We start from the raw sequence: 57,671 nt of genomic DNA on the forward strand, positions 1-57,671 counted from the left end.
GCGCGTCTCTACATCTAAATTATGCATAAATGTGATTCGGCTGGGTCGATAATGTTCGACAATTTACCACAATCCCGTGCTACGAAACGTGACAAGAAGTTGGTTTCTGCCATGCACTATGGGAATTGACATCAGGTGCTCGAGCCACTAGAGTCACTTCACCCTTAGCATTCACAACCCAGCCTTGAGCTTCAACTATTGGGCTGGGGGGGTTATGAGAAACATCTTTTTGAGGGTTTTTTCTCATGTGTCTTGGTTGCTGGGGGGAAACTGCATTTAATTTCTGGTTTGGAATTGGCACCCAACTGACTTGTACATCTTCAGATATTAATGTCTGATAAGGACTCGGCGCTATTCCACCACGCCCGGTCACAATAAATTCGCTCTGCTGTTCATTATCATCTTGCTGACAAGCTTGTGCGACTTGAGTATTTGTTGATGGGGCTTGCGGTAACTTTATTAACCCACGATTGGGGTCGGTCTCTGGAGTGTTAATTTCGACGACACCATCTATACCAAATACAGAATTAGCGGTAATGTCACTATCAGGAGATAAAAATACTCCTTGAGTGTTGATGCTGATGTTACCGCCTCGCCCTTTGGCAGCATTGGCAGAGATATTGCTATTTTCTGTAGAGATTAATATTTCTGTATGGATATTTATATTACCGCCATTTCCATCAGCCAAGGCAGTGCCCGCAGTAGCAGTTATATTGCTATTATTACGTAATAAGATATCTCTAGCTTTCAGGGTAATATTTCCACCTTCGCCTGATGTTGTTTCAGTTGTGATGGTTCCTCCATTGCTAAGACGGACAGAACGAGCATTCACTGTAATTTTCCCAGCATTGGCTGTTGCATTCCCCCGAACACGGGCTAATAGACCACTGTTGGAACCATCATTATCAACTATCTCGTCACCAAATTGTTTGAGTCTAGCCTCAAAGGTGCGATCGCTACCAGATATATTGACGCTATCGGTAGCGTTGATAGTTATATTACCTGCACTGCCACTACCAAAACTACTCGTTAAAATTTGTCCACCTTCAGTTATCTCAAGGCTACCCGTGTTCACTGCGATATTACCACCACTTTTCCCACTCCTTGTTCTGGCGCTGAGAACTGCCCCATTTGACAAGCGCAAGGAATTGGTAGTAACAGTAATATCACCCCCCTGTCCGGTAGCTCCTTGTTCGGTGGAACTTATCAGCCCACTAGAGAAACCTTTTGCAGAAAAACCAGAAAGATTAACCGAGTCTGAAGCATTGACCCGAATATTTCCTGCTTTTCCATTGCCACGAGTCAGAGATTGAATTTCTGCCCCATCAGATAAAGAAAGAGTACGCGAATAAATTTCAATATCACCTGCATTACCAATCGCACTCCCTTCTACCGTATTAAAGATACCAGTAATCTCACCGAGTTTCCCAATCGCGGCAACCTCTGTGGGTGGCGGAGAATTATATGGGTTAGTGGGAGTATTGGGCAATTCTGACCTATAACTGTTAACCATTGATATAGAGTCATCAACCCAGATAGATACGTCTCCCGCATCTCCTTGCCCAAAAGTACTGGCAACGATTTCAGTACCATTTGTTAGGTTAAGAGACCCTGCTTTGATAAAAATATTACCACTCTTACCTACCGCTCCAGATTCTACTGCATTGGAAATAGAACTCTTAGAGATATTGATTTCTCCTAAAGCATTCAGCACAATATCTCCTGCCCGACTGTTGTTTGCTCCCAACCCTTGCCCTATACCAGCATTAAGACGGCTGTGAGAAATATTCAAATTTTGAGCGTGGATAGCAATACTCCCATCAGTGGAAGCACGTACATCTATACTGGAAAAGTTACCAACAGACACATTGCCTCGCGCCATACCATTCGGAAAACTCAAGCTCAGCAGGTTGTCGTTCATATTCAACCCTACTGTTCCTGCTCCTGCCAATCCTCCTAACTCGACTCTTCCACCAGGAGCACTTAAAGAACTACCATCCATACTAATACTTCCGCCAACGAATAATAAACTCCTACCATCTCTGACATACAGACCAGTTGGATTAGGTTGAGGTAAGACTGATAGTGGTGTTACTGGTGCTGACGGTGGTGTAGCTGGTGGTGCATTTGCTGGTGGTGGAATTACTGGTGATGACGGTGGTGTAGCTGGTGGTGCATTTGCTGGTGGTGGTGGGGTTGGTAAAGAAGTTCCTGGGTTTGGGAATCCTATGAGTGTTGTTGCTACTGACCTATCGATAACTATTGCTGCAGCGTTTATTTGATTAAATAGAAAAGCTGAAGGATTGACTGTCAGTAATTGTGGGTTGTTTGGACTTGAAGCACTAAAAAAACCGCGATCGCCAAATTTAATAGCATTGGCAGTTGTTGCAACAAATGAACCTCCAACATCCAAACTGGCATTTTTACCAAAAATAATTCCGTTGGGATTCATAAGAAACAAGTTGGCATTACCCCGGACACCAAGTTTCCCGAAAATTTTGGAAGGGTCAACCCCTGTGACTCGACTTAAGATATTCTCAATGCCAGATGGGTTGGCAAAATACACTTGTTGTCCTTCACCAATATTAAATTGTGAAAAGCTGTGAAATAAATTAGCTCCGCGAATTGCTCCCCCGTCAATTGTGTAGGTTTGGGAGTCGATTTGTGTGACTGTAGAGCTTTCCGCGCCTAAAGTGCGATCGGGTACTGGCTTGAGTTCTTGGGCAATAGCAGAATTTGTACTTAGACAGTACGCCCACAAGCTTGTTATCCCTGCCCTTATAACAAAGCTCAAACCCCTATGATTGTTACTTTTTTTGGACATTGTATTTGCCAAAGAAACAGCAGTGACTGAACAACGGTTTTACTACATCTCTACTTAGTAGTCTACTTTTACTGGTAGTCAAAGTCACTTTTACAGAAATCCCCATAACAGGTTGCATGGGTTTACAGGAAAATCCGCTATTTCTTTACAAAACTTAATATTTAACACAATTGGCGTAGGTCCCCAACTATACCGATGTTCTTAGTTGGGGTACTTCACCGATCTAAGGAATTGGGAACTGAGCAATTACACTTTGGTGGCGTCACTGCCCTGTGCCGCTACCAAAGAGTTAGGTTTGGAAGAGCGGCGCACTCTACCCACTGCGCTCATAACGTCCACGAGCATATTTAGTGCGATATCCTTGCCGGGGCAAATGCGCCCTGCACTGCGATCGCCAACAGAGTGAAAGCCCATGTGGAAAGGGCAAAGGTTCTCTCGCTTTGCATTGAACTCGTAGACCGTGGGTCCCCAAAAACTCTCATCCAGCATTCCCAGGCTCATCGGTATGAGCACCTTGGTGCCTGCGGGGAAGGTTCGCTCCTTGCCGACTACGGTCACAGTGAAAGGTTCAGTTGCTATCCGATGCGAGGCACTGACTGGTGCCCAGAGGCGGGCGCACTCTAGGAGGTAAAGCCGCACGGACTCCCGGTCATCTAAATCGAGTTTGTCCCAATACTGGGTTAGGTCTATGTCGGATGTTTGTCGTCCCTTGTAAGAGGGGAGAGGGCGGTATCCCATTGCAGTGTAAGCAAGGTGTAGTGGACCCTGCAGTGCCGCGATGGCCATGATGGCTGTCATCAGCTTTGCCAGTTCCCACCGAGTCATGCCGTTGTATTCGGGGTTATTCTCCTGAAATCCGGCAAGGGCAGGCGAATTCTGGTAAATAGTTGCTGCTTGTTCGATCAGGTTGGGCAGGTCTTTGTGTCCCTGAAGGTTTAGACTTTGCAGGAGAGTGCCGATACCAGCAAAGTAGTGCTTCGGGCTCTCGCGTGTGTAGTGCAACTCCGTCAGGAGATTCATCGACTCCTCGTCGTTGGGGTTTAGCCCAAAGAGAACGTAGTGCAAGTACCGAATCATAAAGCCCATCAAACCTCGCCTGTCGTTGGTGAAGAATTCGTCACCAGCACCATGAGGCATATTTGCATAATCTGCTGCCAATCGCTCGAGCAACTGCCTAGAAGTTGCATCGCGCTGACGTTCCGTCGCAGCATCGTTCAAGATGTACTTCTGCATGCATTTTCTGAATGCCTCGTGGTCGCTGCTGCCTCCTGCCTCCCGATCCGACAGAGAAAGCAGGAAAACGTTCCTGCTACCAACATCCTGGTTAGGTGCATGATTCGCGTCCAGTACAGAAGTGCCGAGTCGCCACGTGCGTGCTTGTGGTGAGGTGAGGGCTGTTTCCAGCGTATTAAACTCGGACAGCACCACCTGCCCAGCACAGCAGAAGTTGGAACCGAGGGCAAGCCGCTTGGAGTCGAGGTAGGTGGGAGTGTTTGCAATCAAGCCCTCGACCAAGCTGATGATTGGGAGGAGTGCCTTGCTCAGGTTCTCGTCTGGGTTTTGCAAAGCCCATACCTGAAACTCATTGAGCGCAGGAGTTATGAATGATGAGAAGACAGTATTTAAATTTAGGCTCATTGTAATTATCTGCTTTTTAAGAGAAAAATTGTATTTTTCGGGTTACCCAGCCTTAATGGCTGACACCAATCTTGAAGGATTATCAAATCAAGACGATTAAATATTGATGCTTTGCGGAATTTGTGAAGGTTTGAGGTAATTGTAAGGAGAGCGCTCTAAATTGCGGCGATCGATAATTTCTTCAATGTCCTGCAAACGCTTTTGGAACGCCTTGAGGGATTCAACTACTTTTGAGTCGGTAAAATAACCGTCTTCGTAGTCACCCAGCTTGGTATAGTACGTTGACCCCAAGAGGTATAATAAATTGAGCTGTTCTTGGGCTTGGTCGAGGGGCGGTAGTAAATCTAACCAATTCTGTTTAGTCGTTCTTGCTCCGACTGCTTTAGCCGTTGCATATCCGGCTGCTGGCATCGCTGGAGCAAAGCTCATAATATCGTTTTGTGGGAAGTTGACCGCCGCGTGTTGGGCACTAGCAGTAAAGATAACCATCGTAACGGCATCGATGAGGTATTTGAGGGTTTCGATCTTGCCATCTCCTCTATCGCCAAAATCTTGCAAGCGTGCCCCATCAAAAGCCACCAACTCTTCCGCCCAATTCTGCAATTGGCGATCGCCTTCCACATCCTCATCCGAGTTGTAATACAAACCTAAATAAGCTTCAACCCAATCGTGAATAGCTTCCCAGATAAGTAACCCATCATCCCGGTAGGGATAAATTGGCAACACAGATGGCTCGTCTACTCCCCGATCTTTCAAACGCTGGGGTAGCATATCTGCATTAAACCCGCGAGCCTGGAATCCTTTCACAACCAGAACCCGTGAATTCTCAATCGTCGATGACAAAAGCGCATTCACACCGCCTTTAGGAGCCACAAGAAATTCATAAGCCGCATAATTAATTGCCAGAGTGCCCTGAAAGTGAGGCACCAGCAATTTAAATAAGGGGTGAGTCGAAGGCATTTGCCGATGAGTGGCAATAACGAACGCCTCGATTAATAAATGGGTACGGGCGAGGTGAGACACCGCCTCATGGAAATTGGTATCGGCTATTTGTACAATGGTTTTTGCCATCAGCCAAGCATCAGCCCCCGTAGATGGCAAGATGGCAGGATAGTCAGCTGGCGACTGACCACATTGAATTGCAACAGGACGCAACAGGCGATTGGAAACATCGTTCGCTGGAACGGCAAACATCGCCAAAGGAGCGTAAGAATATTTTTGTACCTGCGGCTCGCAACCATAAGTACCATTCAAGGCTCCATCTAAAACGGCATAGTCTGCCAAGTAAACCCGCCCCTCCTTCATTGCATTTTGGAGAGAGTCGGAATCTCCCATCACAGATTTGTACTGCTCTTCCGTCACGGGAAAGCGTACATCGGGCTCTGTTATCCGTACAATCATTACCGGATTTGGACCAGCCAGCCGCATATAAGCAAAAAATTCATCGTCTTGAAACGTGTTTGCAACCTCAGGCAGAGCGATGTAGGCAAACAGCTTACGATAGTCTTCCAGACTAGTGACACGGCCTTTTGGTCCTAACTCCTTCAGTTCTTTATACAGGTTTTTAATCAAGGTCTTGAGGAAGTCTTCCCCCAAAATTTTCATGAGATTGGATGTCACAAACTTTCCAACTTCCGCTTCCTTGGATGGTATGCCCTGTAATGGTTGTTGAAAAGCTGTATCAATTCCTTTTAAAACTTCAACTTTCGTATTAGGGGAAGATTCATCCTGTAACGGTTGTTGAAAAGCTGGATCGATTCTTTTTAAAACTTCAACTTTCGTATCAGGGGAAGATTCATCCTGTAACAACTGTTGTAGGATAGCCTCAATTCTTTTTGAGACTTCAACTTCTGCTTCATTGGATACTATGCCCTGTAACGGTTGTTGTAAAGACGTTTCAACTTTTTGAGTCTTTCTTGAGACTTCAACTTCCGCTTCATTGGATAGTTTGCCCTGTAACGGTTGTTGTAAAGACGTTTCAACTTTTTGAGTCTTTCTTGAGACTTCAACTTCCGCTTTGGTAATGGACTGCGTACCCTGTAAGTGCATCTGAGGCACCAAGCCAAATAGAGCATTACCAAGCCTGACTTTGAACGACTTACCCTCCTCTTGTAGGGTTTGGAATAGGATCTGGCGGAGAAATTCTCGCACATCGTCTTCGATCTCCTTCTTACCGCGATCTTCTTGATGATGTACGTAGGCTATGAGAGTATTAATTGCCAACTTGAATGCTTGTTTTGCCACTAACTGCTTCCACGGGTCAGAAAAGTTTTCGCCCTGAGGGAGCCGATCTACCATAGCAATGGGTTCAATGTGGGTGTAGTTGTATTGATACGCACCTGCTAAAGTTTGACCCTGTTGCGGAGAGTTCATGTTGTCCATAACTATCCCTTGTAAGTTTTTACTGAAATGGAGTTTCTTTGCCCTTTCTACATTCAAAGGAGGTTGACTCGTTGTTGCCAGCTACAGAATGTATGCCAGTAACAACCGACTAAAAACTTACTTACATTCTTGTTCCGTTGCCACTGGAATCACTGCAATTGTAATTAGAAGTTACAAAACCGAACTTATGCAGTTAATAAGAAAAAGGAACAGCTGGTTGACGCGAATATCACCCGATTGGGTGACCCTACTGGATGAAGACTAGTAAGTACTCTGCACCGTATCCTTAATTACAACTGAATACGAAAGAATGATAAGCAATCCAAACTGCAAATCCTAAGTGTCATCTCTTTCCCTGGACTGGTGTCTGGGGTTTCTATACTTTTTACGAGGTTTTGATGAGCGAGCAAGAAAAAGCTGATATCAAATTGGCATATCAAACAGCGGCAGAAATAACTTATATCATAGCTGTTGGTTTAAGCAAGGCGATGGAAAAATCAGAAGCTAGAAAAAGGCATCGCAACCACCGAAAGGATAAAGCAGTTTTCTCTACCAGAGGCTGTAGAAAAATTGCAGGTTGAAACTATCGACCGCCCCTGCAAAATTTGGTTGATGTATGATTGCTATCGTTGTGCTAAAGTGTGACGGGCAATCTCATCTTCCCAAAAAACGACTGGCACTACCTAGCGTAATTTTCTCTCGCTGAAACAGCAACAGCACTAATTCCTGTAAAAGTTCTGATTCGGAAAGTCCAGAAGCCCGAACCAGTTCATCAGAAATAATAAGACTCTTTGCCATAGGTTCATTGCTCTGTAAACTCCGTCTGCTAGTCTCTAAAATTAAACCCAACTTTCAACAGGAAATTCCACCACCTGTCGCATTCGCTCAAAATCACTATCTGCTGAAACGACATTATAAGAGAGAGGCTTTAAAACCTTGCTGGCTGAACTATTCCTACCGAATAGAGGGCTCATGTTGCCCATTCCACAAGAAAATCAAAATTATACAAGTTTTCAATCAACGCTTGTTCTGCGACACCGAGGGCGATTTCCTTTCGACTTCTTGCTTAATTGCACCCATCATCTTACTCAAAGAATCTTTGAAAATACCGTAGAAGACATTTGCTGGAGTTCCCGATTTGGATTGAACCTCAACCACTTGTGTAATCAAAACTTGATTCGGTTTTGCACTCAAGCTTCCGGTAACAAAACAAATCTGCAAAGACCGCAAAATCAACTGAATTTCTTTGTTTTCCATCTTCACCTACACCGGTTTCTAGAGAAATAACACCGCATCTGAGGTCTAGCTATTTAAGCATTGCTGAATTGAGTCATGAATTATATTTGTAGTATGTTTGTTAATTTCCAGCAAATCCCTGTAGAGACGGGCTGTTTGAAGCGTCTCTACATCAATGGTGTAACACCCTCTACTTAAGGACAGTTAAGAACTGTTCATTTTATCAGTTCGCAACTCACCGTAAAGCTAGTTACAAAGCATGACAGCTTGTAGTAATATTAGTTGCCGCTAAGAGCAAAAAGGAAAACAGGGGGAGATAAGTCTGATGTTTGTGTGATTTCTGTATAAATTAGCTTTATTTGGACTAATAATAAGTAGTAGGAAAATAAACTTTCAATTCATTACACATATTTATAAATTTGTCAATATATTAAGCCCTAAAACTTGCTCCAACCTCGCTAATGAGAGACAACCCGCGTGTCAAAACAATATTGATTCTGGCAGCAAACCCCACAAACACCTCTCGACTGCGCTTGGATAAAGAGGTACAGGAGATTGATGAGGGATTGCGACGGGCAAACAAGCGCGAACAATTTAAATTAGAGCAGAAATGGGCAGTCAGATCCCGCGACTTTTACCGTGCAATTCTTGACACTCAACCCCAGATAGTTCACTTTTGCGGGCATGGTGCAGGAGAAGATGGTATTGTTTTAGAAGACGAGACAGGGGAAGCAGCACTGGTACAGGCAGATGAACTGGCAAGTATGTTCAGGCTGTTTGCTGCTGAGAGTGTCGAATGCGTGGTATTGAATGCCTGCTATTCTGAGGGACAAGCACAAGCGATCGCCCAACACGTCAATTATGTGATAGGAACAAATCAGACAATTGGGGATAGTGCAGCCATTGCTTTTTCTATGGCATTTTACGATGCTTTAGCCGCCGGAAAAACCATTGAGTTTGCTTTTGAACTGGGGAGTTCTCGTTTGGTTGGTCTACCGGAATCCCAAACTCCCGTACTCAAGAAGAAGCCCCAAGATGGATTGTCTTCTCCCCTTGCAGAAAAGGGAATTGAAAAAAAATTATCAAACACTCAACCAACAGACCGCAAGCACATTTTTATCAGCTACAAACGGAATGCAGAACCAGATGAACCGATAGCGTTGCAAGTGTATCGGGCACTATCACAACAGCACGAAGTTTTTATCGACCAAAGAATGTTAGTAGGTACGCGCTGGGCTGAATACATCGAAACCCAGTTGCGTCAATCTGATTTTCTCATTGTTTTTCTTTCAGATAGCTCAGTCCACAGCGAGATGGTAGGGTGGGAAATTCAGAAGGCACACGAGTTGGCACAGCTACAGGGAGGACGCCCTGCTATTCTCCCCGTGCGTGTGGCATATCGAGAACAGTTTCAGTATCCCTTGAGTGCTTACTTAGACCCTATCAATTGGGCATTTTGGCAAGATGTTAGCGATACGCCACGTCTGATAGCAGAATTAACTCAAGCAATTTCAGGCGGTGAATTGAGTATTGGTGAAGCACAAAAGCCCAGCTTACTGAGGGCAAGTGAGGTATCGTCCTTTCCCCGCCCCTTCCCTTCCGCACAACTGGAAATGCCAGAAGGGACAATGGACAGTGAATCTCAATTTTACGTCGAACGCCCGTGCGATGCGATCGCATTACGAACTATCGAACAAAAAGGTGTGACCATCGCAATCAAAGGATCGAGGCAAGTTGGAAAAAGTTCGCTGTTGATTCGCATCAAAGAAACAGCCGAGAAAGCAGGTAAGCGAGTGGCGTTTCTAGATTTCCAACTATTTGACAAAGCAGCCCTGCAAGATGCCGAACTTTTCTTCCGCCAGTTTTGCACCTGGGTCACTGATGAACTGGAGATGGAAGACCGAGTCGATGAATATTGGAGTACCCCATTGGGAAATACCCAACGCTGTACCCGTTATATCAGTCGCCATATCTTAAAAGGATTGGGCAAACAACCATTGGTTTTGGCAATGGATGAAGTGGATAAAGTTTTTGACGCTGAGTTTCGCAATGATTTCTTTGGAATGTTGCGGAGTTGGCACAACTGTCGCGCCACAACACCCATTTGGAAAAACTTCGATCTCACCCTAGTCACCTCCACAGAACCCTATCAACTGATAGACGACCTGAACCAATCTCCCTTTAATGTCGGACAGGTCATAGAAATGGGGGATTTCAGCCCCGAACAGGTAGCAGACCTCAACCAGCGTCATGGTTTGCCTCTCAACTCCAGTGGAGAAAGACGATTGATTGGGCTACTCGGAGGGCATCCTTATTTAATCAGGCGGGCACTATACTTAATAGCCAGCCAGCAAATGTCCGCAAGTGAGTTATTTGCCAATGCCATCAATGATAGCGGTCCCTTTGGGGATCACCTGCGCCATCACCTTTCACTGCTACATAACAAAACAGAATTAATCCAAGGTTTGTTAGAAGTCATTCGTCAAAACAACTGTGCAGATAAACGTATCTTTTGGCGATTGCGGGGTGCAGGCTTGGTGCGAGAAGAAGGAAAAGCGATCGTTCCGCGCTGTCAGCTTTATGCCGAATATTTCCGGGAGAATTTGCGTGGATAAAGCAAGTATTTACACGGTTGGCGGAACCGTACAGGCTAACCAAAACGGTGTTTACATTTCCCGTCAAGCAGATGAGGAACTACTTGCACTGTGTCGGGAAAGTAAATTTGCTTACATTCTCACCTCTCGGCAAATGGGTAAATCCAGTTTGATGGTGCGGGCTGTGGAACGACTCGCCGAAGAAGGAATTCAGTCAGTTGTCATTGATTTGACACAGGTAGGAACTCAGGTAACAGCCGAACAGTGGTATTTAGGGCTACTCACCATCGTTGAAGGAACTCTGTTGTTAGAGACAGATGTGGTGCAGTGGTGGCAAGAACGTTCCCATTTGGGCTTTACCCAAAGGTTAACTCTATTTTTTCGAGAGGTGCTTTTACCAGAGGTAGAGACACCTGTAGTTATTTTTGTAGATGAAATTGATACGACATTAAGCCTTAATTTTACGGATGACTTTTTTGCAGCCGTTCGTTCCCTATATGTTGCCCGTGCTTCAGAACCAGAATTTCAGCGTCTTTCCTTTGTGTTGATTGGTGTAGCAACTCCCGGCGATTTGATACGAGATCCCAAGCGGACACCCTTTAATATCGGTCAGCTTGTTGACCTCACGGATTTTACTTTTGAACAAAGATGTTGAGCGCAGTCCCTACCTATAAGGAAGTTTAGGTAGGGTTAGCGAAACCAGTATAGAAATGCCGGAAATACATTTTCATAAATTTGACAGTATTCGTCTATAAATTTGACCGTGGGTATTGCTTGACGAGGCTCTACCATAGTACCAACAACGCTTCTAGGGTTTGCTACTTATTATACTACGCCGAGAGTGACAAAAGAGGGTTAAGCTGGAGCAAAAGTGGGCGTGCAATTCGTTGGTAGCCGAATCACGGTATTCAGTCCGTACATGGCATTGAGCCGAGATCCTTGTAAAATCATGCAAGATGGTCTGAAAAGTCTTTACTTGTCTAGCTTTCAAGCATTCTCTCAAATTTAATGTTATATAAAATTATGTAACAATACGGTTGACATATAAATGAATCTGTAAAAATCATTTGTCATCAATGATAGCCAAAGTTAAAAAGCTTACCGGAAGAAAGGCAGAGGGCAGAGGGCAGCTATGCTGAAGGAAAGACTGTAGTTTTTAATACAAAAATCAGTCCTCTGTGCTCTGCCAGACGGTTTAAAGCTCCTGAATTTATTTATGGAGACAAATAAATGCGTAGCAACTTTATTAAATCCCCCGCAATAAGCGCGTGGGGAACCTTCTGCCATCAGACGAGCGTACTTCTGCCTTCTTTAATATGTCTTGTGTTTCAGCTATTTTTATAGGCAAAACCACAAAAAGGACAGAAGGGGTATTTGAGTGAAACAACTAATTCACCACAATTGGCACAATGGGAACTCAGAGGAGTGCCACACATAAAGCAATATTTGGCTCGCACGTCTGTCCACATAGGATCAGCCCCAGTACCAGGAGTCCAACATTGAGGACAACAGGCTCCCCGTGTTATCGCGTCTGAGCTTCGGTCCTAATTATAGGCGTTCATCCGAGCATGATGTCATACCTGAGTGCGAGCAGCTTCCTCCATTTTTTTTCGCAGACTGAGCGGTCTCATATCAGTCCAAACTTCTTTAATGTAATCCAGACATTCCTGTTTAAGACCACTTTTTCCAGTATCTTTCCAACCAAAAGGATTTTCACGGTCAACAGACCAAATGGAATACTGTTCTTCGTGATTGACTACAACCTTGTAAATTATCGTGTCTTCTTTGTCATCTTGGTACATATTTATCCTCCAAGCGGATACAACAGAAACTATTTACGTTGATTTGCGCGACAGTTGCTGCAACTTTGGTCATATGTGCAATGCACTGCCTGGTTCACCTGTAGTTCAAATTCAAAACAGCATCATCCTTTTACAGGTTCAAGGTGTCCCTGACCTTCCAGTGTTGCCAGGTCAATATCTGCAATGCATCTAACTTTTACGTAGTTCAGTGTCAAATCACCAACTATGTGAACCTGACCCTTTTGGTTCTCAAAGTCAGCTTCATTAAAATTAGAGGCTTCTGGATGGAGCCTAACACCTAAATCAGTTCCTCCTTTAGTATTAGTGAATTTGATATGAACATATCCACGGTCAATACACTCTTTTAAAGCAGTAGCTGTTTTTTTAGGTCGTAAGCTTGCTTCGACAGGATGCTCCCCTTGTGACAATCGTTGTACTAACTCGTTCATAAAAGTGTCTTCTCCTTAAGAATTACTTTTTTTGTCTTAATTTGCTGATGCTCTGACCTCTACAGCCTCATAAAAAGGAATCTCGAATTCAAGAGTCTTTTGGCAAAACTCTTTCCATTCGGGAGTGACATTGTCAAAAATGATATTTTCGTCTTTGAAAATTCCATCTGTGACTATGTAGTTTTCTTGGAGATAGAGAAAGTCGTCATCAGTTAGCTTCTTTTTGACTTCAACTTGCTGACCATCAATTTCTTTCTTATCTTTCCTTGTATTTTCAGCATTCTCAGTCCACTGACTGAACTGTCGTAATTTTTTGAGAGAGTAGACTTTGCAATATTTTCCCATTGTTGTCATAGTGATACCTCATTTCACAATTTTCAAGAAACAGTAAACAGTCATGACTAAAATAGTTAACTGTTAACTGTTTTAACTCCCTCAATAATGCAGAATTCCGTTTTTGTTGGGATAATTTTGGTGAGATGGAAGCCGGCAGATTCAAACAAGTCTCTGAATTCGGCTTCAGTACGCTCCCGTCCACCAGGGCACATTACCAACATATGAACATCTCCAAACTTGCTCCCAGAAAGCTCGTTTCCAGGAACTATTACGGCTTCTATCACTAACAATCGCCCTTGTTCTTTCATGGCTTGATGACAGTGCTTAAGAATGGCGATCGCCCGCTCGTCATCCCACAGATGAAGAACTTCTTTGAGTAAATAAGCATCTCCACCTTCCGGGACAGCCTCAAAAAAGTTACCCTCTATGAATTGACAGCGATCGTAAACAGATGCTATGTCTGGTGAACTCTTAGCTTCATCAATCACTTTTGGGAGCTCGAACAATACTCCTGTCATGCTGGGGTTAGCTTCGAGGATAGCAGCAAGAAGCTTACCTGCTCCACCACCAACGTTAACTAGCTTGCCAATTGATGAAAAATCGTAAGGCTCCAATAATGGGGCATAGACTTCTTTTGAAGAGATGTTATGAAACAATTTTCTGGCGACAGAATTTTGCTCGTAATACTCAAATAAACCCATGCCATACAAATGCTCAAAGGCACATTCCCCTGTCTGCACGCTATACATTAAATTTTCCCAGGCTTTATAGTAATACTCCTCGCCCCGGATAATTGCGTTATTCCGTATCGAGCCAGGAACGTTACTCTGCAAACAATCTGCTAATGGAGTAAGCTCAAAGCATCGGGGTTGTGTCTCAGTAAAAATTCCGAGCCCAGCAAGAAATCGTAACACTCGATAAAGAGAATCGCTGTGAGTATTTGTTGCAGCAGCTAAAGCATCGCAGTGCTGAGAACCATCTTGGAGCAAATCAGCAATACCAAGTTTTGCGACAACATAAATCATCCGTGAAATACAGTATGCATGTACCCAATGTCCCATGCTTAACGGAGACTGAAAGGTGCTAGGCTTAAACTTTGATAAAACCATGATTTTTCACGCTTTCCCTTAAGTGTTTGTCTTTTGAAAGCTTTCAAGAGCAACTTTACCTTTGCTTTGAGTATTTATCTGGATATAATCCAAGACAATAGCCTCAATTCTGATTTTTTAACTTCCAAGTTTTTAGTATGCTTGCATTAAAACTTCGGTCAGGCATGATTTTTTTCAGCATCAAATCAAGCATTAGAAACATTTGTTCCTTGGACAAAAACAACGCGTTTTGGGTTGACTAATATTAAGTCCGGTTAATTAGTTATTATTAAACAATCTGTGCAAAAACCGGAAAACCCTCTCCCCATCTCCCCATCTCCCCATCTGCCTTAATGATAAGTCTTTACCCGGACATGATATAACTTCCAAAGCCTCTAGAATTGCACCTACAACTTGTTCAGGAGACATTCCTATGCGATTTAATCTAATCAACCCCTTTACAAAAAATAACTGTCTACTGTTAATTAATTATTTTAACTCCCTCAATAAAGCTCATTTCTGATTTCGTTGGGATAATTTTCGTGAGTTTGAACCCAGCAGATTTAAACAAGTCGCGAAACTCAGCTTCAGTGCGCTTTCGTCCACCAGGACACATAACTAACATATTTACGTCCGAGAACTTACTCCCGGTAAAGTCGTTCCCAGGAGGAATTACGGCTTCTATAACTAACAATCGCCCTTGTTCTTTCATGGCTTGATGACAACGCTTGAGAATGGCGATCGCCTGCTCATTACCCCAATTATGAATAACATGCTTAAGTAAATAAGCATCTCCATCTGACGGGACAGCCTCAAAAAAGTTACCCCCTATCAGTTGACAGCGATCGTTAACAGATGCTGTTTCGCATGAATTTTTGGCCTCATCAATCGCTTCTGGGAGATCGAACAACACCCCTGTCATGGTGGGGTTAGCTTCGAGAATAGCAGCAAGAAACTTACCTGTGCCACCACCAACGTCAACCAGTTTGTCAATTGACGAAAAATCATAAGCCGACAATTGTGGAATATGTCCCTCTTTAGCCATCGAAGCGACAGCCTGATGGAAGATTTCTCCTGCAACAGGATTTTGCTCGTTGTACTGAAACAAATCCATGCCATACAAATGTTCAAAAGCACTTTTTCCTGTCTGCAAGCTATACATTAAATTTCCCCAGGAGTTGTAGTAATGCTCTTCGCCCCGCATGATTGCCTGATTCCGTATAGAGCCAGTAACGTTGCTTTGCAAACAATCTGCTAGTGGGGTTAATTCAAAGCATCGGGGTTGTGTCTCTGCAAAAATTCCGATCCCAGCAAGAGCTCGTAACACGCGATAAAGTGAATCACTGTGGGTATTTGTTGCAGCAGCTAAAGTATCGCAGTGCTGAGAGCCGTCTTTAAGCAAATCAGCAATACCAAGTTTAGCGACGACATAGATACACCGTGAAACCCAGTAAGCGTGTACCCATTGTGTAGGGGTTAATGGAGACTGTATCTTGCTAAGCTTAGAGTCTGATAAAACCATGATTTTTCTCTAAATTCCTTGAGTGTTGTTATTTTGAAAGCATTCGAGCGTGGATCTACCTCGGCTTGGAGAATTTAGTTGGATATACAAAACAAAGAGATAGCTTCAATTCTGATTTTTTAACTTCAAACTTTTTAGTATTCTTGCATCAAAACTCCGAGCAGGTATGATTTTTTTAAGCATCAAATTAAGCATTAGAAACATCTGTTCCTTAGCCAAAAAATAACGCGTTTTCGGTTTACTAGCTTCTAGAGCCTCTAAAATTGCATTTGCAACTTGTTCAGGTGGCATTCCCGTGCGATTTGATTTAATCAAACCCTCGACAAAGAATTTGTAGGCATCACCATACATAGCTCTAGCTTCAGGTGACATATTGGCAAAATTTTTCTGAAAGCTTTCTTCCACCTTATCCGGCGCGGCTGAAGCAATCGAGCCTGGTTCAACCAAAATCACTTCAATACCCCAAGGATCTAATTCCATCCTCAACGCATCTGTAAATGCTTCCAATGCAAACTTGGAAGCACACAAGGCAGAGACGAATGGGAAAGCTATTTGGCCGCCTGTTGAACCAATGTTGACTATCCGACCTTTTGCTTTTCGGATTAATGGTAAAAATGCCTGTGTAACAGCTATTTGTCCGAAGACATTGACTTCAAATTGCCACCTGAGGTCGTCAATTGCAATATACTCCACGGGCCCATCTACCAACAGACCTGCATTATTCACCAATCCAACCAGCCCTTCATCACCGACAGCTTGTGAGACAGTATCTGCTGCAAATTTAATCTCTTCTGCTTTTGTAACATCCATCAAGATTGGTGTCAAATTAAAAGATGCATCATGCTTGAGTGATTCAGCATCTTTTTCTTTACGCACCGCAGCAAAGACACGATATCCTTTTTTGTCAAGTAAGAGCGCGGTTGCTCGACCTACTCCTGTGGATGTTCCTGTAATCAAAACAGCACCTTTTTGTGTCTGAACCATTTTTGTGACCCTCATAATATTAAGTCCGGTTAATTAGTTATTATTAAACAATCTGTGCAAAAACCGGAAAACTCTCTCCCCATCTCCCCCTCTCCCCATCTGCCTTAATGATAAGTCTTTACCCGGACATGATATAAGTGGTAGGACATATATCTGCAAGATAAAAAATCAAAAAAATCTATTTTTTCAGGTTGTTGATGCAGTTTTTCTTTGCATATGGCTAAAATTGTGAAACTCTTTTACTGTTAATTTAAGTGCAATTAATATAATAATTGTGTCTGTTAATACCATACCATAATATATACCATTTAAACCCATGAACATTGATAATGTTATTATGCTAGGAATAAATAAAATGAGACTTCTTAAAATAACTATAATAGCAACTATTTTTCCTTTACCTATAGATTGAAAGAGCACTACACCATAGGAAATAAAGGGCATTATTGGTATCAATAAATTAAGAATACGAAAGTTAATTAAATGAGAGTTAGTAAAAGTAACGTTTGGTAACAACCAGCCTAAAAATGTTTTTGGAAATAATTGTAAAGGTAGCCAAAATAATGTTAACAAAGTAATGACACCAATAACAAAAGTTAAATAAGCCTTTTTAAGCCTGTCGTAATTTCTGGCTCCATAATTTATGCCTATCACGGGTTGTAAGGCTTGTGTAAATCCATTTAAGGGAATCACTGCCAACGAAGTTAATGTCAGTGTTACTCCCAAGAAGGCTATATCATTTTGTGTTCCATAGCGAGAAATGGATTGAAAAACTACAAAACTTTGAATTAGGCTCATAACTGGAGTCAGTAGCTCTGAGATTCCTACTGACAAGATATCAGGCAGTAAATCTACTGCTATAACCAACTTTATAGGATGAACTGGAATAGAACTTTTCCCAGACATAAAATAGGTTAATATGACAATACAGTAAACAAGCATTGCAATCACTGTAGCGAGGGCTAATCCCCGAATTCCCCAGTGAAAGATACTAATAAATATGGTGTTTAAGATAATGTTAATAATGACAAAAACAGCAGCAAATATCATAGATAATCTGAGTCTACCCTCAGATTTGATAAGATGGTTAGCAGAAACCGCTATGATACAAAAAACTGAACAAAGCATATAAGTCTTAAAAAATTCTGCTCCATTTGAGGCAACATCACCACTTCCTCCCATAAATATAACTAATTCTTCACCAAAACTGTAGCCAATAATTGTCAGCACAAAGGAGATAACAACACCTATTACTATTAAGTTGCCAAATATTTTGGACTGAGTGTTGATATCTCCAGAACCAATAGCTCGGCTGAGAACAGAAGCAGAACCTACTCCAACTAAGTAAGCAGAACCACCTATAATAGAAGTTAGTGGTGAAGCAAGAGATATACCAGCGACGGCAGTTTCACCAATCAGTCGTCCTGCAAATAAAGCATCAACAAAGGTGCTTGAGCTTAGTAGCAGCGTTCCCAAAATACCGGGAGTTGATAACTTGAACATCAGTTTAAGGAGATTGCCTTGGAGGATCTCATTTGTGACTTGAGATTGTTTTTGGGAAGTCATTTTTAGGTTCTTAGCTTGATGCTGTTTACTCAACTTTGACCAGACGGCTAACGCGATACTGCTTCACCGCTTTCAACTCCATCTCTTTTCCAGAGCTAAGTGTGCTCATGACCTCACCACTGACTTCAACTCTGGCTTCATAGGCACCAGATCCACTTCCATTAGGAGCAGCAAAATCAATACGTACTTCCGCCGAATCAGGCTCCTGCCCTTGACCAACTTGCGTGCCAGTTTTCAAGTAATCGAGCCAACCCCAACCCAACTGCATCCAGATTTCCCGTTCAGCAATTTGTTCAAACTTGGTTAAACCTGCCCATCCTCGGTAGAATGGACGCAATTGTAAAACTGAACCATTTCTCTTGACTAGTAAATCAAGGACTTCAGGTTCTAAATGTCCCCATAAGCACCCTTGAGGTAAATCAGCTAGAGTCGGAGCAAATTGATGACCGCCAAAGTGAGTTGTTTGCCATACTCTTAAATTTCCGTTGGCAGCTGGCGCGTATTCTTTACGTAACCGACGATATAGAGGAGTCCCAAATCTACCACAAGCAAGGTCAACCTGAGCATGGGTGCAAACCATAAGTTCGCGGATATGACTGGTTTGTTGCTGATACTGCTGAAACTTTGATAAATTGTTGGGCTGTTGCATTAACTGCTTGAGTATTGCTGTGACTAAAGCAGTGGCTTCTCCTTCTGGGACAATAAACTCCTGCTTCTCAAACTGAGAAAATAACTTGGTAGGACGATAGTAGTACAGCACGCGGGTAAAGCCTGGGTGAGAGTACTCGCGATCGGGAGCAATCAACATTGGTCTGAGTTTGACCTCATGCTTGACAATTAACTCTTGGAACAAACCCATCAATGGCTTGATTGTTGGATTTTCCTGAAAGAGGTTTTGGGACCAAGGTTGCGGAAGTTCCACAATCAACCAATGGTTGCAAGTACCTGCTGTACCAATAGGATCTTCGCCGTTAATTTTGGAAACAAACGAGCAAAAATGACAATCTGTTATGGGAAGTCGATCGGTCTGTTGATTTTGCAATTCAAACCCCTCCTGAAAAAAAGCTGTGAGTCGTCTGGGTTCTTAAACCCAAGCCCTTAGAATTTATCATTTCAAATAAATTACTTATTGAATCAAACTCAATCTATCTCTTAATCAAGTTCTAATCTCTTTCGCAAACGACCATAATAAAGAAATAAGAGTGTCAGTCTTTTTGTATGTAGACTTTAGTAAAAATACGGTGTCCTTGCTTGGTAAGCTTGAACGTGGTTGCTCAACCGAAATCTGTGGATGTTCCTGCGATCGCCACAGCACCTTTTGTACTCCTAACATATCTGTTACATTAAGTCCGGTTAATTAGTTATTATTAAACAATCTGTGCAAAAACCGGAAAACCCTCTCCCCATCTCCCCCTCTGCCTTAATGATAAGTCTTTACCCGGACATGATATTACCTCTACAAGTAATAGATATTTAGCCGTCAAAGGACAAATTCAGAAATTTGAAATCTATTAACTGAACAGAAAACAACTCTAGATACTTAGTACAGACCACCGTAAAAAAGTCAGTTTAATCCGCATAATAGAGGTACGTTCCTAGATGTTTGATTTTTTGTGTCACCCTACAAAAACTATCAGCCTCTATTTCCAACCTCTGTTTACGGTGACGTGTACTTAGCAGTTTAATGGGAGTTATGTTGATGTCGTTCTGTACTAAGTCATTTTGCCATCCATTAGTCTAAACTCAAATTACTTAGAACAGTGAATATCTGCCGTCGATTATCTTTGAATTCGCGACGACCATGCATAAATCTCGAATTATCCATCATAACTAGATCGCCAGCTTGCCACGGTATTTCTTCTGCAAACTTGTCGTACAGTTTCTGAAGTTCGTCAGCGACTTCGTCAGGAAGCTTTGAACCATCTTCAAAAATCTCTCCTCTCTGTTGTCCATATTTGTAAGTTGGCCAAACGTCGTTGCAAAATGCATATTGATTCCCAAATTTCGTTTTTACTACTGCTGAATCACGATCTTTTGTAAAAATTGTACCATCTTCATTTATGTGATAACTAAATCCCTCAAATTTCTCTACCAACCTGTCCAATGTTTGCTTGCAATCATCAAGAGTTTCACCACTGTAAAACCATCGATTTAACTCATCTAATGGTACATTATCATACTCAAACTTTAGTTTTTTATCAAGAAATAACTGTTTCGTATGTTTGCTCATCTCCTTCCATATCCGGACACCGTCCCAAAATAGAGTTTCGCCTCCTTGTACGGGCGTTTTACAGCCAAACCAAATAACATCAGGTCGAATGATAGGAAAACTAGCTAGCTCAGCATGAGGATACTCAACACCCATTCCGCTATCTACCAAGTTAACAAAATCAACCGAGTCAACACTTGTTTTTGTGGGGTCTGTAATGTAGCTACAACTGAATTTTTCAGAAAAATCTTTCATCAGCATGGGGGTTACCCCAAAACCTCGAAAAAGGATGACTCCAAATGATTTGAATAGCTCAAGAGTTTCCGTTTTAGAAAGGCGTAAAATATCTTCACAATCGTTAGTACTGTATACTATTTTTCCGCTTCCTGTTCCTAATGACTCAATTTTATTCATCATGGCTTTCATTTGGTATTTTTTGCATTAACAATTTACCGCAAGACAAACGCATCTTACGCTGAATTAGCAACGAACTGCTGTGGCTTTGCTGGGCGCTGACGTTTACCAATAATTACCATTTCCAAGCCACTAGCTGGGGGATAGTTAACACCTCGAACCTTGGGTTTTTCCACTCTTTTTTCATCGGCTAGTGCGAGTTGATAGCGATAGAGAATTGTTGCTAAGACGAGCTTCATTTCAAACAGCGCTAATGCCTCACCGGGACAGCGACGAGCGCCACCCCCAAAGGGTAGAAATTCATAAGGAGAGTATTGTCGCTCCAAAAAGCGCTCTGGCTTGAATTCCTTCGATTGTGGGTATAAGTCCTCACGCTGATGTGTCAGATAAATACAGCCTCTGGTAACTGTACCTGGACTCAATTCATAGCCCATCACTTCAATTGGTGATTCTACTAATCGTGGAAATGTGATGACCTGAGTTGGGTAAATTCGTAGTGCTTCGTTACAGACGGCGCTTAGGTAAGATAGCGCAGCAATAGCCATAGGATCTGGGGATTTACCAAGAGTGTCGAGTTCTGCTAGCAATCGTTCACGAACAGCGGGTAAACGGTGAATCCAGTACAATGCCCAAGTTATAGCAGTGGCTGACGCATCTTGACCCCCTAGTAGTAATGATGGGAACAAATCCCGTATATCTTCATTGGTCATTGGTTGACCTGTTTCATCGCAAGCAAACAATAGTTCTGAGAGGACATCAGTGCGGGAGGGATCTGCTTGCGCTCGACGTTCTTCAATTTCGGTGTAGAGTAGTTTGTCAAATTGTCGCTGGAGGTTCTGCCAATATCCCCACGGACTCCACCGACCTAAATCCTTTCGCAGAAAGGGATAGGATAGGGACAACCCCAACCAACGAGACCGGGCAAAACTTAATAAATTGGAAAGTAGTTGCCTAAATTGCTCATAACGTTCTCTCTCACATAAACCAAACAAAGCTTGCAATATCACCTCTAGGGTAATTTTTTGCATAGTAGGGTAGGCATAAAAAGATTGGGCAATTGCTAGCTCGTTCATGACTTTTTCTGCAACTTGACAAATACGCTGCCCATATGAATGTACCCGATTGCCATGCAAGGGAGGCATCAACAACTGACGACGATGTTTGTGGCGCAAGCCATCAAGCATAAGTAACCCATTGTTTCCCACTAGTGGCGCGCCGCCTTGGTTTAACTTACCAGAAGCTGTAATTTCTTTGGCACTCGTAAAAATCTGCTTTATTCCCTGTGGGTTACTGACTATTACTAAAGGTGTAGAACCAGCCATAATAGTGAAAATATCACCGTAGCGATCGCTTATTGTATCCATGAGGTTAAGGGGATCGGTCTCAAATTGACGGAGCAATCGAGAGGAAGCTTTTGGTCCAGGCGGTAATTTCATAAATATTTTTTTGTAATTGTTTCATTATTGAGCTTGTATTAAATTGAACTTACAACCAATGGCTGCGACTGTCCTTGATGCTGATGTCGGCTATGTATAATCATTTTCACGCCACCAGCCGGGTAACAAATGAGACCTCCAAACTTGGGACGTTCAGGTTGTTTACTGACTAGTTCTAATTGATAACGTGAAAGAATGGTTGCTAATACAAGCTTCATTTCAAACAGGGCAAAAGCTCCGCCAATACATACACGAGAACCGCCGCCAAAGGGTAAAAATTCGTAGGGAGAGAATTGTTGTTCTAAAAACCGTTCTGGATTAAATTCTTTGGGATGTGGGTATAAATCTTCACGCTGGTGCGTAGAATAAATATTGCCAATGAGTACTGTACGTTGGTTCTGCTATTAACCAACTCAACAGCGAAGTTGCTATGATTGCTGCCGTGCGTGGATTGGTAGAAGCATTGGGAAGTGCAATTGCGGTTAAAAATTAGTAGTTAGTGGTTGGTAGTTAGTAGTTAGTAAAACCACTAACCACTAACCATTTCCTAACCCAAACAGTCCTTTAAAGCGTGAATGACTTGCTCCTGCTGTTCTTCTGACAATTCTGGGAACATGGGTAAGGATACAACTTCGTTACAGGCTTGTTCTACAACTGGCAATTGTCCCAGTTGATATCCCAAACTTTCATAAACTGGCTGCAAATGCAATGGGTGGGGGTAATACACCATTGTGTTGACTCCCCGTAGTTGTAATTGATTGCGAAGCCAGTCTCTTTGGTTAGCTAATACACGAATGGTATATTGATTCCAAACTCCCATGCCTCCAGCTAATTCTTGGGGTGTAATGATATTGGTGAGTTGGCTGAGAGACTGATGATAACGGGTAGCAACTTTTCGCCGTTGATTATTCCAAATATCTAAATAAGGTAATTTAACTTGCAAAATAGCTGCTTGAATAGCATCTAAACGACTGTTAACACCAATTTCCTCGTAATGATAGCGATTTCTCTGACCGTGCTCTTTGATTATCCTTAGCTTTGCGGCAATTTCCGGGTTATTGGTTGTTATTGCCCCACCATCGCCACAACCTCCCAAATTTTTTGTTGGGTAAAAACTAAAGCAACCAATGTGCCCAATGCTGCCCACTTTTTGCCCTGCCCAACTTGCACCTGTAGACTGGGCACAATCTTCTATAACAACTAAATTGTGAGATTTTGCAATCTCCATCAATCTTGTCATATCTACAGGTTGACCAAAGAGATGAACTGGAATAATTGCTTTGGTTTTTGGTGTAATGGCTGCTAAGATTTGCTCTACATCTAAGTTAAATGTGGTGGCATCAATATCAACAAATACGGGTTTTGCACCTACAGCACTAACAACTTCCGCAGTGGCGATAAAAGTAAAGGGTGTGGTAATAACTTCGTCACCTGCGCCGATATCAAAAGCTCTAAGTGCCAAATATAAGGCGTCAGTACCAGAATTACAGGCTACACATTCGCTAACACCAGTATAGGCTGCAAACCTTTGCTCAAAACTCTCCACAATAGGACCGCCGATGTAACGACCAGAAGCCAAAACCTGTAGAACTGCTGTACTTACCTCTGCCTCAATATTGGTGTATTGTTGCTTAATGTCAAAGGCGGGAACGGAATTAATGCTTTGAATCATGAGTTTTAATCTTAATTTGAAGATAGATATCAGCGAGGAATTTTTGCTGATTGAATTCAGTCAAAAAACTGCGATAAGACTTGTGTCTCAAAGACTGGGTGCAGGAGTTTTTACTTAGAGGTTTTTATCAAGAAAACTACCTTTTGTTAGGGTAAAAATGATATGTACCCATCAAGAACAAATACTGGGAGTGAAAGTTCCTGAGTTATAGGTTTGTTTTCTGTTTGGTAGAGACGCTTCAAACATCGCGTCTGTACATTTATTATGGGTACCACTAACTACTAACCACTCACCACTAACAACGGAGGTATAAAACTCATGCAGGATTTAATCAAGCTAGATTTGGTTGATTTAGCTTTGGCTGTTACCTTCATGGGGGTAGCTATAGGGTTGTCTGCATGGGAAAAAATCGGACTAGAGCTAAATTTAGCTCTTGCTACTGGAAGAACCATCCTACAACTTGCAGTACTGGGATATGTTACAGAGTTCATCTTTGCACTTGACAATCCTTGGGCTGTTTTGGGGATTTTAGCAGTAATTCTGACAATTTCGGCGATTGTGGCACGAAATCGCATTGATCAAAAAATACCGCAGATGTTGCCTTTAGTGTGGGGGTCAATTTTTATCAGTACAACCTTGACAATACTGTATACTAATGCTTTGATAATTCAACCGGACAAATGGTTTGAACCCCAATACATTATTCCTTTAGCAGGGATAGTGTTGGGTAATGCTATGAATGCTGCTGCGATCGCCGGAGAACGTTTCGTCAGCGCCATTGATTCGAGTCAATTAGAAATAGAAACCCATTTAAGCTTGGGCGCAACTCCACAGCAAGCAATTGCCCAATATCGAAAGGAAGCTGTCCGCGCTGGGTTCATGCCCACACTCAATCAGATGATGATTATAGGTTTGGTGACCCTACCTGGAATGATGTCCGGGCAGTTGTTGAGTGGTGTTAACCCTCGCGAAGCCGCTTCCTACCAAATTCTCATTATGTTTACGATCGCTTTCGCCAATCTGCTAACAACATTGTTAGTAACTCGGGGGATTGGTCGTCAATTTTTTAACTCTGCCGCCCAACTCGTGAGGTAGGAGTCAGCCTTTCCTCCCTCCCTCACTCCCTCCCTCACTCTTCCCTCAACCTACTGGATTGTGAACGGAAATAGCATTGCCTTGAACGTCATAAATAATCAGGGGTAAGCCGGCATTATCACTGATGATTTCCAAAGCCTGCTGTAACTTTTGCCAGTAACTAGCTTCTTCCGTGCCAGTATTTGTACTGCTTTGATTGCTGGCATTGGCAAAACTAGTTTGCATGATTCGTTGGTACTCTGGCGTTAACTGGACAGAAATCCCTTGCTTATCTACGGTATAATTGCAAACTCGAATTGTACTGTAACAGGTTTTGTTTAAATCAGTACGGGTTCTTTGAACCAGAGTGACGGCTTGCAATTTTTCCTGTGCTTGCTTGAGGGCAGTTGAGTAAGGTGCTACCAGAGCCTGGGCTTGATTGTAATACATACTATCGCTAGACACTTGCTTGGCAGCGTTGACAGCCCGATCCCAATATGAAACAGCCGCTTGCAATTGATTTTGTTGTTCGTATCGCTTGGCAAGGTTCGCTGTATTAACAGCTTGGTTATAGGTTTTGGCTGCTAATAGTTCTTTGGTAGCGTGAATGCGTGCGGCAGTTAAGTACGGTTTGTACTCTCCTAACAGCTTTTGTGCTTCTCTATAAGCTGAACTCGTTGGCGGAATTGCTGCCAAAGCATTGACTGCTACTTGCCAAGTAGATTGCACTTTTTGCAATTCTGGTAAGGATTTAGCAGTGGCGTCTCGTTTGGAAGCTTCCATCGCTACAGCTTTTGCTGCACTCAATTTTTTCATCCATTTTTCTTCTGCAAGCAATTGGTGCTTTACAGCTTTTAAATGGCTGCGATAAATTAATAGTTTGGGTTGTACCAATTTGTAAATTTCACTATTGGAATTGATAACTTCTAGTGGTGCGATCGCAGCCCGCCATAGCTTTTGTCTGTTTTCCAATTCCTGTATACTGCTAGCTGGGGTTTGACTTTTTTGTACCGCTACTGACCCCGCCTCAAATGCTTTAACTACTTGGCTGAGTTTTTCTGCCTGTCCGGACAAATTTTCTGAGAGTTTTTCTGCTTCTTGATGGTAAGGCGACCAAAAAGGAACTTCTTTGAGGGATGAACTGGTTGTTTCAAGTTGCTTTTGCATATTCGGCAATTCTTTTTCAGAATTGGCATTCAACTTGAGTTGTCGCAATGACCCTTGTAACTGCCTTGCTGTTTGTAGTTCTTGACACTCGAACATAGAGCAAGGACGAGTCAGGAGGTAAGCAGCGCAACCTAATGCTGTAACAACGGCTAAGGCTACACCCACCAAAACAGTTTTGACTTTGCCTGCTGGCTTGGATGAAGTATAGGTAGACAGATCCGGTGCATCTGCCATTGGATCGTATGCCTCATCTGCCGGTTCATCTAAGGAGTTGGAATCTTCATCAGAAGAGTAGGAATAAGACGTGGCGAGTGCCTCGGAAAAATTCAGCGAGTCTCCGTGTCGCTGCATCTCGTTCTCTTCATACCCCCCATCCTCTTCCCCTAACCCTAGTTCTTCAATTTCAAACGCATCGAAGGTTACAGGTTTTCGCAGAACTATGGAGCTTTTGGTGTAAGGCAACTTCTGTCCAATGACTCGCAGGAAAAGTTCTACGTGCTGTTCTTGCTGACCTGGTAGTGACTGCAGTGCTTCCTCAAGGACTGCGAATACTGTTTCTGTACTGGCTGCTACACCCACTGGGTGTTGAGCTAATACCATTAACTGGTCATTTTTCACAGCGCACTTCACCTGAAATAATTCACCAGATGGAACTTCTGCACGTAACTGTTCTTGTAAAATTTGAGCTAAGAACTGTAAATCTTCTTGCTGGGCTGCTACTTTCATAGACCCATCCTGCTCATCTATATTTTTTTTATCGATAGTGCTAGATGCACGGCTTTCATTTTTTGAATAGAGATACACAGCTTAACCAACCATATTTATAAATAGGAGTGAACCAACTTTTAACACAAACTAGCCGTTTCTACCCAAGAAAAAAATTCTTTTCAACCATCTTACACAACCTCACCAACACTGTCATAAACGTAGTATTCCAAACTTTTGCTCTAAACTAACAAAGTTTTTCAGAAAATGAAGAGTCGTTGGTAAAAACTTAGAATATTGGCAACTGTGTGATTCCCTAACCCTTAGACTTTAAACCCCAAACCCCTATTAAAAAGTTTGCTGCTAAATTTTACAATTCTATCGGTTATGTCAATTTTGTGTAAAAAATGGGAATAATAGGATTTTTATGTATTTAGCACTGTGTTGAATGTGTCTGTTACAATGCAATAGATCGGTTTGGCTGCACCTTCTATCGTTATCTATTTAATGGTTATTTCTCGTTGTCACAAGTATTGTGCAATAATATACGATTCAGTCGATGTAAAAGGTCGCCATGTGACTTTATGAGGCTTCAAGCAACTTCCGGTTAAATTACAGGGATGGAATCATGTGATTTATTACACGATGGATGCAGGGAAACTTTATCTAGGTAATTCCCGATCGCATTGACTGAATTCGATAAAATTGAAAGGGTCAATAAGTATTTATAGCTAGGTTAGGTTTGATTCCTTAATTAGGGTGCAGCGCTTGTGTTTCAGACAGCACCGCAGCAACCCTTAAAATGTGGCAAATAAGGTGTATGTCATATGGATTTACTAGAGTATCAAGTAAAAGAATGGTTTTCGGAAATAGGCATTCCTGTATTGCCCTCCCAACGAATCGACCATCCAACAGACTTAAAACGTTTAAAAATCAGCTATCCGATTGTGCTAAAATCCCAAGTGCATGTGGGCGAACGAGCAAAAGCTGGTGGGGTGAGATTTGTAGAAACAACGATTGATGCGATCGCGGCTGCACAAAATATTTTTAATCTGCCGATTTTGGGTGAATTACCGGAAGTGTTATTGGCAGAAGCGAAGTACGATGCCGAACAGGAATTTTATCTAGCCGTTGTTTTAGACACAGCCGTCTGCAGACCCATACTATTAGGTTGTACGGAAGCCGACATAGATTGGGATTGGGAAGTGGTAGGAGAAAAGATGAAACACGTTGTTGTGGATCAAGAATTTTCTCCATTTTATGCCCGACGATTGGCGCTAAAAATGGGCTTGCAAGGGTCATTAATGCAGTCCGTTAGCACCGTTGTAGAAAAAATGTACCAGTTATTTACAGAAAAAGACCTGGATTTGATCGAAATCAGTCCCTTGGGAGTCAGTTCTTCCGGTCAGATTATGGCTCTGAATGGTACTGTTAGCGTTAATGAGCGAGCAATAGGACGACATCCAGATATTGCTGAAATTGCCACCAAAATTGCCAACCGCCGTACCAAGAATGAGACAGTTAGGAACTTGGGTGACTGGGATGTGGTAGAAATGCACGGTAAGATAGCAATCTTGGGTAATGGCGCTGGTTCAATGATGGCAACTTTAGATTTAGTGGTGAATTCAGGTGGCAAACCGGGCGTTTGTTACAACGTGCGCCATGCTTCTGTTACCGATACCGCCCCAACAACTTTTAAGGGTCGCTTGGAAAAAGCCTTGAACAATTTGGCTGTTGACAAAAGTACTCATGTAATACTAATTAACTTCCTAGGTAGTATTCCTCAAAGTGAGGAAGTTGTGGAAAGTATTGGCAATTTTGTAGAAAACAGCACAAGCGCATTCAAGCCACAATTAGTGAGGGCTAATGGCAGTAAACATCGCCGGGATAACCATTTTCCCCGCTTGGTTGTGCGTCTTGCCGGTTCTGAATTTGAGACAGCTAGAAAGTACTTAGCAACACTCAAAACCCCAGGTGATGCGCCTGTGGTGGTAGTGTCCAGTCTAGATGAAGCTGTGGCAGAAGCAGTCCGTTTTGCCAAAGCAACTATACATAAAAGGTTTTGACCAATAATTTATGAATGTAACGCCAGACAGCAAAGTCATCATCCAAGGTTTTTATGAGTACATTACAGTCACTCACGTGACTCAAATGAAAGCCTATGGCACAAATTTGGTAGCAGGGGTCAATCCTGGATGTGGCGGTCAGCAAATATACGGGTTGCCAGTCTATGACTTGGTTGATGAGGTGGTGGAAGAATATCGAACCATTGATACTACAATCATTTGCGTACACCCATACCAAGTTTTAGACGCAGCATTGGAAGCGATCGCAGCAGGTATCCGCCAGATTATCATTATTTCTCCTGGAGTGCCACCCCTTGATATGGTGCAACTGCTGCGGAAAGCCGAGGCAACAGAAACATTAGTGGTAGGACCAAACAGTCCCGGCATCATCGTACCGGGGAAAATACTTTTGGGAACTCAACCAAGTGAATTTTATACACCAGGTTGCGTAGGAATCCTCAGCCGCAGCACAACTTTAACCTATGAAGTTGCCAGGGAACTCACCCATGCTGGTTTGGGACAGTCGATTAGTGTCAGCATTGGGAGTGATGCGATCGTCGGTTCATCTTTTTTACAATGGCTGGAAATTTTAGATGAGGATGAAGCGACCAAAGTGATTGTCCTCGTTGGGCAACCAGGTGGAGGTCGTGAAGAAGCAGCAGCCCGATACATTGCTGAGGCAATTGATAAACCAGTTATTGCCTACGTTGCAGGAACACAAGCACCGCCTGCAAGACAATGGCGTCAGACTGGCACTCTCGCCGCCGTCATAGGACGCGACCCCGATTTTGGTACGGCAAAAAGCAAAGTCTCTGCTTTTTCTCACACAAAAGTTCCAGTCGCTGAACGTCCCTCTCAAATTCCAGAATTGGTGAAAAAAGCTCTGAAATAGGGAGTCATCAAATTTGTAGGGTGGGCACTGCCCACCATTAGACTCTCAAGGATACCCGTTCCATAACAATGTATCAAGATTAAAATAAAATGTTATCATAAAAAACTGCGTTCTGCCGCTATGCTGTAGCGAAGCTATCGCGTCTCCTGCGGATGTTAAATCAGGATTGAAAGGTTCGTAGTTGTGATGCATGCGTTCGCCGCTCTTGCGTGCCGCAGGCCAGACAGCGCTACTACGAACCTAAAAGTGTTTGAGGTAGTTACTACAATTAGTTTTTCGCCAACATTGCTTTTGTTGCAGATTCGCCTAAAATTCTCAGCTGCTTATTCAAGTGCAAAATTAACAAGGTTAAAACTGTTAACTCTCCCAGCCAAGCTACAAAAACTGTTGGTGCTGAGGCATATTCCAAACTAGCCCAAGGAAAAGAGGAAAATAACCAAATAATAGGCGATTGAGCAGGTCTAATATCAAGCATTCCTAATGCTATTAGAGGTAAGAAAAAGAGTGCAGCTACTATAACAATTGCCCAGATAAAACGTTGTTTTGTTTTCATCAATAGCACCCTTTGTACTACAGTGCTATAAATCATCATCAACGTGATAAACATAGCCACCCCCAAAATGGCACTTAACCTACCCACGTCATTAATCAACCAATCTAGATTATGAGTGTGGTTAAAGTTTAAAGCAGGTGCCAGTAATATCCAAATGACAAAAGGGGCAGTGAAGATCGCAAGGTTAATCAGCATTGCCACCAATACCGGGCTTTTTTCACCAAACAGCAAATCAGCTAGTAGGAAGTTTTTCTTAACACTTTGCTCGCTGTCAATATTTTGGTGTCGATACCTTGCCCAATCTTGTACAGTTTGACGGTGAGGTGAGAGAATTGCAAGTAACCCAAAAAACAGCACCAAGTTAAAGAAGAGAAACCATCCAAAATTCCAGGCAATTTGATAGTTGATGGGGAAATAATTTTGCGTATGTTGTAGAGTAAATCCCCAAAGAAGGGCTTGAGTGAAAGCGACTATCAGATAACTTTGACCCTTGCTAAAGAGAGTTGCATTTGGGTTACGGAAACAACGCGTCCACCCTTGTCGCAACCAGTAAATCCACAATCCGTAATTTAATAAATGCAAACTCATCAAACCAAAAAAGCTTTCTCCTACCGGGATATAAAAAAACTGCACTTTTTCAAGCTCTTCCCACCGATATCGATAGAGGAACAAATTTGGAAAAAGATATCCCGTCATGTCAAAGGGGCTGAAAAACTGAAACCAAATAACTGAGCTTTTTACATATGGGCCAGACCATATTGTCTGCATTGTCAAGAGCAAAAAGAAGAGCACTGCCCCACTCGCTAACCAAGGTTGAAACCCACTAAACCAACGGCAAAATAAACTAAAGAGGAGTGCAGCGCTGAAGAATAAAGTACAGCAAGCAGCCATGACAGCCCAAAAACTCAAAATATGGCTGGTGGCAATATTTGCGCCACGTCCTGCAAATAAATGTAAAGGCACTGCTGCTAGAACAGCTAGATAGATGAGGATGGGAACACCTAAAATTTTGCCAGTCAAAATACTTGTTTCTAATTGAGGGCTGAGGCGAATAAAATTTAGGGTGCCGCGTCGTTCTTCTGTTGCTAAGTTACTAATTAGCAAATAGGTGCCTGCTACTAACACCGTAAAGATAAAAACGACAGTGAGTGTAGAGAATATATATTCCCAATGCTCACGCCACCACATTTGCATATCGATTTGATTTGTCGGGCAGTACTGGCTCGATAAATCACTTATTTTGTCCTGCAACTGGTTGATTTGCGATTGCAATTCCCCAATTTTGCTTTTTTGAGGTGGGTTAGCACTTCGATAATTATCCATTAATCTGTAAAGGCTGTCTAATTGCCGATTCAGAGGTTGCCGTTTTTCTATGTATTCTGCACGAACAAGACAGTATTGTCCTTCTGCTGAATAGTATCTACCTGGTAGTTCCCGTAATTGATAGAGGAATAGAATAACTTGACATAACAAAGATATAACAACTGCGATCGCAACATTAAAAACTTTCAGACGTCCTTTGAGTTCTCGAAATAATTGCGGGTTCCAATCACCTATTTGGTTTATTACATTGTGCATCATAAAAGGGTTTCCATCTTCTGAGTGGGGGTGGGCATTGCCCACCGATATGCCGATTATTCCTAACGTCCTGCTAGCAATGCCTGGGTGGCAGACTCTCCTGCTAATTTAACTTCACGGTTCAACTTGAACATTAGCAATACCAGTATGCTGAACTGAACTAGGAGAACTGTAGAAATTGTGCTAATTGATGCCTCTGCTATGCCTACCCAAGAAAAACTTGTCAGCAACCAGAAAATATGGGTCTGACTGGTAGAAATGTTGACTATTCCTAAAATCATGGGTGGTAAGAAAGCTGCAGCAGCGATCGTTCCAATAGCCCATAAACTCCGTTTGGAAGTTTTCATTAATAGCAACAGTTGGGCAATGGTGGCGTAAATCATTATCAAACTTGCGAACAACCCTACAGCCAAAATTCCCTTTATCCTTTCAGAAAGGTTAATTTGATCGCAATCCCAAAGTAGAATCCAAACTATGAAAGGGGTTGCAGTGATGATAAGATTGATGGCAATAGCAACCAAAGCTGGGCTTTTTTCACCTCGAATCAAATCTTCCCACAGAGAGCTTTTTCTAAAACTACTGCTGCTAGAGACATTTTGATGTCGATATCTTGCCCAATCTTGTACAGTTTGACGGTGAGGTGAGACAATCGCTATCAAACCCAAAAATACCAACAAAGTTAAGGGATATATCCAGGCTACATAGCTTTGAATAAAATTTATCGAATAGGAACCGAAAGTTTCAGTACCTCTGATGTAGAAACCTAAGTTAAAGATTTGCCAGCAACCTATCACGAAATAACTTTGAGATTTGCTAAGAATGGTGTTATTTGGATTGCGAAAACAACGAGCTAATGCCTGCCACAACCAGTAAGTCCACAAGCCGTAATTAAATAAGTGCAAGGTAACGACAGCAAAAGCGCTCTTACCAACTTGCCAATTGAAAAATTGTAATCTCTTCAGCGGTTGACCATTATATTCACTCAAGTTATTGGGAAAGAGATAATCTGTTATGTCAAAAGGGCTGAACATTCTCAACCAAGCAGTTTCAACCAGATAGCTACCTGACGATCCAGCCAGACCTACTGTAATTAACAAGAATAGTAGAACTGCGCCACTACCCAACCAAGGTTGAAATCCACTAGACCAGCGACAGCATAAACCAAAAAGTAGTGCAGCGCTGTAGAAGAAAATGCAGCAAGCAATCAGGACAGCCCAGAAGCCCAAGATATGACTTGTGGCAATACGACTGGCAAATCCAGCTAACCAGTGAAAGGGCACTGCTGCCAAAACAACCAGATAGATTAAAATCGGCACACCTAACATTTTGCCAATGAAAAAACTTTTTTCCTGTAAGGGACTGAGGCGAATAAAATTTAGAGTGCCATGTCGTTCTTCTGTTGCTAAATTATTGATAAGCAAATAGGTTCCTGCGACTAATAGTGTGAAGATAAAAATCACACTCATTGTAAAGAAAATATATTGCCAATGGTCTTGCCACCACATTTGCATATCAATTTGGTCGATAGGACATAATTGATTGCTTATCCTTTCGTGGATGTTGTTTTGTTTATACTGTACCTGCGAGATTTGCGATTTAACTTCCTTAAGTTTAACGGCATCGTACTCACTAACACTACTGTAGCGTCGGAATAATTCTTGAAGCTGTTGATATTGCTCTGTTAGTTCTTTTTCAAATTTGATTCTTAGCTCTTCGTAAGTTAAACCTAGTTTGCAGTATTTATCGTAGACTAAATATTTATCTCCTGGAAGTTCCCGTAATTGATACAAAAAAACAACCAACTGAACAAGTAAGGATGTAGCAACTGCTAAAACAGCAGGAAACACTTTTAAGCGTCCTTTGAGTTCCCGAAGAAATTGCGGGTTCCAATCACCCAATTTGTTTATCACATCACTTAACATTCTGGAAATACTCCACTCAATCAATTTTGTTGTTTGTCATTTGTCATTTGTCATTTGTCATTTGTTGTTTGTCATTTGTCATTTGTCATTTGTTGTTTGTTGTTTGTCATTTGTCATTTGTTGTTTGTTGTTTGTTGTTTGTTGTTTGTCATTTATCATTTGTTATTTGTTGTTTGTCATTTGTTATTTGTAAAATACTAATGACTAATGACTAATGACTAATGACCAAGGACTAATGACCAAGGACTAATGACTAAGGACTAATGAAGCTAGGATAATCGTGCCGCAGTGTCTTAATCACCACCGAACATTGCTGCGACCTTTGCACTCCTCGATAGACAACCGTCCTACAACCTAGATACAGCTGCTCAACCAAGGTATAGCCAGAAATTTTTGGGAATTGTTGTGCTAGAGAACTCATAGGTTTAGGAAGAGGGCTTTGATTTCACTAGGATTCCCCAAAGTTATTATTTAGTTAACAGGTAAACCAACAGCACAACTATTTATTATGGGGAAACTTTCCACGACACTGTTGGAGAAATATTGCTTAACATTGTTACGATCCGGTATTACAGCTGTTTCTTTAGCAAGGAAGAATGCTTACAGAAATCGCTCAAGTATACAATAGCCTGGGAAAACAGCGCAGAGCGCTCGCTGTATTATGTGGCGAAAATAAGCTAAACCCAAACTGTGCCGAGATAAGATCGCTTCTCAACCTATTCATACTCTACCATTGCACCGATAAAGATGTATCCGCAACCAACAAACTACAGCAAGCGGTGTCTTAAAGCGCCTACCAGATTCCCGCGATAAAGCATATGCAGCAATAGCGCTGCAAACAAATCAAAAAACCTGGCTTCAGGAACACCCAGGCGATTGCAACCATCCCGGTTACTGGGCGGCAATAATTTTGGTAGGAAGTTGGCTTTAATCAATTCTTTACTCCCATAATCTCAATAAACTCGGCAATTGGTACATATCTTTAAAGACTAACTTTGCCCCAGCCGCAATCAGAGAATCGTGATGTGAAGAATTGCTCAATACTTATCACTCACATTGGCAAATAGTTCTAAGTGCTTGACTTTGTCTTACTGCCCATGTGATACTCCTATCTGTAATATTTAATCCGGTAATTCAATCGATTTATAGTAGTTAATAGAAAAATTAACTTTAGATTTCTAGTAAGAGCGCAAGGTCTTGCTCTTACGATGTACCTCATTTACCTAAAAAATGCTGTATTAAACCTCATTCAATTTGTGTAGTTTGATAAAGGAGATTAATTAATGACACAGCAGACGAGTGGCAGCATGAATCGCCGTAAATTTCTAGGTATGACAGCTGCAAGTACTCTTTTAGTAACAGGGGGTGCAAATCTATTTTCAACAGCGACAGCCCAATCTCGTCGTCCGAATGTACTGTTCATTTTAGTTGATGATATGGGGTGGGGCGATTTAAGTATTTACGGGCGGTCAGATTATGAAACCCCAAATCTAGATCGACTGGCACGAGAAGGAGTACGTTTTACTAATGCCTATGCGAATCAAACCGTTTGTACTCCCACACGAGTTGCTTTCTACACGGGGCGGTACCCTGCTAGACTACCTATTGGCTTGCGGGAACCTCTTAGTAATATTTCACAAGCTGGTAGTAGTGTTGGATTACCACCCAGCCATCCAACCGTTGCCTCATTACTGAAAGCAAATGGTTATGAAACTGCTTTAGTTGGTAAATGGCACTGTGGTTATCCACCTAACTATGGTCCTCTCAAAAGTGGTTTTGATGAATATTTCGGAAATTTAAGCGGTGGGATTGACTATTTCAGCCATAAAGACGGAAGCGGTGTAGTGGATTTTTATGAAGGCGAACTACTCGCAGACCGTCCTGGATATGCTACAGACTTATATACACAAAGAGCGGTTGAATTTATTCAACGTCAGCGATCGCGCCCATTTTATCTCAGCCTTCATTACAATGCACCTCATTGGCCGTGGGAAGGACCAGATGATGAAGAATTAAGTCGTGATTTTTACAATACTAATAGTTATACAGCAGGAGGGTCGCCAGAAATTTATGCTGCAATGGTGAAGAGCCTAGATGAGGGAATAGGCAAAGTATTGCAGACATTAGAAGAAAGCGGGCAAGCAGACAATACTTTAGTCATTTTTGCAAGTGATAATGGTGGAGAACGGTACTCTTACTTTGGACCATTCCGAGGAAGAAAAGGCAGTTTATACGAAGGTGGCATACGAGTGCCTACTATCATTCGCTATCCCGGCGTAACTCAAGCCAATCAAGTGAGCGCTCAGGCGATCGTGACCTATGATTTAACTGCAACAATTCTCGCCGCCACTAGAACAAAATCCGATCCAGACTATCCACTAGATGGTCAGAATTTACTTCCACTGCTACGCGGTAGACGAAACGTGTTCCCTCGAACCCTGTTTTGGCGCTACAGAGCAGCACCATCAGCAAGGCAAAAAGCTGTGCGAAGCGGCAATTGGAAGTATGTGAGTGTGGAAGGTCAAGAGTATTTGTTCAATTTGTCAAACGATCCGGGAGAAACAACAGATCTCAAAGATAGTTATCCAAAGATATTGACATCTTTACGCAACCAATTTGAAAATTGGGAACTTCAAATGTTGCCTTACGAATCTTAATGACGTTGCAAGCAGTTAATGAAACAACACCGACACAGCCAGACAGCGATCGCCAAACCCAATCCCAGCCCGCCAGGAAAACCGCCAGACAAAGATATGGTTTGGATTCCAGGTGGTACATTTTCAATGGGGTCAGATCGTCATTACCCTGAAGAAGCACCTACACAGCGTGTTACCGTTACCGGATTCTGGATGGATAAATACACTGTGACTAACAAACAGTTTCAACGATTTGTCAAGGCAACTGGATACGTTACTGTTGCCGAACGTCCACCCAATCCTCAGGATTATCCAGGAGCTTTACCAGAATTACTAGTTCCCGGCTCTCTAGTGTTTCAGCAGCCACTTCATCCAGTTGATTTACGCTCCTGTAGCTGGTGGAGTTATGTTCCCGGCGCAAACTGGAGACATCCAGAAGGACCGGGTAGCTCAATTAAAGGACGGGAAAACTATCCAGTTGTGCATATTGCTTATGAGGATGCTGAGGCATATGCAGCATGGACTGGTAAGGCATTACCAACTGAAGCACAATGGGAGTTTGCAGCGCGTGGTGGTTTAGAAGATGCTGTTTATGTTTGGGGTAACGAGTTTTCAAACAGCAAATTATTAGCTAATATCTGGCTAGGAGAGTTTCCGTGGCAAAACTTAAAATCCCACCCGCCCCGACCTGAACCAGTTGGTTCTTACCCTGCAAATAATTATGGCTTGTATGATATGGCAGGTAATGTTTGGGAGTGGACAGTGGATTGGTACAGCTCGCGACCTCAGTTATCCAAACCAAAATCCTGCTGTATTCCAGTAAATCCTAAAGGTGGCACTTTGGAGGAAAGTTTCGATCCGGACTTTTCAGAAATCCGAATTCCCAGAAAAGTCTTAAAAGGCGGATCGTATCTTTGTGCGGCGAACTATTGCTTTCGTTACCGTCCAGCAGCCCGTCATGCAGAGACAATTGACACTTCAACCTGTCATATTGGATTCCGTTGTATATCAATATAGAGAAAATGAACCGCAAAGACGCTAAGAGCACGTACTCCGAAAGAGTTGCTGTAGGCTAGAAGGAGGGCGAACAAGCGTTCGTTCCTATAATCTATTTTATAGATTGGGGAATAATGTTGTTTCAATGAAACTCCTTGGGTACGATATGCTTTGATTTTGCCTTCCTTTTCTGTGCGTTCAAGGGTTTTGGAGCACACTCCCAATCGTTGGGCAGCCACTCTTGGTGGTACATACTTCGACATTTCCGCGTTTGTAAACTACATCTCATTATCTAGAAAATGTCTTATTTATTCGAGAAATGTCCTTGTTTTTTGCTGAGAGTATTTACTCCTATTCCATTGCACCAAGTAGTGCCTTTATGTGCTCAAGTACTAATACTTAATATCGTCTATTGTTGTCTCTGACTTTGCTGTTTCCTCTGACTTAGGGCTTTGACGGATTAAATTCGACTTTTTGAGTTTCTTGACTACACTCAAAACCATTAGCGCTAAGAGGGTGCCTATCAGACTCATTTGCCATAAACCACAACCAGATGCAGCTCCCAATCCTCCCGCAAGCCAAATACTTGCTGCGGTAGTTAGCCCCTTAATTTCTTCCGTACCGAAGTCCTGCCTTTGTTGTCGCAAAATTATTCCAGCTCCTAAAAATCCGACGCCTGTTGCTATTCCCTGAGCAATACGAGCCATAGCATTGAGAGCCGTAGAACGAGCCAAAACATTATCAGTCAAACTCCCGTCAGACGCTACTTGCAAGGGAATCATCACAAAAAGAGCAGCACTCAAACTAACTACCATAAAAGTTCTTAACCCAGCAGGTCTACCAGTCCGTTGACGGTTCATGCCAATTGCACCACCAACTAATAGAGCTACAACTAGCCGAAAACTGATACTCTGCCAATCACTAGGACTAAAAAACATCTCATTCATTGGCTGCATCTCCAAGAGAACTAAAGCACGTATCCTTGAGTCCACATTAGTACTAAAGAAAAGGCTTTGCTGATTGATAGGTTGAAAATGTCAAAGCACTGGTGCCCAGACGCAAAAAAGCTTGGCATCTTGGCGTGAGGCTAAAAAACCATTCACACACAGGCTTGGGTAACACCAAAGAAAAACTGAGCAAAGATAGTCAAGCTGTTTCACACATGGCATATTTTCCGTTGGATACGCTCAAATTAGTACGGTAAATAGATCGGTTTTTAGTAATTTTAATTAAGTTTAGGTTAAAAATAGATTAAAATCAACCAGTCAATTCTTAATGAGGTTCTGCCGGAATACAGATGCTGTTGGCGGGAGTAATACCGATTCGGAGTGCAGGATTGCCAAAAGTCCGCAACATAAAAACTGAAAAATTCCCTCCAATTTTTATTAAGATAAGGTTATATAATACATCGGTAATTATTAGTATAAAAATATACTCAAATTTTAAAAGGAGGTGCTATTATAGACCCCAAAGTAGGAAACAAAGTTTTAATTTTACGTCCTGCTTATGTAGCTGGGAAAATTGGTGTTATCCGTGGTAAAGAAGTACTCTCTGGGGATAAATCTAACCTAAGATGGGTAATTCAGGTTGACGCGGAAGATATTGTGGTGTCGTTACCCCCGAAAGAATTTCAAGTCATTACAGATGATTTTGAGGGTCTTTAAGTTAAATTGCGTTATTTTGGTCGTCTAAGGGATTATTACCAATGCCAAGCATCTTTTCACTATTTTTTAATTGTTCCCAAAGTACGTTAATTTAGTTGAAAGCTTCTTTAGGAGGAAGTTTTCCAGAAGTCTCTAAACTAGCGATAACGCTTAGTTTTTTTGCAAATTCTTGAAGATTTGCATTGAACACTCAATTTTCCGGCTGAACTTCACCGTAGTAACGACCGTGAGGATAGAGAAAATCATCTCTGTTTTTTGAATTAGACTATTTCATAAATCTACCTTATTAATTATTGTTCTTTAAATACCACAAAATTTTCACTTTAATTTTAACCCAATCTTAATTGTAGTAATTTTTTTAACATTTTATAAGTAATTATACTGTAAAAAATTTGTCTAATTCTATTTATTTTAGGGTCATCGTAGTCGGATGGCGGGATATCCGATCGCAATGACCCCTAAAAAACAAGATGTGGTATTGAGGGACTTCCAAATAAAAAAATATCCAACTTTCTCTTATGGTACGGGCTTCTAAAAAGTCAGTTGTACAGAACGGGCGTCCTCGCCCGTTCCACAAGATGGATAATTTATTTCTTGAAAATTCCTTAGCGTTTATGGGAACAACGCTGGAGTATAGAAGATTTAATCGTCATGAATTTGAACAGTTTCACCGTTGGCACGAGTAATACTCAGAGCTTTGAACTCATTATCATCATAGTTGCCAACGACGGTAACTTGTTCTCCTACAGAGAGGTTAATGGGTTGTCCTAACTGAGGTTCTGCCTCAATGATGATTTGTCCCTTACCATCATTGATAATAAACTCGTCATTTAAAAGCTTAGTCACGCGACCGGAGATAGTAGTAACACGAGCGTTTGGCGAATTGTCTATTTGGTTTGGTGCTTTTTGAGCTCTCACCTCAAAAGGAATGAGCAACGCAAACAAAGCAGTAAGGATGATGCTGGGCGTAGGATTGTAATTCATTTGTCATGACCTCCAATTTGATGTGTCACTCACGCTTATTTCTAGATTGCCGGATAAAAGTAACAAGAAAGTAACAACACGATGCCAAACTCAAGAATTCCTTAGCTACCAATTAAATCTTTGCTTTCCCGGTATTCTTTGGTCATTATGGTGAGGGTTTAAGCATGAGGGGTTTGAAAAGGTAGTTTGATTTGAAATGTAGAACCTTCTCCCAAACGACTGATTGCTACAATGTGTCCCCCATGTATCCGGACAATTTGTTGTGCGATCGCTAATCCTAACCCGAAACCCCCTGAATGGCGCGAGCGTACACTATCTACTCGATAAAACCGCTCAAAGATATAGGGTAAATCTGCCTCTGGAATCCCAATACCACTATCTTGGACTTCAATTACCACCCAACGAGACACAAGAAAAACTCGCAAGCAAACTCTACCTCCAGACGGTGTGTAGCGGCAGGCATTACTGAGAAGATTTTTTACTGCTTGCCGCATTAAATCTGCATTTATTCTCAAAATTACCAATTTTTCAGGAAATTCGCTTATGAATTGTAAGTTTTTTGCCTTTGTTGAGTGGATGTATTCTCCTACTAATGGTTCAAGCCAGCTAACTAAATTAACAGGGTTAAGTGCCTCTGGCTTTAACTGTCCTTCATTTCGAGCTAAGAATAATAAATCACTAATTAACATTCCCATTGATTCAGCAATCTGGTCAATATTTTCTAGAGAACTTTGCTGTTGATTGGGGTCAATTGGTTCGAGCAAACCAAACTGAGCATGATTCCGAATTGCCTGAAGTGGTGTCCTTAACTCATGGGAGGCATCGGCAGTGAAGCGCTGTAATTGCTCATAGGATTGGCGAATTGGCTGCATAGCCATCCCACCAAGAGACCAACCCGTCAAACCAATTAAGCTTAAAGTAATGGGTACACCTACTATTAAAAACCATCTCAGAGACTCTAAAGTATTTTCAACAGGTGATAGAGAAGCTGCTATTTCCAGATAGCCAATTAATTGTTTATCTTGAAAAACAGGAACTGTTAATTGACGCAGCAATTTATTATGACGAATACTGTTAGAGACGCGATCGCCCCTTTGGGATGGCTCCTGTGCGGCATCAACTAACTCTATTGTTTGAAAACCTAGTTTATTATTTAACTGCTCTAATGGAGTGATACCAAAGAACTCCAGTAATTGCTTTTTGGGAGTATACCAACGAGCATAGATAATTCTATTTTCAAAGGGTAAAGCTTCACCACCTAAGATGGGGACATCTTCGAGACTAATGCGTTGCTGTTCTTGGTAAAGTCCATCTTCAACACCTGCCACCATGAACTGAGCTGTATTGTAAAGTTCTTGGTCAAACGCTCGCAATTGCTCTTTGGCTTCTAAAAAATAAAGTATTGCTGCAAAAATCGCCAGAATACTACCCATTGAGAGCGTAAACCAGCGAGCTAGGTTACGCCGACTGCGGTTGAACATATGAGGAGTGAGCGATCGCATTATTCTGGGGCAACTAATCGATATCCCATACCATACACGGTTTGTAACCAATCTTCCGCTGTTACCACCTGCAAGCGCTGCCGCAGTCGATGCACTAACATCGCTATTGCTTTACTATCTGGCTTCGTATTCCATTCCCAAAGTGCCTGTTCAATTTGATCGTGAGTGAGTACTTGTCGGGGATGTCGTAGAAAATATTCCAGCAATTGAAACTCCCGAACCGATAACTGGACTGTAAATTCCTGACGCTTGAGGGTTAGAGTACTGAGATGAAGTTGCAGATCGGCTAACTCAAGAGTCTCACCTTGCCATAGTGGTGCTCTGCGTCCCAATGCTCGCACTCGTGCCAGTAATTCAAGCAAACTAAAGGGTTTAACCAAATAGTCATCTGCACCCACATCCAAAGCAGACACTTTATCCAAAATTGCGTCCTTAGCAGTGAGAATCAGTACAGGAGAAGTTTTTCCTGCTTGACGATACTGTTGACACAGACTCACACCACTGACTTTGGGCAACATCCAATCTAAAATTAACAGGTCGTAGTTTCTCTCTTGCATTAACCATTGGGCTATTTCACCATCTTCAGCACCATCTACAAGATGTCCTACTTTCGAGAGGGCACCCTGTAGTGGTTGTAACTGAGTAATATCATCCTCTACAAGCAAGATTCTCATTCATTTTGTCGCTATATTTTCTTCTTTTTTTCTTATGATAAATGATAAATTCATAATCAATCTTTTTCTGTATTATGGATAGACCTCGTTGGCTGCAATTTCTAATTAACTTAGGACTAGAGTTTTGGCTGCCAATACCTTTAGTTGGACTGTTTTTTTGGGTTAGTACGAGTTTGCTAACACATCAAGTCTTAAGCTACACCTACGACACAACTGCCCAAATTCACGCCAACTCGAAACATCAAATTCAGTTTTCTGCTTCAGTAGCTGTCATGTCTATTGAAGCAGTAATTCAACGGAAAGAAAAGCTAACTGAAGTCAAAGTTTATACTGCAAATTCCGTATTAAAGCAGATGGAATTTGAGTTCCCCGTGACTGAATTTGCTGAAGTTGATGCCGCGAGCGCTCAAGCGTTGGGATTACCAGTAACAGCGATTAAGCAGTTAATACGTTATCGCATTGAAAACTGATACCAAATCGTACCTCATAGGCAAATTTTGGCTGTTTGTTTACGCAAACAATACCTACGTAGGAAGAGTCTTCCGTACTTAGTGGGCTAACCTTTTAGGAAAATGTCAAAATAGCAATGCTGGTAAGTAAGTCGGTAAGAAAAAACGTAACTGTTAAGGGTCGTCCTTAGTCATTTGTCATTGGTCATTCGTAAGGGTTTCAGCTATATTTACATTTTGTAACGTATTTCTGTTTATTCACACCGACTTACTTATTTTAAGATTATTAAAATTTCTCATTCTATGTGGATACAAATAATAACATTTCACTTCAATCAAGATGCATATAAATTTTGTATGGACGCGACATGGAGCGTCTACACCTGCGATTTGTATAATAGTTTTTTATGAATCTAAAAATGACTGTCAATCGCTATTTTTCTCCAATAAATTTCATTTTGGCGCGGTAATCCTCTAACAAATTACGTGCTAAGTCGTGTAATAAGTCAGGTATTTACTTAGGGCTTGCTCCAACCAGCTAGAAAATCCCAATCCTCATTGTCTTCCTGAGTCTCAACTTGCTGCGTATTTAACTCTTTTGCCTGAATCAAATTTTCATAGTCACCTGAATCAACCCATTTCAAAAGTTCGGACGCTCTCATCACTGTCCAAGGAAATCGATATTCCATAAAGCTAAACGTCTTAGTCAATTGACCTAAACCATTAAGATTGTTTATCGTAAAAGAACGAGCTTGTGTGACAAAATCGTTGATGGTATCTTCATTTAAATATTCATCTGGTAAACCTCCTAATTTCATCAAAGCAGTAATAGCAACATTCACATTCTGACAAGCTAATAAACCAGCGCGATCGGCAGTAAATTTTGACATAACTATCCAATTGTATAAAGCAATTTCTAAACCATTTGCCGCCAGTCCGCCCATACCAAGTGTTGTACTGGTAATCAAGTTTTTCACAACGGGCATAAAGTAAGCCAATTGCTGATATGCTAAATATTTTCCTTTTATCAGAGCGACTTGGTGACCAAACAGAAAGAGTAACTCCTCAAAAGAAAGCCATTCCATCCCTTCGAGATTGATACCGACTACTGGCTTTTCCACTCCAACTGCATATGCTTGAATGTATCCCGTTCCACGAAATAAATACAACTCTGGGAGTGGAGCAATATCCAAAATTGTACAAGCTTCAACGAAAGCATCATTGACGTGGGGAAAATTACGCGTAGTGATTTTGAAATCACTGCCAATAATTTGCATCCACAGTAACTTGTCAATACCATACTCATTGACTTTTTTAAGCAACAGGGGTAGTACTGGGGTTTTTTCTAACGACACCAGCGCTTTCCGGTCAAATGGATGCTCATAAACTTCTGTTTTGATCCCTGTAAATTGTTTTCTTGCCATTGATTTATGTTATTTATTCAACAATTTATCTTTACATTTTCTAGATAATGCCAAACTTCAACAAGCTTTTCAAGAAGCCGAAGCGATTACGGGTAAAAAAGTTAGCTTAAGAAGACTTCCAGCGTCGGTGACTCGTCGAGCTGAAAAGCTTATTATTAAGTAGGTAGGGCTAAAGCCCACCACCCCTTGATTGAGAAGGTGCAAGATGTCAGCCTCCCTAACCATCCCCTTGGTCAGGGGAGAGTGCTGTCAAACCCAGAGAAGTCGCGTGCGGTGAACAATGCGTTGCGGTGAGACCAGTGCTGCAGGCGGGTTTCCCGCGCCCTGGCAACTGGCGCACATTCGGAGCGTCTGGGTAAGGAGATACCCACAGGGGGGTCAAGAGCGTTGTTCGCGTACAGACCTTGCGGGCATAGCTTATGGCAACGCGGAGCGTGTGCTTTGCGCGATCGCGTCTCGGCGCTTGAGATAGTAACTGCGGGGGGGTTCCAGGCGTTGAGTGAACTTCAGGGTGGGGTAGTATTTGTGTTTCGTAAGTAATGAGTCGAACATGATATTATTTTGAAGAACGTACAGCAGAGCGAACTATTCTTCCCTGTTCCTCAGCTAGTTCTGCTTTTGCCTCATCAATGAGATTTCTCCAAGTTTTGCCAACTTTAGCGATAGCTCCTTTATTTTTTTCATACAGAATCATACCACCTTTAATGGTTGCCTTCGCAATTGGCTTAGCAACCCCTGAAACACCTGGAAGGACGACAGAGAGAAGAGCTATAGTTGCAATACCAGAAAAACCCAGCCCTTCAAGCAATTCTTCAAAATCAGGTAAAAGTTTGAGTGACATATTATTTTCTCTCTATTCATTTATTAATTTATTATTTTAAAACTCAAAAAAGAGATCTTAACTAAATTTTAAAAAACTTATAATAAATTGTTAATTTTATAACTACAAAAATTTTGAGTTTTTACTAACTTATAAAGCAAGAAAATCCATTTTTAACTTCTTTTTTTAAAACTGAAAAGTTGGTTGCCAAATTTAAGCTTAAAAATGGAGAACTTGTCCTGTTATCTTCTGTTTTATTACCTCAACGTGGCGTAAGTTGGAAAGCAATTGATGAAAAAACTATCCAAGCTGGTTTCAAGATTAACAAAGAGCCAATCGTGCTAATACTGACAGTAGATTCTGATGGTAAACTACAAAGACTTTCCTTACTACGTTGGGGAAATAAAATAGAAGATAGTACTTTTGCTTACATTCCCTTTGGAGGAGAATATCAGGAAGAACACACATTTGGAGGATTTACAATTCCCTCTTATATGAGTGCGGGCTGGTGGTTTGAAACAGACCATTACTTGGAGTTCTTCCGTGCTTCAATTCAGCAGGCTGAGTTCAGTAAAATCTGATAGCTGACATCTTGCACCTTCTTTGTGGGAGGGCTGGTGGGCTTTAGCCCTACCTACGAAACAATAAGCTTTTTGGGCTTTGATTTTTGCAATAAGACGATGACTGAAGACCGTCAAATCAAAGATTTGGCGGGGGCTTGAACCCCATACTCATCCACCAGTCGCACAGAATTCAGAATTCAGAATTCAGGAGTCAGAATCAGTCAGTCGGGGTTTGAACCCACCACTGACTGAAGACCGTCAAATCAAAGATTTGGCGGGGGCTTGAACCCCATACTCATCCACCAGTCGCACAGAATTCAGAATGAATTCTGGCTTCTGACTCCTGAGTTCTTTCTCGGTCAACTACTTGACAAACTCTCTCAGTGATGATAACTCCTCAGATATTGCTTGCAAAAGCAGCTGTTGATCGCTGTGCAAGAATAAATGATCGCCGCTTAACATTTGCAGCTTAAACTTGCTGCGAGTTTGTTCGCGCCAAGCCGAAAGGAGATCTTCAGTTATCACCTTGTCTTGCATCCCTCCAAACACAGAAATGGGACAATCAAGTGGCTCTTCCTCTGTGTAGCTGTATCTTTCAGCCAACAAAGTTACTTCCTTTAAAATCAGTGGTAACAATTCCAACAGTTCTGTATTGTCGCCATACAGTTTGGGTAAATCTTTGATAGATACTCCTTTGACTGACTCGAATTCAGGGAGCTTCTCAACAGAAGGATGTAAGTAGGGTATCTGAGGAGCTTGTGAAGCACCAACGAACAAGTGAGCAGGAACTTTACCATTTTCGCGGCGCAACTGACGGGCAAGTTCAAAGCTGACCAATGCCCCTAGACTGTGACCATAGAAAGCGAATGGTTTGTCTAGATAAGGAACCAGAACTTGTGCCAAGATTTTTACAATAGAGGTTAGCTCGTCGAATGACTGTTCACTCAAAAAGTCTTTATTTCCGGGAAGCTTAACGGCACAAACTTCTACATTTGATGGTAAGTCATCTGACCAAGGAAGAAAGTCTGAGGAACTGCCCCCAAGGTACGAGAAGCAGAACAGACGTAAGCAGGCATCTGGATTTGGTTTGGGGAAAACGAGCCAATCGGTTGGAACTGCCCTCACTGAGGGGGGTAATTGTGTCTGTGAAGTTGTTGCGGTAGTGAAGGAAGTGCCCATCAGTTGCTCAACAAGCTCCGCTGCTAGTTGGGAAATGGTGGGACCCTGCATGAGTTTTATTGTGGGTACACTCACACCCAAAACGCTCTCGATTCGGTTACTCAGTTCCACTCCCATTAAGGAGTCAAGTCCCAGATTGGTTAGCGGTTTCGATCTGTCTAGCTTGGCGGGAGAAGTTCCTAATACCCGTGCAACTTGTTTTTGCAAGTGAGATTCCAAAATCTGCTGGCGCTCTGTCGGTTTTGCTGCCAGAACAGTGTTGCCAAGCGTTTCTCTTTCGCTGTTGCGATCCCCTGTTTCTTCAGAAACGGCTTCTTCCCCGACTAAATAAGAAAATCGCGGTAGTGTACCAGCCGCCTGAACCTGGCACCACTGCCGCCAGTTCATCAGTGCCATTATTGTCTGGACTGCCTCAACTCGGAGTAATTCTCCCAGCACTCTGAGTGCTTGCTGCGATGGCAGCAATTTAAATCCATGCCTCTGCAAAAGTTCCCCTACTTCACCTTGGCGAGCAAGAAAACCAACATCGGCAATGGCTCCCCAATTGATAGTCAAAGCTGGCAGTCCCATCGCACGGCGGTAGTGCGCCAGTGCATCAAGAAAAGCATTAGCAGCTGCATAATTTCCCTGCCCTGGACTCCCCACCAATGAAGCAATGGAGGAGAAATTCACAAAGAAATCCAGCGGTGTATTTAATGTCTGAGTGTGTAAGTTCCAGGCTCCGATGACCTTGGGAGCCATCACTTTAAAAAAGCGTTCGCCAGAAAGTTGCAGCATCAGAGTATCCTCGTAAATCGTTGCAGCGTGAATAATGCCTCGCAACGGCGGCATAGACTGCTCAATGTCGGTCAGAACATCAGCCACTTGAGTGGCTTGACTCACGTCTGCTTTGGCAACTACCACGATCGCGCCTGCTGACTCTAAAATTTTTACGGCTTGCTCTGCTGCTGGAGAGGAAGCACCACTGCGACCCATCAGCACTAAGTGCCGCGCACCACCTTCCACCAACCACTGAGCCACTGCTAAACCAAACCCACTTAGTCCACCGGTAATAAGGTAGGTTCCGTCAGCGCGAAAAGTGACTGTTTCTTGAGATGAGGGAGCTACCGTTACATCTGATTCTTGCAACGACACGACAATCTTGCCGATGTGCTTCGCTTGTGCCATGTAGCGGAAGGCACTTACCACCCGAGATATTGGGAAAACCCTGTGGGGAAGCGGGTGAAAGGTTTTCGCCTCAAAATATTGCATGACTTCGCCCATTAAGGAGCCAGCTTTATCGGGGCGATCGTTTAACAGCTTGTCCAAATCTACCGCAAAGAAGGACAAATTATTGTGAAAAGGTCGCAGACCCAGTTTGTTGTTCTGCTCGATATCACGCTTGCCGATTTCTATAAAACGTCCATAAGCTCCCAACACAGATAGGCTCTTAGGGATAGCCTCTCCTGCTAAAGAGTTGAGGACAATATCTACACCTTTACCGCCAGTGATTTCCATCACCTCCGTAGCAAAGGCAGTGGAGCGAGAATCCATTACATGCTGTACGCCAAGCCATCGCAAAAATTCCCGTTTTTCTGGACTACCTGCCGTCGCGAAAATCTCTGCACCCACTCTTTGTGCAATTTGGATGGCAGCAAGACCCACACCGCCAGCCGCCGCGTGGATGAGAACCCGCTCGCCCTCACGGATCTGCCCCAAGTAGTGCAAGGCGTAGTAAGCAGTCAGAAAAGTAACAGGGATTGTGGCGGCTTCCTCAAAACTGAGATGCGCGGGCTTATGCACTACAGCACGGGCATCTGTTGTTGTATGCGTACTAAAGCTGTGAGCGGCACAAGCAATAACTTCATCACCGATCTTAAACCCTTCAACGCCAGAGCCAATGGCGGTAATAATTCCGGCACATTCTATACCAAGCGAGCGCTCGGAGAAAGTCCCCTCTAAGCTAGCATCACTTAATAAATTTATTGCCTTGGCAACATCCTTAAAGTTCAAACCTGTGGCGCAGACTTGAATCTCAACCGAACCAGGGGCGGGTTCTTGGCGCGTGTAAGACCGCAGTTCCAAGTTTTCCAGCACTCCAGGTGCAGAGATTTCCAAACGAAAGGGTTCTTCATTTTGGACAAGGGATTTTGGTTTTTGGATGAAATCTGCTGGCGATACCCGCATTAACCGATTTACATAGCGCTCCTTACCCCGCAAGGCGATTTCATCTTCCTTGTCGTCAGCCATTAACTCTGACAAGAGAGACTGAATCTCCTCTGGAGTACTGGCTGGACTCAAATCCACCCGAGTACAGCGAAGATTGGGATGTTCGTTGTTGATGACTCGACCCAAACCCCACAAAGGAGATTGTGCAACTGAAACGGATTTCAATCCTCCTACTGTTTGGGTGGAACTCGTTACCAAAAATAGACGCGGGGAATGCCGCCAATTGACTTTAGCCAACGCCTGAACCAAATGCAGCACGCCCAGACAGCTGTGTATCTGAGTTGATTCTAGGGTGGCTGCTGTTATTTCCTCACTTGGTGGTGTGTCTAGACTCCAGAGATAAACCACGCCGCGACAGGCTGGCTGACTGGCACCAACAGCTTCCAGGAGTTGCTGCATATCTTCTGCATTTTCCGGACGAATTTGGAAATTACCAGCATCAAGGTGCTGGAAAACAGTTGCAGGCTTTATCAGAATCGGGATTTCTTGGCGTTGTTTAAGTTGTTCTGCTAGCTGTTGCCCAACTCCAGAACTGTCAGCAAAAATTAACCAACTTCCCGGATTTTCAGGCTTTAGAGGAACTGCTAATTCGGGCTGAACTTCTTGCTCAAGCTTTGGACCTTTCGACAGAATTACGGTGTGCAAAGACTTATCTATTTCTGGTGTATCTGCAATGCTAGCAACTTCTGTAAACCCGACATCTTTTAGTAAATCTCGCCACTGAGCTAAGTAAATCCACGACTGTTTACACCGCAGTTCTACATCAGTAAATAACCACCAGCCCTTCAGCAATCCGAATGTCAGGTCTGACAATCGCAAATCGTTTGTCAATTCCAACAAAACCAACATTCCCTGTGATGCCAAAAGCAGTTTGACATTCTCCAGAGTTTGTCGCAAGTCACGGGTCGCATGTAGTGCGTCCGAAGCCAGAATCAAATCAAAAGAATGCGGCTGGAATCCTTGCGCGACTATATCCGCCTCAATATCCAAAATTTGGTATTTAACAAAAGGATAATCACCAAACTTTTGCTCAGCAGAAATTGTGAACTGTTGGGAAATGTCAGTAAATACATATTCCGTCTGCCGTCGCGTCAGCTTTGGCAGCACGTATGATGTCATCGAACCTGTACCTGCGCCAATTTCTAAGATCCGCACTGTTCGTCCTTCTGGAAGCTGCGAGAGTGCAAGCGCGATCGCTTTTTGAACCAGCAGGTTATAAATTCGATAACTAGGCGAATCTTGGTACAGATGCTCAGATGTTGTCAGAGAACCTTCCGGAAAAACGAGTTGCAGTGGCTCGACTTCTCCTCGCAACACCAAAGCCAATTTCTGAGCGCACCGCCCCAACAATGTTAGTTCCGCTTGATAAGCGCTAGATTCGGCTAAAAGTGCTTTCCACGTCTCAATAGGCTTTTCCACGGACGGTATACGGCAAACTTCCCATTGATCGTCTAGCCGACGCAGCACGCCTTCTTCTTGCAGGATTTCCAACAACCGACCTAAAAGACGCCGATGCTGGGACACCACACCTAATTGCTCTGCAAGAGTTTCCGCGCTTATACGAGTCAGCAATTTCGGCTCCCACCCGAGTTGCTTGAAAGCTTTAAGAATGTAAGCAGCACATAAAGCGTCAAATTGTGGCTTTAACTGCTCGTAGTAATGCGGACGTCCTAATTGCACGCTCAATCTCGTGGCTTCGGATTGGAGGTTTTGGGCGATTTGCACCGGGGAGGGTAGATAATCAAGAGCGGGACGAACTAATTCTTGACCGGGACGATCCTTCATCTCCCATCGGTATTCGTAGAGGTAATCTGCTTTCTTTGAACTTTCCTGCTTGCTCTCCAGGGACTGGCAGACAAGTCCGAGAATTTCTACCAGTACGTTTCCGGCATCATCGAACAGTTGAATATTTCCTTTGAGACGGTTGGTGGCTGTTTCCTCCATCAGGTGGGCGTAGCTCCACATTTGCAACTTTGGACGACCGTAAACTCTCACTTGGTCTATCTGTACTGGCAGGTAAGTCACTTTAACAGAGACAGTGGCGAGCGACGCCTGAAAACAAGCATCAAGGATAGCCGGATGCAACTGGTATTCCCCGACTTCTGTCTGTAAAGCATTACTGACGGTGATTTGAGCCAACGCTTCGCCTTCGCCGCTCCAAAGCTGCTCGATTCCTTGAAAACTTGGACCATATTCGAGTCCTATTTCCTGGAATTGCCGGTATAGATCGCTCTTAGAAATTTCGTTGGGACAACGGCGGCGAATTTCATCCAGCACAACCTGCTTAGAGACAAAGCCATTTTGAACGCGAGTTAGCTTACCCGTTGCGTGTCGAACCCAATCCGACTGGGCACCTTTGACATTGCTGTTAATCTCAAAGGATGTTTGGCTTGGCTCCAGACTTAACTGAACTATTGACGCACTACTTTCTGGTAAGAAGAGAACTTTTTGAAATTCAATTTCCTCTATGATATAAGCGCCATCTTTGAAAATTTCCGATGCTGCTGCCAAAGCCATTTCCACATAAGCTGCTCCCGGATAAACCACAGCCCCTTGGACGCGATGGTCATCAAGATAACTGAGGCGATGCTTGTCAATCTCTGCATCCCAAATCGCTTGACTTGATTTCAGACGGCTTCCTAAAAGGGGGTGGACTTGTTGCCCCAACATTGAGCGCTGGGGAATTGTTCCAATCCGCACTCCCATAGATTCTTCAGACTCGTGCCAATAACGCTCTCGTTGCCAGGGATAAGAAGGCAACCGCACGAAACGCCCTTGCTGCGGATAGAACTGATGCCAGTCAATTGGGTATCCTAGGGTGTAAAGCTTGCCAAATGACGAGAGCATCGTAGCGCGTTCCGGTTCAAAGCGCCGCAGGGTTTGAAGCACTGTTCCAGATATCTCAGCTAAAGCCAGACATTCGGAGATTGAATTAGCGAGAACTGGATGAGCGCTGATTTCTACAAAGGTGTTATAACCAGCTTGAATAAGGGAAGAGATTACCGCTGCAAAAAGCACTGGCTCCCTCATGTTCAGACCCCAGTAGGTGCCATCCAACTCTGAACCTTCTACTTGCTTGCTCGTAACGGTAGAGAACAGAGGAATTGTAGCCTTTTGAGGCTTGATTTTTTGCAAGGATTGTGCTAACTCTGCCTTTAATGGCTCCATGAAGGGGCTGTGATAAGGCACCTCAACTTGTAGGAAGCGGCAGAAAATTTGTTTTTGTTCTAAAGATGTGGCAATTTCTGACAAGGCGGCGCTATCCCCAGCCAGGGTGATGGCACTGGGGCTATTAACAGCTGCAATAGAAACGCAACTTTCGTATTTTAATCCTGCTAATACGCGCTCGGCTTCCTCTTGAGACAGCCCGACGGCTAGCATTTTCCCTTTGCCAGCTGCCGATGCCTGAACACGGCTGCGGTGGAAAATGACCCGCACGGCATCTTCTAGACTCAAAACTCCAGCAACGTGGGCGGCTGCCACTTCGCCGACGCTGTGACCTACGATCGCTTGGGGCGTAATACCCCAGGAACGCCACAAGGCAGCTAGAGCGATTTGCACGGCAAAGATGGAACACTGAGCGATTTGGGTAGAGTTGATGCGGCTCGTCTCTTCTGATGCTCTCAGTTCTGACAATAATGACCAATCAGCATATTGCCGCAGCAATTCGTCACACTGTTCGATGACTTCTCGGAATATGGGTTCTGACTCCAACAACTGACGCCCCATCGCCCACCATTGCGGTCCCATGCCAGAAAAAACGAAAGCCAGCTTGGGTTCAAAGTCTGGAACTAGGTGACCAGAAGACAGACCTGGACGGTTTTCTCCCGCCAGAAACGCTTCCAGATTTTCTACCAAATTTTCTTTGGTATCAGCCACCAGCGCCAACCGATGGTCGTGATGAACTCGGCGCAGACTGGCAGTGTAGCAGATGTCTGTCAATGAAACATCAGCGCCCTCTTCAAGAGTGGTGGAAAACTCATGGGTTGCTCGCGCAACAGCAAAAAGTGCCTCCGGGCTCTTTGCTGATAGGGGTAATAGCACTGAAACAGAACCGCGCTCTGAATGGGGTATATCCGTTACAGCATCCGTTGCTAATCCCGACAAAAGCACATGGGCATTCGTTCCCCCAAACCCAAAGGAATTCACGCCGGCGATGCACGATCCATTTTCGTTTCGCCAAGGCTCTGGGGTAGTAGGCACGCGCAACCCCAATTCCTCAAAAGGAATTTTGGGATTCGGTGTCTGAAAATGCAGATTTGGCGGAATCTGGCGGTGTTTGAGAGCCAGCGCGACTTTGATGAGTCCAGCAATTCCTGATGCTGTTTCCAAATGTCCAATGTTGGTTTTAACTGAACCAACAATGCAATAGTCTCCCGGAGGACGATTTTTGCCTAGTACGTTTCCTAGCGCGATCGCTTCTATCGGATCGCCTACAGGTGTGCCGGTGCCATGAGCCTCAATATACTGTATCTGCTGTGGCGATATCCCTGCCTTCTGGCAGGCTTCCTGAAGTGCTGCTTCTTGAGACTGTCCGCTAGGAACCGTGATGCCATTGGTTTGACCATCCTGGTTGACTGCGCTGCCCCTAATCACAGCATAAATTGGGTCTCTATCTGCTTGCGCTTGAGATAAAGGCTTCAAGACAACAATACCGGCTCCCTCAGCGCGGACATAACCATTGGCTCGTGCATCAAAGCTAAAGCAACGCCCATCGGGAGAGAGCATTGATGCCTTAGAAAATCCTATGGTTGCTTCTGGTCTGAGTATCGCATTCACACCTCCTGCTATTGCCAGCGTAGATTCTCCATTCCAGATACTTTGACACGCAAGATGAACTGCAACCAGCGATGAAGAGCAGGCTGTGTCAACAGTCATACTTGGGCCTTTGAGGTCAAATACGTAGGAAATGCGGTTGGCTGCGACACAGTTAACGCCGCCCAAATTTGTGTAAGCGTTAATGGACTCGCGATCGCTGCCTTGGATGTTTTGGTAATCACTGCCTGATATTCCAATAAACACCCCTGTCTTTGAGTCAGCAAGACCATCGCTCATCTGCCCTGCGTCCTCCAGCGCTTCCCATGCTACCTCCAGCATCAGTCGTTGCTGGGGGTCCATGCGAGATGCCTCTCGCGGAGAAATTCCGAAAAATTGGGCATCAAATTCGTCTATTTTTTCTACAAAGCCGCCCCACCGAGTTCGTATTTTGCCCGGTTTTGTTATATCCGGGTCGTAAAAATTATTCACCTTCCAACGTGACTCAGGCACCTCGGTAATAGCATCCACGCCCGAAAGCAGCAGTTTCCAGAAGGCTTCTGGGCTATTGGCATTGCCTGGAAAGCGGCAGCCTATACCGATAATGGCTATGGGTTCTGTTTCTCTACCAATGCTGGCACTTTCAAAGTCTGTAGTTTCTTTTGAGGTTTGCTGCTTAAGATCTGGCACATTTTGAGTCATGATAGACTTCTTCTTGAACGTTTAGCTTACTCTAGTGAGCACCCCATTGAGTTGATTTATGCTACTGGTAGTGAACCAATAATACGATACCGTACCCAGCGCATTTCTTTTTGTTTAAACTTATACAACATCTAGCAATGTAATGAGCTAAATGATGATGTAGTCTCGTAACAACATTATATTATCAGTCTGTAAAGAAAGTTGCACGTAATTTTTACCCTTATTCAGGGGAGGTGCTGCAGGTGGTGGGGGGTTAGCCTGTGGACAGAGTGCCGCCGACGGTTCGCCGATCTTGCAGGAAGTAAACATCAAACCCACTTTGTATAGCTTTGCTGATATCTCAGTAGGTTTGAGTAGGTTTTATGTAACGGTTCTTCTCACTTCAGTGTCAAAAACCTTTCCAATGCTGCTACCAAACTCGGAGGCCAACGGCGGATATTTGCTACCCAGTTGATATCTTTGTAACGGGGGTCTAGCCCGTATGCTGATACCCAGTTACTTTCGGCTTCGCCTTTTTGTCCGGTTACCCAGTAGGCAGCAGTGAGGGCAGCACGCACATCAGCAAACTTGGGATATTTACGGGCAATGTTTCTCAGTTCCCGCAGTGCTTCGTCTACTTTGCCAATTTGATACAAAGCAAGGGCATAATTGGCACGGGCAAAGGCAAAACTGGGGGCAATTTCATTAGATTTTTTGTAGTCTGCGATCGCTTCCTCCCATTTTCCCAAACCTGCCAGAGCATTGCCCCGATTGTTGTATGCCATTGCGTCTTTAGGGTCTAGTTCCAGAACGTGATTGTAATCGGCAATTGCCTCGTTCCATCTTCCCAAACCTTCTAAAGCCGTACCGCGATTTAAGTAGGGGTCGGTAACATTTGGCGCAAGTTCTACAGCCTTGTTATAATCAGCCAGCGCCTCCTGTAACTTATGTTGGCTGACTCTGGAATTTCCCCGGTTACTCCAAACAGCTGCATTATCGGGATATTGCTCTAGAATCTGCGTCCAGTATGACTCTGCTGTTGCAAAATCACCTTTGTTTGTAGCAGCAAAAGCTTTATTGGCTAACTCATCTCTTTGTTGTAACTGTTCTGGAGTCAGATCCAAGGGTTTAGTTGCGGCTTGAGTAGGTTCAACCCACCCAAATATCAGCAGTACACTTAGAAGAATCCCAATAAGTCTTAGCATGGTAATTTATGAGAAATAATTTTGGGTTTGCCGGTAGATGATAGACAATAACCTTACCCAAAGCGCAAAAGCAAGGCAGCCCATTGTGAGCCTTCCCAGCATGGTAGCGACTGCCGTTGCTAAGAAAACTTTTGCGTCTTTGCGCTCGGCTCCAAAAAATAATTATCTAATGATTCAAACGAAATTAGGGCAAAAGAGACAACTGTTGGTTGGGGGGTTTATAACCCAGATGCTTGTATGCTGAGGCTGTTGCCAATCTTCCACGGGAAGTGCGTTGCAAATAACCAATCTGCATCAAATAGGGTTCATAAACTTCTTCAATGGTTTGGGTATCTTCTCCGGTTGCTGCGGCGATGGTTTCCAATCCCACTGGACCACCATTGAATTGTTCTATGATTACAGTCAACATCCTGCGGTCTGTCCAATCCAAGCCGCAGGGGTCTACTTGAAACAGTTCTAACGCTTCTGCTGCAACTTGTTCGGTTACGTCTCCGGAAAATTTGACTTGTGCGTAATCCCGTACTCGCTTGAGTAACCTGTTGGCAATGCGAGGAGTTCCCCGAGAACGGCGGGCAACTTCTGCAGCCCCATCTTCGGTGACAGGTGTTTGGAGTAGTTGAGCACTTCGCAGTACAATCTTGCTCAGTTCATCGACTTCGTAAAACCTGAGTTTTTGAATTAAGCCAAAGCGATCGCGCAGTGGTGAAGTGAGGGCTCCGGCACGAGTTGTTGCTCCCACCAGGGTAAACTTTGATAGGGGTATACTCCGTGTCCGGGCACTGGAACCTTTACCAACAGTAATGTCCAGGCGATAATCTTCCATTGCTGGGTATAAAATTTCTTCTGTCATTCTTGACAGTCGATGAATTTCATCGATAAATAAAATATCTCCTGGTTTGAGATTGACTAATAAACCAACAATATCTCTGGGACGTTCCAGGGCGGGGGCGCTGGTAATTTTGCAGTTAACTCCCATCTCAGAGGCTAAAATCATAGCCATTGTTGTTTTGCCCAACCCTGGAGGACCGTACAGTAGCAGGTGGTCGAGTACCTCTCCTCTGGATTTAGCTGCCTTGATAGCGATTTCCAATACCTCTTTTAAATCCTTTTGCCCAATATAGTCTGCAAATTTCTGGGGTCGTATACTTTCTTCCTGCTTGCCTTCGTCAATAGCTGCTTCGGGTTGCAAAAGATTCGCTTCAGGGGGTAATGGGTCTAACTCATGACGCTTTTTTGAGTTCCCGTTTGGGTCTTGAGGCTGTTTTTTCGAGGAGATAATCGCCATAATTCCAGCTATCAACCTTTTTTTTAGTGACCTGCGAACAGTGACTGAAGCCTGATAACCGGTCACTGCCTTTATTCTATTTTCTACTTATATCTACCCTTGCTTCAACGTAGTGTTTTATGCAACTCAGTAATTGCCGACATTCAATCTATCTAAGAAAATTTTCATTTTGTAATAATCTCGCCTTAGAATTTAAGTTCCGGACGATCGCAACAGGAGCGAAATAGTACTGATGCTCTCTAAGAGAATCTTACCTTGCTTAGATGTGAAGGCAGGACGTGTTGTCAAAGGAGTGAACTTTGTTAATTTGAAGGATGCAGGCGATCCGGTAGAAATGGCAAAGGTTTACAACGATGCTGGTGCTGATGAGTTAGTGTTTCTGGATATTACAGCTACTCATGAAGACCGGGATAAGGGTACATTTTTGCCCTGCACTTTCTGAGCTATGTTTAATGCCTTGGCTATTTTACGCGCCGGACGGAGTTGTAACTTCTCAATGTTTATTCCCTGAAGCAATTTATCAACAAGTGCGGTAGT

At 43.1% G+C, this 57,671-nt stretch carries 43 protein-coding genes and 4 pseudogenes (1 of these 47 running past the window's edge); 13 read left to right on the forward strand and 34 right to left on the reverse strand.

Annotation, left to right across the window (positions count from 1 at the left end; translation table 11 throughout):
- Positions 1-79 precede the first annotated feature (79 nt).
- The 3 genes from ACYRY3_RS16590 to ACYRY3_RS16600 all read right to left on the reverse strand — a co-directional run bounded on the left by ACYRY3_RS16590 (position 80) and on the right by ACYRY3_RS16600 (position 6,844).
- On the reverse strand, positions 80-2,824 hold the full coding sequence (locus ACYRY3_RS16590; RefSeq protein ID WP_460202730.1) for a two-partner secretion domain-containing protein: 2,745 nt from the start codon (positions 2,822-2,824) through the stop codon (positions 80-82).
- A gap of 246 nt (positions 2,825-3,070) precedes the next feature.
- Positions 3,071-4,462 carry a cytochrome 450 gene (locus tag ACYRY3_RS16595; protein ID WP_460202731.1) on the reverse strand — a complete coding sequence of 464 codons (1,392 nt, stop codon included), beginning with the start codon at positions 4,460-4,462 and terminating at the stop codon, positions 3,071-3,073.
- Between the two features lie 96 nt (positions 4,463-4,558).
- Positions 4,559-6,844 (reverse strand): lipoxygenase family protein, encoded by a 2,286-nt coding sequence (locus ACYRY3_RS16600; RefSeq protein ID WP_460202732.1) that lies wholly within the window; start codon positions 6,842-6,844, stop codon positions 4,559-4,561.
- Positions 6,845-7,242: 398 nt separating this feature from the next.
- Between ACYRY3_RS16600 and ACYRY3_RS16605 the strand changes: the two genes are divergently transcribed.
- Complete coding sequence (locus ACYRY3_RS16605; protein ID WP_460202733.1) at positions 7,243-7,425, forward strand: hypothetical protein; 183 nt, start codon at positions 7,243-7,245, stop codon at positions 7,423-7,425.
- 73 nt (positions 7,426-7,498) lie between these two features.
- Here the strand turns inward: ACYRY3_RS16605 and ACYRY3_RS16610 are convergent, their stop codons facing one another.
- From ACYRY3_RS16610 to ACYRY3_RS16620, 3 genes are read right to left on the reverse strand one after another with little or no spacing between them, the layout of a single operon-like run.
- Positions 7,499-7,642: a UPF0175 family protein gene (locus tag ACYRY3_RS16610; RefSeq protein ID WP_460202734.1), complete on the reverse strand. Its 144-nt coding sequence runs from the start codon at positions 7,640-7,642 to the stop codon at positions 7,499-7,501.
- A 41-nt stretch (positions 7,643-7,683) separates the two neighbouring features.
- Positions 7,684-7,818, reverse strand: coding sequence for a hypothetical protein (locus ACYRY3_RS16615; protein WP_460202735.1), 135 nt, complete (start codon positions 7,816-7,818; stop codon positions 7,684-7,686).
- 43 nt (positions 7,819-7,861) lie between these two features.
- Positions 7,862-8,101, reverse strand: coding sequence for a hypothetical protein (locus tag ACYRY3_RS16620; RefSeq protein ID WP_460202736.1), 240 nt, complete (start codon positions 8,099-8,101; stop codon positions 7,862-7,864).
- Positions 8,102-8,541: 440 nt separating this feature from the next.
- Here ACYRY3_RS16620 and ACYRY3_RS16625 point away from each other — a divergent pair, with 440 nt between their 5' ends.
- Complete coding sequence (locus ACYRY3_RS16625) at positions 8,542-10,695, forward strand: AAA-like domain-containing protein (protein ID WP_460202737.1); 2,154 nt, start codon at positions 8,542-8,544, stop codon at positions 10,693-10,695.
- A complete protein-coding gene (locus tag ACYRY3_RS16630) occupies positions 10,688-11,329 on the forward strand; it encodes an AAA-like domain-containing protein (protein ID WP_460202738.1) in 642 nt (213 codons plus the stop codon). Before ACYRY3_RS16625 ends, ACYRY3_RS16630 begins: the two co-directional genes overlap by 8 nt.
- A 673-nt stretch (positions 11,330-12,002) precedes the next feature.
- Here ACYRY3_RS16630 and ACYRY3_RS16635 read toward each other — a convergent pair.
- The 12 genes and pseudogenes from ACYRY3_RS16635 to ACYRY3_RS16690 all read right to left on the reverse strand — a co-directional run.
- Positions 12,003-12,200 (reverse strand): double zinc ribbon domain-containing protein, encoded by a 198-nt coding sequence (locus ACYRY3_RS16635; protein ID WP_460202821.1) that lies wholly within the window; start codon positions 12,198-12,200, stop codon positions 12,003-12,005.
- Between the two features lie 48 nt (positions 12,201-12,248).
- Positions 12,249-12,476 carry an MbtH family protein gene (locus tag ACYRY3_RS16640; RefSeq protein WP_460202739.1) on the reverse strand — a complete coding sequence of 76 codons (228 nt, stop codon included), beginning with the start codon at positions 12,474-12,476 and terminating at the stop codon, positions 12,249-12,251.
- Between the two features lie 122 nt (positions 12,477-12,598).
- The gene (locus ACYRY3_RS16645) at positions 12,599-12,925 is read right to left on the reverse strand and encodes an MbtH domain protein (protein WP_460202740.1); all 327 of its coding nucleotides are present in this window, start codon (positions 12,923-12,925) and stop codon (positions 12,599-12,601) included.
- Positions 12,926-12,961: 36 nt separating this feature from the next.
- Complete coding sequence (locus ACYRY3_RS16650) at positions 12,962-13,279, reverse strand: hypothetical protein (RefSeq protein WP_460202741.1); 318 nt, start codon at positions 13,277-13,279, stop codon at positions 12,962-12,964.
- Between the two features lie 56 nt (positions 13,280-13,335).
- Entirely contained in the window at positions 13,336-14,370 is a 1,035-nt protein-coding gene (locus ACYRY3_RS16655; protein ID WP_460202742.1) for a methyltransferase, read from the reverse strand.
- A 460-nt stretch (positions 14,371-14,830) separates the two neighbouring features.
- A complete protein-coding gene (locus ACYRY3_RS16660; protein ID WP_460202743.1) occupies positions 14,831-15,871 on the reverse strand; it encodes a methyltransferase in 1,041 nt (346 codons plus the stop codon).
- Between the two features lie 105 nt (positions 15,872-15,976).
- Positions 15,977-16,855: an SDR family oxidoreductase gene (locus ACYRY3_RS16665; protein ID WP_460202744.1), complete on the reverse strand. Its 879-nt coding sequence runs from the start codon at positions 16,853-16,855 to the stop codon at positions 15,977-15,979.
- A gap of 186 nt (positions 16,856-17,041) precedes the next feature.
- Positions 17,042-18,421: an MATE family efflux transporter gene (locus tag ACYRY3_RS16670; RefSeq protein ID WP_460202745.1), complete on the reverse strand. Its 1,380-nt coding sequence runs from the start codon at positions 18,419-18,421 to the stop codon at positions 17,042-17,044.
- A 25-nt stretch (positions 18,422-18,446) separates the two neighbouring features.
- The gene (locus ACYRY3_RS16675; protein WP_460202746.1) at positions 18,447-19,463 is read right to left on the reverse strand and encodes a sucrase ferredoxin; all 1,017 of its coding nucleotides are present in this window, start codon (positions 19,461-19,463) and stop codon (positions 18,447-18,449) included.
- A 690-nt stretch (positions 19,464-20,153) separates the two neighbouring features.
- Positions 20,154-21,047 (reverse strand): TauD/TfdA family dioxygenase, encoded by an 894-nt coding sequence (locus tag ACYRY3_RS16680; protein ID WP_460202747.1) that lies wholly within the window; start codon positions 21,045-21,047, stop codon positions 20,154-20,156.
- A gap of 53 nt (positions 21,048-21,100) precedes the next feature.
- Positions 21,101-22,480 carry a cytochrome P450 gene (locus tag ACYRY3_RS16685; protein ID WP_460202748.1) on the reverse strand — a complete coding sequence of 460 codons (1,380 nt, stop codon included), beginning with the start codon at positions 22,478-22,480 and terminating at the stop codon, positions 21,101-21,103.
- Between the two features lie 38 nt (positions 22,481-22,518).
- A pseudogene (locus ACYRY3_RS16690) lies at positions 22,519-22,869 on the reverse strand (cytochrome P450); the annotation flags it as partial.
- 2 nt (positions 22,870-22,871) lie between these two features.
- Between ACYRY3_RS16690 and ACYRY3_RS16695 the strand changes: the two are divergent.
- Positions 22,872-22,973 (forward strand): annotated as a pseudogene (locus tag ACYRY3_RS16695) (DUF561 domain-containing protein); the annotation flags it as partial.
- A gap of 54 nt (positions 22,974-23,027) precedes the next feature.
- On the opposite strand, the gene ACYRY3_RS16700 reads toward ACYRY3_RS16695, so the two are convergent.
- The gene (locus tag ACYRY3_RS16700; protein ID WP_460202749.1) at positions 23,028-24,152 is read right to left on the reverse strand and encodes a DegT/DnrJ/EryC1/StrS family aminotransferase; all 1,125 of its coding nucleotides are present in this window, start codon (positions 24,150-24,152) and stop codon (positions 23,028-23,030) included.
- A 318-nt stretch (positions 24,153-24,470) separates the two neighbouring features.
- On the opposite strand from ACYRY3_RS16700, the gene ACYRY3_RS16705 reads away from it, so the two are divergent.
- Positions 24,471-25,247 (forward strand): ABC transporter permease, encoded by a 777-nt coding sequence (locus tag ACYRY3_RS16705; protein ID WP_460202750.1) that lies wholly within the window; start codon positions 24,471-24,473, stop codon positions 25,245-25,247.
- Positions 25,248-25,292: 45 nt separating this feature from the next.
- Here the strand turns inward: ACYRY3_RS16705 and ACYRY3_RS16710 are convergent, their stop codons facing one another.
- A complete protein-coding gene (locus ACYRY3_RS16710; protein ID WP_460202751.1) occupies positions 25,293-27,119 on the reverse strand; it encodes a hypothetical protein in 1,827 nt (608 codons plus the stop codon).
- Between the two features lie 806 nt (positions 27,120-27,925).
- On the opposite strand from ACYRY3_RS16710, the gene ACYRY3_RS16715 reads away from it, so the two are divergent.
- Complete coding sequence (locus tag ACYRY3_RS16715; protein WP_460202752.1) at positions 27,926-29,164, forward strand: ATP-grasp domain-containing protein; 1,239 nt, start codon at positions 27,926-27,928, stop codon at positions 29,162-29,164.
- Between the two features lie 10 nt (positions 29,165-29,174).
- Positions 29,175-30,056 carry a succinate--CoA ligase subunit alpha gene (locus tag ACYRY3_RS16720; protein ID WP_460202753.1) on the forward strand — a complete coding sequence of 294 codons (882 nt, stop codon included), beginning with the start codon at positions 29,175-29,177 and terminating at the stop codon, positions 30,054-30,056.
- Positions 30,057-30,324: 268 nt separating this feature from the next.
- On the opposite strand, the gene ACYRY3_RS16725 is transcribed toward ACYRY3_RS16720, so the two are convergent.
- From ACYRY3_RS16725 to ACYRY3_RS16735, 3 genes are all read right to left on the reverse strand, one after another.
- Entirely contained in the window at positions 30,325-32,190 is a 1,866-nt protein-coding gene (locus ACYRY3_RS16725; RefSeq protein ID WP_460202754.1) for an ABC transporter permease, read from the reverse strand.
- 59 nt (positions 32,191-32,249) lie between these two features.
- Positions 32,250-34,109: an ABC transporter permease gene (locus ACYRY3_RS16730; RefSeq protein WP_460202755.1), complete on the reverse strand. Its 1,860-nt coding sequence runs from the start codon at positions 34,107-34,109 to the stop codon at positions 32,250-32,252.
- Between the two features lie 767 nt (positions 34,110-34,876).
- Positions 34,877-35,044 carry a hypothetical protein gene (locus ACYRY3_RS16735; protein WP_460202756.1) on the reverse strand — a complete coding sequence of 56 codons (168 nt, stop codon included), beginning with the start codon at positions 35,042-35,044 and terminating at the stop codon, positions 34,877-34,879.
- 348 nt (positions 35,045-35,392) lie between these two features.
- On the opposite strand from ACYRY3_RS16735, the gene ACYRY3_RS16740 reads away from it, so the two are divergent.
- On the forward strand, positions 35,393-36,766 hold the full coding sequence (locus ACYRY3_RS16740) for a sulfatase (RefSeq protein ID WP_460202757.1): 1,374 nt from the start codon (positions 35,393-35,395) through the stop codon (positions 36,764-36,766).
- An 18-nt stretch (positions 36,767-36,784) separates the two neighbouring features.
- Positions 36,785-37,762 (forward strand): formylglycine-generating enzyme family protein, encoded by a 978-nt coding sequence (locus ACYRY3_RS16745; RefSeq protein WP_460202758.1) that lies wholly within the window; start codon positions 36,785-36,787, stop codon positions 37,760-37,762.
- A gap of 371 nt (positions 37,763-38,133) precedes the next feature.
- Here ACYRY3_RS16745 and ACYRY3_RS16750 read toward each other — a convergent pair whose 3' ends face one another.
- From ACYRY3_RS16750 to ACYRY3_RS16770, 5 genes and pseudogenes are all read right to left on the reverse strand, one after another.
- Positions 38,134-38,688, reverse strand: coding sequence for an MgtC/SapB family protein (locus tag ACYRY3_RS16750; protein ID WP_460202759.1), 555 nt, complete (start codon positions 38,686-38,688; stop codon positions 38,134-38,136).
- A 718-nt stretch (positions 38,689-39,406) separates the two neighbouring features.
- Positions 39,407-39,658: pseudogene (locus ACYRY3_RS16755) on the reverse strand (DUF7219 family protein); the annotation flags it as partial.
- Between the two features lie 389 nt (positions 39,659-40,047).
- Positions 40,048-40,389, reverse strand: a complete 342-nt coding sequence (locus ACYRY3_RS16760) for a hypothetical protein (RefSeq protein WP_460202760.1) — start codon at positions 40,387-40,389, stop codon at positions 40,048-40,050.
- Positions 40,390-40,547: 158 nt separating this feature from the next.
- The gene (locus tag ACYRY3_RS16765; protein WP_460202761.1) at positions 40,548-41,891 is read right to left on the reverse strand and encodes a sensor histidine kinase; all 1,344 of its coding nucleotides are present in this window, start codon (positions 41,889-41,891) and stop codon (positions 40,548-40,550) included.
- A complete protein-coding gene (locus ACYRY3_RS16770) occupies positions 41,891-42,565 on the reverse strand; it encodes a response regulator transcription factor (protein WP_460202762.1) in 675 nt (224 codons plus the stop codon). Before ACYRY3_RS16770 ends, ACYRY3_RS16765 begins: the two co-directional genes overlap by 1 nt.
- 74 nt (positions 42,566-42,639) lie before the next feature.
- On the opposite strand from ACYRY3_RS16770, the gene ACYRY3_RS16775 reads away from it, so the two are divergent.
- On the forward strand, positions 42,640-43,035 hold the full coding sequence (locus ACYRY3_RS16775) for a hypothetical protein (protein ID WP_460202763.1): 396 nt from the start codon (positions 42,640-42,642) through the stop codon (positions 43,033-43,035).
- 497 nt (positions 43,036-43,532) lie between these two features.
- Here the strand turns inward: ACYRY3_RS16775 and ACYRY3_RS16780 are convergent, their stop codons facing one another.
- A complete protein-coding gene (locus ACYRY3_RS16780) occupies positions 43,533-44,438 on the reverse strand; it encodes a M48 family metallopeptidase (RefSeq protein WP_460202764.1) in 906 nt (301 codons plus the stop codon).
- Positions 44,439-44,718: 280 nt separating this feature from the next.
- On the opposite strand from ACYRY3_RS16780, the gene ACYRY3_RS16785 reads away from it, so the two are divergent.
- Positions 44,719-44,910: a hypothetical protein gene (locus tag ACYRY3_RS16785; protein WP_460202765.1), complete on the forward strand. Its 192-nt coding sequence runs from the start codon at positions 44,719-44,721 to the stop codon at positions 44,908-44,910.
- Between the two features lie 84 nt (positions 44,911-44,994).
- Here ACYRY3_RS16785 and ACYRY3_RS16790 read toward each other — a convergent pair whose 3' ends face one another.
- Complete coding sequence (locus ACYRY3_RS16790; protein ID WP_460202766.1) at positions 44,995-45,279, reverse strand: DUF5132 domain-containing protein; 285 nt, start codon at positions 45,277-45,279, stop codon at positions 44,995-44,997.
- Between the two features lie 179 nt (positions 45,280-45,458).
- Here ACYRY3_RS16790 and ACYRY3_RS16795 point away from each other — a divergent pair, with 179 nt between their 5' ends.
- Positions 45,459-45,839: a DUF6920 family protein gene (locus ACYRY3_RS16795; RefSeq protein WP_460202767.1), complete on the forward strand. Its 381-nt coding sequence runs from the start codon at positions 45,459-45,461 to the stop codon at positions 45,837-45,839.
- Between the two features lie 345 nt (positions 45,840-46,184).
- On the opposite strand, the gene ACYRY3_RS16800 is transcribed toward ACYRY3_RS16795, so the two are convergent.
- The 3 genes from ACYRY3_RS16800 to ruvB form a co-directional block, all read right to left on the reverse strand.
- Positions 46,185-54,665, reverse strand: coding sequence for an SDR family NAD(P)-dependent oxidoreductase (locus ACYRY3_RS16800; RefSeq protein WP_460202768.1), 8,481 nt, complete (start codon positions 54,663-54,665; stop codon positions 46,185-46,187).
- Positions 54,666-55,042: 377 nt separating this feature from the next.
- Positions 55,043-55,849, reverse strand: a complete 807-nt coding sequence (locus ACYRY3_RS16805; RefSeq protein ID WP_460202769.1) for a tetratricopeptide repeat protein — start codon at positions 55,847-55,849, stop codon at positions 55,043-55,045.
- 184 nt (positions 55,850-56,033) lie between these two features.
- Complete coding sequence (gene ruvB / locus ACYRY3_RS16810) at positions 56,034-57,134, reverse strand: Holliday junction branch migration DNA helicase RuvB (protein ID WP_460202822.1); 1,101 nt, start codon at positions 57,132-57,134, stop codon at positions 56,034-56,036.
- Positions 57,135-57,366: 232 nt separating this feature from the next.
- On the opposite strand from ruvB, the pseudogene ACYRY3_RS16815 reads away from it, so the two are divergent.
- Positions 57,367-57,546, forward strand: a pseudogene (locus ACYRY3_RS16815) (HisA/HisF-related TIM barrel protein); the annotation flags it as partial.
- Here ACYRY3_RS16815 and ACYRY3_RS16820 read toward each other — a convergent pair.
- Positions 57,531-57,671: the final stretch of a hypothetical protein gene (locus ACYRY3_RS16820; RefSeq protein WP_460202770.1), read on the reverse strand. 405 nt of this gene lie beyond the right edge of the window; 141 of the gene's 546 nt are visible here — the last part of the coding sequence; its start codon lies off the right edge, out of view — the gene reads right to left on this strand; the stop codon is at positions 57,531-57,533. The pseudogene ACYRY3_RS16815 and the gene ACYRY3_RS16820 overlap by 16 nt on opposite strands.

The sequence above is a fragment of the Scytonema sp. NUACC21 genome (assembly GCF_054684315.1).

What these genes read in the sequence shown, in the direction of transcription:
- ACYRY3_RS16620 (WP_460202736.1), bottom strand. Translation starts at nt 8,101, where the DNA reads ATGGAAAACAAAGAAATTCAGTTGATTTTGCGGTCTTTGCAGATTTGT.
- ACYRY3_RS16785 (WP_460202765.1), top strand. Translation starts at nt 44,719, where the DNA reads ATGCGTTGCGGTGAGACCAGTGCTGCAGGCGGGTTTCCCGCGCCCTGG.
- ACYRY3_RS16725 (WP_460202754.1), bottom strand. Translation starts at nt 32,190, where the DNA reads ATGATGCACAATGTAATAAACCAAATAGGTGATTGGAACCCGCAATTA.
- ACYRY3_RS16655 (WP_460202742.1), bottom strand. Translation starts at nt 14,370, where the DNA reads ATGGTTTTATCAAAGTTTAAGCCTAGCACCTTTCAGTCTCCGTTAAGC.
- ACYRY3_RS16705 (WP_460202750.1), top strand. Translation starts at nt 24,471, where the DNA reads ATGCAGGATTTAATCAAGCTAGATTTGGTTGATTTAGCTTTGGCTGTT.
- ACYRY3_RS16730 (WP_460202755.1), bottom strand. Translation starts at nt 34,109, where the DNA reads ATGTTAAGTGATGTGATAAACAAATTGGGTGATTGGAACCCGCAATTT.
- ACYRY3_RS16765 (WP_460202761.1), bottom strand. Translation starts at nt 41,891, where the DNA reads ATGCGATCGCTCACTCCTCATATGTTCAACCGCAGTCGGCGTAACCTA.
- ACYRY3_RS16600 (WP_460202732.1), bottom strand. Translation starts at nt 6,844, where the DNA reads ATGGACAACATGAACTCTCCGCAACAGGGTCAAACTTTAGCAGGTGCG.
- ACYRY3_RS16775 (WP_460202763.1), top strand. Translation starts at nt 42,640, where the DNA reads ATGGATAGACCTCGTTGGCTGCAATTTCTAATTAACTTAGGACTAGAG.
- ACYRY3_RS16740 (WP_460202757.1), top strand. Translation starts at nt 35,393, where the DNA reads ATGACACAGCAGACGAGTGGCAGCATGAATCGCCGTAAATTTCTAGGT.
- ACYRY3_RS16605 (WP_460202733.1), top strand. Translation starts at nt 7,243, where the DNA reads ATGAGCGAGCAAGAAAAAGCTGATATCAAATTGGCATATCAAACAGCG.
- ACYRY3_RS16625 (WP_460202737.1), top strand. Translation starts at nt 8,542, where the DNA reads ATGAGAGACAACCCGCGTGTCAAAACAATATTGATTCTGGCAGCAAAC.
- ACYRY3_RS16665 (WP_460202744.1), bottom strand. Translation starts at nt 16,855, where the DNA reads ATGGTTCAGACACAAAAAGGTGCTGTTTTGATTACAGGAACATCCACA.
- ACYRY3_RS16670 (WP_460202745.1), bottom strand. Translation starts at nt 18,421, where the DNA reads ATGACTTCCCAAAAACAATCTCAAGTCACAAATGAGATCCTCCAAGGC.
- ruvB (WP_460202822.1), bottom strand. Translation starts at nt 57,134, where the DNA reads ATGGCGATTATCTCCTCGAAAAAACAGCCTCAAGACCCAAACGGGAAC.
- ACYRY3_RS16680 (WP_460202747.1), bottom strand. Translation starts at nt 21,047, where the DNA reads ATGATGAATAAAATTGAGTCATTAGGAACAGGAAGCGGAAAAATAGTA.
- ACYRY3_RS16660 (WP_460202743.1), bottom strand. Translation starts at nt 15,871, where the DNA reads ATGGTTTTATCAGACTCTAAGCTTAGCAAGATACAGTCTCCATTAACC.
- ACYRY3_RS16760 (WP_460202760.1), bottom strand. Translation starts at nt 40,389, where the DNA reads ATGAATTACAATCCTACGCCCAGCATCATCCTTACTGCTTTGTTTGCG.
- ACYRY3_RS16685 (WP_460202748.1), bottom strand. Translation starts at nt 22,480, where the DNA reads ATGAAATTACCGCCTGGACCAAAAGCTTCCTCTCGATTGCTCCGTCAA.
- ACYRY3_RS16805 (WP_460202769.1), bottom strand. Translation starts at nt 55,849, where the DNA reads ATGCTAAGACTTATTGGGATTCTTCTAAGTGTACTGCTGATATTTGGG.
- ACYRY3_RS16700 (WP_460202749.1), bottom strand. Translation starts at nt 24,152, where the DNA reads ATGATTCAAAGCATTAATTCCGTTCCCGCCTTTGACATTAAGCAACAA.
- ACYRY3_RS16610 (WP_460202734.1), bottom strand. Translation starts at nt 7,642, where the DNA reads ATGGCAAAGAGTCTTATTATTTCTGATGAACTGGTTCGGGCTTCTGGA.
- ACYRY3_RS16595 (WP_460202731.1), bottom strand. Translation starts at nt 4,462, where the DNA reads ATGAGCCTAAATTTAAATACTGTCTTCTCATCATTCATAACTCCTGCG.
- ACYRY3_RS16615 (WP_460202735.1), bottom strand. Translation starts at nt 7,818, where the DNA reads ATGAGCCCTCTATTCGGTAGGAATAGTTCAGCCAGCAAGGTTTTAAAG.
- ACYRY3_RS16770 (WP_460202762.1), bottom strand. Translation starts at nt 42,565, where the DNA reads ATGAGAATCTTGCTTGTAGAGGATGATATTACTCAGTTACAACCACTA.
- ACYRY3_RS16745 (WP_460202758.1), top strand. Translation starts at nt 36,785, where the DNA reads ATGAAACAACACCGACACAGCCAGACAGCGATCGCCAAACCCAATCCC.
- ACYRY3_RS16720 (WP_460202753.1), top strand. Translation starts at nt 29,175, where the DNA reads ATGAATGTAACGCCAGACAGCAAAGTCATCATCCAAGGTTTTTATGAG.
- ACYRY3_RS16590 (WP_460202730.1), bottom strand. Translation starts at nt 2,824, where the DNA reads ATGTCCAAAAAAAGTAACAATCATAGGGGTTTGAGCTTTGTTATAAGG.
- ACYRY3_RS16715 (WP_460202752.1), top strand. Translation starts at nt 27,926, where the DNA reads ATGGATTTACTAGAGTATCAAGTAAAAGAATGGTTTTCGGAAATAGGC.
- ACYRY3_RS16790 (WP_460202766.1), bottom strand. Translation starts at nt 45,279, where the DNA reads ATGTCACTCAAACTTTTACCTGATTTTGAAGAATTGCTTGAAGGGCTG.
- ACYRY3_RS16650 (WP_460202741.1), bottom strand. Translation starts at nt 13,279, where the DNA reads ATGACAACAATGGGAAAATATTGCAAAGTCTACTCTCTCAAAAAATTA.
- ACYRY3_RS16780 (WP_460202764.1), bottom strand. Translation starts at nt 44,438, where the DNA reads ATGGCAAGAAAACAATTTACAGGGATCAAAACAGAAGTTTATGAGCAT.
- ACYRY3_RS16710 (WP_460202751.1), bottom strand. Translation starts at nt 27,119, where the DNA reads ATGAAAGTAGCAGCCCAGCAAGAAGATTTACAGTTCTTAGCTCAAATT.
- ACYRY3_RS16750 (WP_460202759.1), bottom strand. Translation starts at nt 38,688, where the DNA reads ATGAATGAGATGTTTTTTAGTCCTAGTGATTGGCAGAGTATCAGTTTT.
- ACYRY3_RS16800 (WP_460202768.1), bottom strand. Translation starts at nt 54,665, where the DNA reads ATGACTCAAAATGTGCCAGATCTTAAGCAGCAAACCTCAAAAGAAACT.
- ACYRY3_RS16645 (WP_460202740.1), bottom strand. Translation starts at nt 12,925, where the DNA reads ATGAACGAGTTAGTACAACGATTGTCACAAGGGGAGCATCCTGTCGAA.
- ACYRY3_RS16640 (WP_460202739.1), bottom strand. Translation starts at nt 12,476, where the DNA reads ATGTACCAAGATGACAAAGAAGACACGATAATTTACAAGGTTGTAGTC.